The organism is Kribbella sp. CA-245084 (assembly GCF_050942355.1).
Taxonomy (GTDB): Bacteria; Actinomycetota; Actinomycetes; order Propionibacteriales; family Kribbellaceae; genus Kribbella.
Map to the genome: position 1 here is coordinate 7,516,378 of NZ_CP192053.1, position 52,007 is coordinate 7,568,384.

Here is a 52,007-nt window from a genome sequence, read left to right on the forward strand (position 1 = left end):
ACGCCGTCGGCAACCTTCCGCCGCACGACCACCTCGCCGCTGGTCGCCTGCGAGTACACCCCTGCCCATCGCTGGGTAATCGCCGGCAGCTCGCGCCCGAGAATGCTTTCGACCGTCTCGCGCAGGTACTCGTACGGCTCACTGCGCACATCGAACGAGAACGGCTCGTCGTACTCATGGGTGTCACCAATGGTCAGCCCGCCATGCGCGCGCTGGACCATCAACAGCTGCATCTTCTGCTGCTCGGCAATCGGAGCCTGCGGCGGCAGATCATCGGCCTTGTACGCCGGGTAGTACCGGAAGCTGTCCCCGTCGGCGACCGCAGTGGTGAGTACGTCGTCGAGCGGCGCAGTCTGCATCATCTGCAGGCGCACCCGGCGTACCGGCAGGTCGTCGGTGAGCTCGCGGATCAACCCGCTGTGCCACGCGCCGGTGCACAGGAAGACGAGGTCACCCCCATGCGTCTCACCGTGATCGTCGACGATCCGGCCGTCCTGAACGGTGCGCACTTCCCGGCCCCCGAGGAACTGGTAGCGGTTCGACTTCGTCAGCTCGGTACGCAGCGCCGGCAACACCTCACGCGGCTCGACGATCGCATCCCGCGCGCACCACAGCGCACCTTGCAGGTCACCCTTCAACGCCGGGTTGCGGTCCCGGGTCTGCTCCGCGTCGAGCACCTGAAACCCGCGCGCCGCCGCATCCGGCCGGGCCGCCGCCTCCTTGGCAACCGCCAACTCGGCCTCGCTCCGGCAGACGGTCAGCGAGCCGGCCGTCCGTACGCCGATCCCCGGCAGGTCCGCCCACAGATCCCGCGCGCGCTGTGCCAACTCCACCTCGGCGCCGTCGGCACGCCCGCTGACCCAGACCAGCCCGAAGTTCCGCACGCTGGCGCCACGGGCCTCAAGCTCGCGCTCGACCTGGACCACCTCGTGGCCCCGCCGTACCGCTTCCCAGGCGTGGAACGTGCCCAGGACACCTCCACCGACCACAACCACCCGCACACCTGCTCCTCTCGTCGGACCACAGATTGGTCCGGACCAATGAAGAGGACGTGCGAACGGGTCGACCGCGGGGTGAACCCGCGGCGAACAGTTGTGCGGATCCCCAGGCCATCACAATCGGCCAGGCTCGCCGCCCCAACCGCGTGCCGTCGCCCGGCCGCCGCGATTGTGATGGCCTGGGGATCCGCATCGCGGCGCTAGGGGCGCAGGGTGGCCCGGAAACCGACTCGGTCGCCCCGGTAGAGGGAGCGGACAGCCTCGATGGGGCGGCCGGTGGTGTCCCGGCTGGTGCGGTGGAGCAGGAGCATGGGGAGGGACTGGGTGGCCTTCAGGAGCTCGGCCTCGCGAGGGGTGGCGATGACGGTCTCGACCAGTTCCTCTCCTTCGCCGAAGCGAACCCCGAGCTGATCGGTCAGGCACCGGTACAGCGAGCCGGTCGGGTCCAGCACCTCTTTCAAGGTCGGGAAGCGCTCGACAGCGAGGTACGTCGTCTCGAGCCCGATCGGCTGCCCGTCCGCGAACAGCACCCGCTCCAGGCGGTGCACCGGCTCGCCCTCGGCGATGTCGAGCTTCTCCGCGAGTACGGCGTCGGCGGCGAGCTCATCGAAGTCCACGACCTCACGCGCCGGCGTGTGACCCTGTGCCCGGAGCGCCTCCGTGTAGCTCACCAGCGCGAGCGGCTGCACGAGCTTCGGCGTCGCGACGAACGTGCCCTGCCCCTGCCGAGCCCGCAGCCGCCCGTCCGCGATCAGCTCCCGGATCGCCTGCCGCATCGTCCACCGGGAGACCCCGAACTCCTTCGCAAGCACCCGCTCCGGCGGCAACGCCGCACCCTCGCCCAGGCCCTCGACCACTTCAACCAGCCGGGTCTTCACCACGAAATGCAGCGGAACGCTCACCCAACCGACTCTAGTCGAGCCCAGGCTCCACTTTCGGCCGCAACAAAAGTCGAGCCCCGGGCGGTAACCCGGGGCTCATGCGGATGGATGGACAGTTGGCGGAACTCAGCTGCCGGACTTGCGCCTGAACTGGCGCTTCTGCTTGTCGTTGTGCGCGTCGCCGACGCCCTGCCCACGCACTCCGGATCCCGGATGCGTGTGCTTCCCGGCGTTCTTCTTCTCGAGCGCGTCCCGGAACTTCTTCTGCAGATCGTCCGCCGGCTCGCTGGACTTGTCGCTCATACCGTCTCCTTCACAAACCGTCAGGCGTACGCACCCACGCTAACCGAGGGTGAAGACGAATCGCGAGTGGAATACCGGTGATCTCACCTGTGGAAAACCCCGGCTGCGGTCAGAGCGGCGCTGTTAAGTTCTCGGTACGCCGACGGAGGGACACGGAATGCTGGTGAGCAACGAGGCACTGCTGGGGATCGCGCTGGTCGAGCTCGGCCTGGTGATCGTGCCCGGGCCGAACATGATCTACCTCGTGTCCCGCTCGATCGCCCAGGGCCGTCGCGCCGGCCTGATCTCGCTCGCCGGGGTCGGCATCGGCTTCCTCGTGTACCTGCTCGCCGCGAGCGCCGGTCTCGCCACGCTGTTCGCTCTCGTCCCCGAGATCTACCTGACGCTGAAGCTCGCCGGCGCGGCCTACCTGCTGTGGCTCGCCTGGAACGCGCTCCGCCCCGGCGGTGCGTCGGTCTTCGCCACGCAGGAGCTGGAGCCCGACCGCCCTCGCAAGCTGTTCGGTATGGGCCTGCTGACCTGCCTGCTCAACCCGAAGATCGCGATTCTCTACATCTCGCTGCTCCCGCAGTTCCTCGACCCGTCCCGCGGTCATCTCGGTCTGCAGAGCCTGGTCCTCGGCCTCACGCAGCTCACGGTCGGTGTCGTCATGAACGCCGTCTTCGTCATCACCGCCGGTTCCGTCGCCGTGTTCCTCTCCAGCCGCCCGACCTGGATGCGCATCCACCGGTATGTCACGGGCACCGCCCTCGCCGTCTTCGCCGTCCGCCTGGCCACCGATCGCGCCCGCCCCCTCGCCTCGCACTGAGAACGGTCCGCGATCGCGCGAGTGGAGGGCCTTGCTAATTGATGTGCAGTAGCAGGATGCGTCCCGGATACTGCTGCGCGTGGTGATGCACGCGGGTCAACTGAGCGTGACGGTCGAGCTGGTCGAGGGACTGGTGCGCGAACAGTTTCCGGAGTGGAGCGGGCTCGCGGTCCGCTCGGTGTCGTCCCACGGGACGGTCAACGCGCTCTTCCGGATCGGCGACGACCTCGTGGCGCGGTTCCCGATCCTGCCCGGTGACGTCGCGGCGGTGCGAGCTGAGCTCGAGGACGAGGCCGATGCAGCGCGGCGGTTGCGGCGCATCTCGCCGTACCCGACTCCTGAGCCCGTTGCGATCGGGGCGCCGGGCCTCGACTATCCGCAGCCCTGGAGCGTTTACAGCTGGATCGACGGGACGATCGCGTACGACGCCGACGTAGCCGGATCGACCGCGTTCGCCGAGGACCTGGCGCGATTCGTGCTGGCGTTGCGCGCGGAGCCGACCGAGGGGCGCGTGTTCACCGGCTCGTGGCGAGGCGGCGTACTGACCTCACAGGACGAGTACGTCGCGGACGGGCTGGAGCGCAGCCGCGGCATGATCGACGTCGACGGACTCGCCCGGTTGTGGGCCGACCTCCGTACGACGCCGCGCACCGAGCCGGACACCTGGACCCATCGCGATCTCATGCCGGGCAACCTGCTCGTTCGCGACGGCCGACTCGCGGGCGTGATCGATGTCGGCACGTTCACCGTCTCCGACCCCGCGATGGATCTCCAGCCCGCGTGGAACCTGCTCGACCCGCCCGCACGCGCAGCCTTCCGTAGCGCGCTCGGCAGTGACGACGACGAATGGCGTCGCGGGATGGGCTGGTCGTTCGCGCAGGCCATCGGCTGCCTCTGGTACTACGTCGAAACCAACCCGGTCATGTCCCGTACCGCCCACCGCACCCTGACCGCGCTTCTCACTGCCGCCTAGCCACGAAGACCCACTCCTTGCCCGGCCGGTCCGGGGCCTCGCGTACGTCGTCCACCGCGAACCCGGCCGCAGCCAGCGAATCCTCGACCTCGCCCCGCTCCCGGAACCGCAACGTCGACTCCGACGTGAGTACGGCGCCATCCGCCGAGAACGCGTACGTACCCCGGAACGTCACGAACGGCAGGTCGACGCTGACCAGCTCGCTCCAGAACTCCACCGTCCCACCGCCCGGGACCGGCTGCACCTGATGCGTGGGCTCCGGCGTCCACTCCTCCCACTGCCGCCGCGCCGGATCCCGCGTCTCGAACACGAACCGCCCGTCCGGCTTCAACGCCGCATGTACGCCGTCCAGCGTCGCCGACCACTCCTCATCCGTCAGGAACACCTGCGCCACATTCCCCGTCATCACCGCAAGATCCACCTGCAGCGGCGGCAACGTCGTCGCATCCCCATGGATCCACCGCACCCGGTCCGCAAACTCCTTGCCCCGAGCAACCTCCAACGAGGCCTCCGCCGGATCTACTCCGACAACATCCACGCCAATCCGAGCCAGCCAGCAGGACAACTCCCCTGTCCCACACCCCACATCCAGCACTTGCCGCGCCCCGAACTCCTCCACCATCGCGACGTAATGCTCCAGATCCCCCCGCCCCGCATCCAGCGAGTCATAAATCTCCACCAACCGAGGCACCCCGAACAAAGCATCAACCATGCCCGCGACGCTAACCCGACCAACCGCAGCCCGGCGAGCGCATTTCGCGTACCTAGCGACAGGACGTAGATATGTACGTATAGGCCAGCCCACGCCTGAGCGCCGGCAGAATCACGGCCGGCGAGGGACTACTACCTGTCGTTACGCACGCTCACGACGTCGCACCGGTATATCGCCGCAACCCACGTCGCCATGCCAGCGCCGCCAACGCAGCCGCGCCGCCGGCCGCCAGCACCCCACCCACCAGCACTCCCATCCGCGGCCCGCGCAGCAGCGCGGCTGACGGGACCGAGGCGATCAGCGCCATCGGGAACACGTACGTGAGGATGACGCGGATCGGGCGCGCGAAGACGTCGGTCGGGTAGCGGCCCAGCTGCCACGCGGAGTGGAAGAACACGTCCAGCTGGAGCTTCGGCGCCCAGAACGCGAGGCATGCGAGCAGCACGCTCAACGCCCACGTGACGACCAGCCCTGCCACGACGAGCACCAGCCAACTGAGCACCCCGGCGACGCTCGGCGACTGACCAGCGATCCCCCACCCGAGCACCCCGAGGCCCAGCACGAACTGGATCAGTGCGAGCGGCGAGGACAACGACAGGCTGGCCAGGAACAGACTCGATGCCGGCTGCAACAAATACCCGTCGAGCTTTCCGTTCCGGATGCCGGTCTCCGGGAACCACGACAGGTTCGGATCGATGAACGTCCCCCGCAGTCCGGTGATCAGCTGGTACGTCCCGATCAGCACCAGGAACTCGGCCTTCGACCACCCCGCCAGGCTGTCCGCCCGCGTGAAAACGATCAGCACAGCCGCCACCGCCGTACCAAGGCCGGTAAAGGCCAGCAGCACGTCGAACACCAGGTTGACCCGGAACGCCACGCTCCGCCGCAGCGCCATAGAAAAACCCACACCCACGAGCCGGAGCAGCTTCACGATCCCACCGCCGTGTACCGCCGTACGCCGATCCGCCAAACGACCGTGACCACGACCACCAGCACCACCACCCAGATCAGTTGATAACCCAGCGAGCCGTTCCCGCTGCCGGCCGCGATCTCCGCCGGCAGACCGTTCATGCCGTAGAACGGCAGCACCTCGGCGACCCGGCGCCACGTATCCGGCAGCAGTGCGATCGGCGCCGCCGTACCGCCGAGCAGGAACGTCAACTGACTGCCGAAGCCCACGACCGCATGCACGCGATCGGTCCAGAACGCGGTCAGCGCAAGCAAGAACGTCCACAGGAACACGAGGACCGCGGCGAGCACGACGTACGGCGTACTGCGTAAGACCGCCGACCAGTCGAAGCCGACCTGCAACGCGATCCCGGTCAGCAGCACGATCGGTGCCCCGAGCAACGTCAGCCAGGCGCGGATCGCGAGGTTCATCCCGATGACGCCGATCACGACCGGCTGCGGACGGAGCAGTTCGTGGCTCAGGGTCCCGTCGTAGATGCGTTCGGAGAACGTGTGCTGCTCGAACGATTCCGTCATCAATGTCACGAGGATGACCGCGACGTAGTACCGCGCGATGGTCGGATCGTCCGGGTAGACGGCCGACCACACGAACAACCCGATCAGCGGCGCGACGACTGCCTGGACCACGAGCGTCAGCAGGAACCACCACGCGCCCGACCATTCCAGCACCTCCTGTCGGAGCCGGAATCCCAGCAGGACTGCGGTTCTCATCGCAGCCCCTCGCGGTAGGCCTGGTCGATGACCTTCTCCAACGGCGGTTCCTCCACGGCGAGATCCACGATTTCCATTGCCTGCAGCAACCGTCCCGTCGTCGCCGCCACCTCGTCGCGGGGCACCCGCAGTACCCACTGCCCGTCCGCCTTCTCGACCACCTCACCGAACGCGGTCGGATCCCCTTGGGTCGAGATCCGGATCAGCTTGTACGGCGACAACCGGGCGGACAGTTCCGCGAGCGGGCCGTCGTACTGGACCTTGCCGTGGTCGATGAGGATCAGGCGCGGGCAGAGGGATGCGACGTCGGCCATGTAGTGGCTGGTCAGGAGGACGGTCGCGCCGGTGTGCTCGACGTACTCCGAGACGAACTCGCGGATCTGGCTCGCGGCGCTGACGTCGAGGCCGATCGTCGGCTCGTCGAGGAACAGGACCTCGGGGCGGTAGATGAGCGCCATCGCGAGGCCGACGCGCATGCGTTCGCCGAGGCTGAGCGCGCGGAGTTGTCGTTCCAGCAGGGGTTCGAGGTCGAGGAGGGCTTCGAGATCGGCGAGGGTACGGCGGAATGTGGGGCGCGGGACGTCGTACAGCAGGCGCTGGTACTCGAGGGAGTCCATCACGGTCAGCTCCTGCGATCCGCCGACCGGCTGGCTGCCGCGGACGAACGCGATCCGCTTGAGGAACGACGAGCGACGCTGCCACGGGATCGTGTCGAGGACGCGGACGTCGCCGCCGGTCGGGTGCAGGATCCCGGAGAGGATCTTCATCGTCGTGGTCTTGCCGGCGCCGTTCGGACCGATGAAGCCGGACACCTGGCCCGGCGCGATCGTGAACGAGACCTGATCCAGGGCCTGGACGGTCTTGTACTCGCGTTTGACCAGCGAGCCGAGCGCGGCGCGGAGACCACCTTTGCGCACCGGAGCCTTGTAGGACATGGAGAGGTTTTCGACTTCGACGGCAGTCATGAGCCCGACGGTAGGAAGAAAAGACGCCCATTGATGGCTTATTTTCCTGAGATGATCGGTGCATGCGTGCCGAACGGCTCCTCCGCCTGCTGCTGCACCTGCAGACCCGCGGGCAGTCGACGGTCGCGCAGCTCTCCGCCGCGTTGGGGGTTTCGCCGCGCACGATCCAGCGCGATCTCGAGGTCCTGAGCCTCGCCGGCGTTCCCGTGTACTCGATCCGCGGGCGTGGTGGTGGGTGGACGATCCTGCCCGACTACCGCACGCGGATGACCGGCCTCACCCCGTCGGAAGTCATGTCCGTCTTCGTCGGCGCGACCGCGCACGTACTGGCCGATCTGGGCCTCGACGCTTCGAGCGATCAGGCCGTCACCAAGCTGATCGCGTCTCTGCCCGAAGGCACCCGCCGCGAAGCCGAGTACGCCCGCCAACGCCTCCTCATCGACCACGCCGGCTGGGACGACCGCCGCGAAACCCCACGCTGGCTGGACCTGTGCCGCGAGGCGCTGTGGGAAGAACTGCGCCTGGCGATCATCTATGCAGACGGCGTGGAACCGTTTGAAGTCTCGCCCTTAGGCCTGGTAGCCAAGGCCCGCACCTGGTACCTGGTAGCAGCCCGCACCGACGGCCGCCTCCGCACCTACCGCCTGTCCCGCCTCACCTCAGCCACGCTCACCCGCACCCCCTTCACCAGACCCCCCGACTTCGACCTGGCCACCTACTGGACCCAATCCCAACGAGAGTTCCAGGCCTCCCGCCCCTCCTACCCCATCACCCTAAAAGTCCGAGACCACGCCGTACGCCGCTTCCGCCCCACCCACCCCATGCTCCCCGCCCCCAACGGCTGGTGGATCCTCCACACCGACCTAGAAAACCCCCACGAAGCCTGCGCCGCAGTCCTATCCCAAGCCGGCGCCGCCATCGTCCTCGAACCCCCAGAACTAATAACCCTGGTCCGCGAGGCATCCCACCAGATCACAGAATCCCACTGACCTCAGCCCTGCTCGGTAGCGATCATGAAGTTGTAGCCGGCGAGCTCCACGACGAAGGACCGGACGCCCCATGGGCGTTGCTCGATCGGGCCTGGGTGTTGGTGGGCAGCGTGTACGTCGTCGATCGCGCCGGCCGGCACCTCGACGTACAACTGCACGCCCGCGCCGCGATGGTCGCGCGCCTCTGCCCGCAGGAACTGCTCCGAGTCCACCCCGAGCATCACCTGCCCACCGTGCAACTCCACAACAGCCATCGGATCACCCGAGTCCTTGGGAGTCGAGTACGCCAGCGTCCATCCGCTCGCCAGAAACTCATCAGCAGCCACATACGGATCCGACGTCGCCAAGATAGGAGTAAGCACGCACGACATCCTGCCGGAGATCGTCCCCGACGACATCGACATCGCCCGCACCCCGCTCGACCTGCAGCTCCTGCGGCGCGCGATCGCCGACAAACAGTCCGAGATCCCCGACGTGCCAGTCCCCGACCAACTACGACGGCTGCTGACCTAGGTAGGCACTGTGCACGTCGGACCAGAGTTCGCTGAGGGTTTCGGTGAGGTCGGTCAGGCGGTCCAGCTCTTCGCGGTCGTCGCCGGCTGCGGTCCGGAGGTTGCTGTACGCCTCGGCGTTGAACTCGGCAGCAGCGGCCGCGACCGCGCCGGCCAGGCGGGCCAGGTCCACCCTGGGAAGATCCGCACGCAAAGCACTGACGTAAGCGGCTTCGGCGCGGTCGTATGCGTCTTCGAGCTGTTGCAGGTCTGCCATGGCAGTAAGTCCTACACGTTGAAGCGGAACTCCACGACGTCGCCGTCTTGCATGATGTAGTCCTTGCCTTCTATGCGGACCTTGCCGGCGGAGCGGGCGGCGGTCATGGTGCCGGCGGACATGAGGTCGTCGTACGAGACGATTTCGGCCTTGATGAAGCCGCGCTGGAAGTCGGTGTGGATCACGCCGGCGGCCTCGGGGGCGGTGGCGCCGCGCTTGATCGTCCAGGCGCGGGATTCCTTGGGGCCGGCCGTCAGGTACGTCTGCAGGCCCAGCGTGTCGAAGCCGACTCGGGCCAGTACGTCGAGACCCGGCTCCTCGATGCCCATCTCGGAGAGCATCTCGCGGGCCTCGTCCTCGTCGCCGAGCTCGACCAGCTCGGCCTCGAACTTCGCGTCGAGGAAGATCGCCTCGGCCGGCGCGACCAGGTCCCGCATCTGCTGCTTCAACGGTTCGTCGGCGAGTTCGTCGGCGTCGCAGTTGAAGACGTACAGGTACGGCTTGGCGGTCATCAGCATCAGCTCGCGGATCGCGTCGCGGTCCACGTCGGTCGCGATGACCGGCGTACCGGCCTCGAGGTGCTTCTGCGCCTCGCGGACCGCGTCGAGTACGGCGACCGACTCCTTCTTCAGCCGGGCTTCCTTCTCCAGCCGCGGGATCGCCTTCTCGACGGTCTGCAGGTCGGCGAGGATCAGCTCGGTCTGGATCGTGGAGATGTCGTCGGACGGCGAGACCTTGCCGTCGACGTGGGTGACGTCGTCGTCGCGGAACACCCGGGTCACCTGGCAGATCGCGTCCGACTCGCGGATGTGGCTGAGGAACTTGTTGCCCAGCCCCTCACCCTCCGACGCGCCGCGGACGATACCGGCGATGTCGACGAACTGGACGGTGGCGGGGATCACCTTCGCGGAGTCGTACAGCTCGGCCAGCTTGCCCAGCCGTGCATCCGGTACGCCGACCACCCCGACGTTCGGCTCGATGGTCGCGAACGGGTAGTTCGCGGCGAGCACGTCGTTCTTGGTCAGCGCATTGAACAGGGTGGACTTGCCCGCATTGGGGAGCCCGACGATTCCGATGGTGAGTGCCACGGGCGTCAAGGTTACGCGGCGAACACCGAAGTACCCCAATCGTCAGAGTACGAAGGCCTCCAGCGAGGCGCCGTACCAGCGCTCCACCCGGCCCAGCGATCGCATCCCCAACCGCCCGCACACCGCCAGCGAGGCGACGTTGTCCGGCCGGACGACCGCGTAGATCTCGCCCACGCCCGCCTTGAAACCGTGCGAGATCGCGCCCCGCGCCGATTCGGTCGCCAGCCCGCGGCCCCACGCGTCGGGATGGAAATGCCACCCGACCTCGACCTCCCCGCGGCTCGCGCTCCCGTCCGACGGCTCGGGCAGCGGCACCAGCAGTACGGTCCCTGCAACCGTTCCGGTGAGCCGCTCCTCGACCGCCCAGACGCCGTACGTCGCGTCGCGGTTGCGCTCGTTCCAGCGCGCGATCGTGCGCCCAGCTGCGTCACGATCCGCCATCACCCGCGGCGAGGCGCCCAGCCAGCGCGACACCTCCCACCGCCGATAGATGTCGAACACCCGGTCCCCGTCCGTGTCCACCCAATCGCGCACCACCAGCCGGTCGGTCTCGTACACAATCTTCGGATCCATCGCGACACCTCCCCAACCGTTCATTTATCGGTCCCAACCAGCAGCGGGCAAGCGACGTCTCCACTCTGTGACCACTTGGACGGATCGCATCGGGATTCCCTCACGCTTCGTGTTCGCCTGGCTGCAATTCCTGCGGTTCGGCTGCCTGGAACTGGTGTCCTGCCTGTTCCCGGCGTTCCTGTTCGCGGGCCTGGCCATCTCGAAGTACGTCGACCTGCCGATCGCCCGGTACGACGCTTTGCTGATCTATTGCATCGGCCTGACCCTGCTGTTCTGGGTGGTTCGCCTGGAGACCTGGCGTGAGGTCGCGGTGATCTTCGGGTTCCACCTGGTCGGCCTCGGGCTGGAGCTTTTCAAGGTCCGCGTCGGCTCGTGGCAGTACCCGGGCGACGCCGTGACGAAGATCGCCGGCGTACCCCTGTTCGCCGGATTCATGTACGCCGCGGTCGGCAGCTACCTGTGCCAGGCGTGGCGACGGTTCGACCTCCGGGTCAGCAATTATCGCCCGTTCCTGACCACGATCTTCGCGGTGCTGATCTACGCGAACTTCTTCACCCACCAGTGGCTCCCCGACCTGCGCATCCCGATCGCGCTCGGTCTGCTGATCGTCCTCAGAAAGACCTGGGTCTTCTTCACCGTCGGCGTACGCCGGTACCGCATGCCGCTCGCGGTCTCGTTCGCGCTGATCGGATTCTTCTTGTGGATCGCCGAGAACGCCGGCACGTTCCTCGACGCGTGGAACTACCCGGACCAGGTCAACGTGTGGCATCTCGTGCACCCCGCGAAGTTCGGCGCGTGGTCGTTGCTGGTCAGCATGAGCTTCGTGCTGGTCGCCAGTGTGAAGTCGCTCGAGGGCCGCCTCTACCACCGTGGCACGACCGCAACAGTCGAGATAGCACCGCAACATCACAACGCCAACCCTGCTGACGGGTAAGGCGTCTTCAAGGGTGTGAGGCTCCTGAGGGGGAGCTGTTGCTGGGGAACAACCGCCCGATTTGCAAGGGGAGCATGATGTCGCGAAAGCTTGCCGCCTTCGTCGCGACCGGTGTGGCGCTGGCCGTCGTCGTCGGGTCGCTACTGGTTCTGGCGCTCGGCCATCAACGCCAGCCGGAACCGACCGCGGCAACCACGCAGACCTCGACGTCGACCACGCCGTCGCCGACACCGACCGACACACCGACGCTGAACGCACCGCCGTCGACACCGCGCAAGCCGGCGCCGAACCCGACAGCAGCCCTTGCTACAGGCAACAAAAAGGTGCTGTTCTTCAGCTTCGACGACGGTCCGGACCCGCTCTGGACGCCGAAGGTGCTGCAGGTGCTCGCGAAGTACGGCGCCCACGCGACATTCTTCGAGCTCGGCGCGATGCAGACCGCGCACCCGGGTCTACGCGAGCAGGTGCTTGCCGCCGGCAACACGATCGGCAGCCACTCGATCACGCATCCGCAGCTGACCGCGATCACGCCGGCCCGGCGGCATCACGAGATCTTCGACGGCCCGCAGTCGACCTGCTTCCGCCCGCCGTACGGCGCGTCGAACCCGAAGGTCCGCGCCGACATCAAAGCGGCCGGGATGGTCCAGGTGCTCTGGGACGTCGACCCGCGCGACTGGGCCCGCCCGGGGACGAACGCGATCGTGCACAACATCATGACCCACGCGCACAACCACAACATCATCCTGATGCACGACGGCGGCGGCAACCGTGCGCAGACCGTCGCGGCCCTCGACAAGGTCCTTTCGTTGCTGAAGGCCCAGGGCTACAGCTTCCCAGCCATGGACTGCTGACCGCCGGCGGCGCAGAATGCGCCATGGATGCTTCCCGGGAGCTACAACGTCTGGCCAGCGGGTACCAGGTGACTCAGGCGATCCACGTCGCCGCCCGGCTGGGAATCAGCGACCTGCTCGCGACCAGCCCGAAGAGCCTGTCCGAGCTCGCCACGGCGACCAACGCCGACGAAGAGGCGCTGGCCCGGCTCATGCACGCGCTCACCGCACTCGGCCTCTACAGGGTCGACGGCGACGCCTTTACCAACACCGAGCTCGGCGAGGGCCTGCGGGTCGACGCGCCGCGCTCGGTCGCCGGCTGGGCCCGGTTCATCGGCACCGGGTCGCACTGGGAGGCGTACACCGGGCTCGAAGAGAGCATCCGCACCGGCGAGACGGCCTTCCCCGCCGTGCACGGGGAGCCTGTGTGGGAGTACCGCGCCAAGCATCCGGACGAGCAGGCGGCATTCGACGCGGCCATGACGTCCAGGTCGGATGCGGTGGCCGATGCGGTCCCCGCGGCGTACGACTTCAGCCGCTACGGCACCGTCGTCGACATCGGCGGAGGCCGCGGGCGGTTGCTGACCAGGATCCTCGAGCGCAATCCGTCGGTCAGTGGGGTGTTGTTCGACCAGCCTGACGTGGTGGCGGGTGCGGACGACCTGCTCGCGGCATCCGGTGTCGCGGCGCGCTGCAAAGTCGTCGGTGGCAACTTCTTTGAGAGCGTCCCGGCAGGTGACGCGATGGTCCTGAAGTCGGTGATCCACGACTGGGCGGATGCCGAGTCGATCGAGATCCTCCGCACCTGCCGCCGCGCGCTGCCCGCGGACGGCCGCGTACTCCTCGTGGAGCAACTCCTGGACCGGTCCCCCGACCCCCTCAGTACGGCGTTCTCCGACCTCAACATGCTGATCATGACCGGCGGGCGGGAGCGCACCACCGATCAGTACGAGGCGTTGTTCGCCGCGGCCGATCTCCGTCTCAGCGACGTCGTACCCACGGCCGGACAGTCGTTCATCATCGAGGCGACACTCCGACACCAGGCGTAGTTTTCAGAAACTGTCGGTGGGCTTCGGCACTATCAGTGACATGTCCGGTACGACGGTGTTGTTGGTGCTGCTCTTCCTCGCGGTGGGGCTGCTGCTGGGTGCTGCGTTCGGCGTGTTGTGGGTGCGCGGGCGCGACGGCGCCAAGCTCGCCCGGATCACGGCCGAGCGGGACGCGGCCGAGGATCGTGTGGTCGAGCTGACGCAGGAGCGGACGTCTGTCGGCCAGCAGATGGGCGGGCAGGCCGTCGTCAAGGATGCGCTCGATCGCCTGCACGCACAGCTGAATCAGCTCGAGAAGGGCCGGGCCGCCTGGCAGAGCCAGCTGCATCAACAGGTCAACGAGGTGCGCATGAGCGGCGAGGCCCTCAGGCGCGAGACGGCATCGTTGTCGACCGCGCTGCGAAAACCCCAGGTCCGTGGACGATGGGGCGAGCTGCACCTGCGGCGGACGGTCGAGCTGGCCGGCATGGTCGCGCACTGCGACTTCACCGAGCAGACGACGACGTTCGGCGAGGACGGCGTCCTGCGGCCTGACCTGGTCGTGAGGCTTGCCGAGGGCAAGAACATTGTCGTCGACTCGAAGGTGCCGCTGGCCGCGTTCCTCGATGCGAGCGAGTCCGATGAAGCGGAGTTCCGTGAGGATCGATTGCGTGCGCATGCTCGCCATCTGCGGACGCATGTCGACCAGCTGGCGTCGAAGGCGTACTGGACGCGGCTGTCGCCGTCGCCCGAGTTCGTCATCCTGTTCATGCCCGGTGAGTCGTTCCTATCCGCAGCGCTCGACACGGAGCCTTCCCTGCTCGAGTACGCCGCTGAGCGCCGCGTGATCCTGGCGACGCCGACGACGCTGATCGCGACGCTGCGGGCGGCGGCGTACGCGTGGAACCAGTCGGCGTTGACCGAGTCTGCGCAGCAGGTGTTCGAGCTCGGCCGCGAGCTGTACGAGCGGCTCAGCACGATGGGCGAACACCTCGGCCGGGTCGGTCGATCGCTCACGTCCGCGGTCGAGGCCTACAACGGGACGGTTGGTTCGTTCGAGCGCCGCGTCTTCATCACCGCGCGCAAGCTCCGCGATCTGCACGTCACCGAGTCCGAGCTCACCGCGATGGAGTCGATCGAGGCCTCCGTCCGCCCGCTCACCGCGCTCGAGTTCCTCGCCATCGAGGACCCGCAGCCCACCAGACACTGGCCACCCACGCAGGCCGGGTAGATGTTCCGGACGGTGATCGTCCGGAACCCCGGATAGCCTCCACGCCATGGACATCCTCACCGGACCACCGGTCGCCGGCTCGGAAGCCGACACGCTGCTGGGTGCGCTCGAACGCAATCGCCGTACCTTCGCGTGGAAATGCGGTGGATTGGACGCGGCCGGGCTGACCAAGCAGCACCCGCCGTCGACGGTGACGTTGGGCGGACTGCTCAAACACCTCGCGCTGGTCGAGGACGAGTACTTCACCGGCCGGCTGCTTGGCCGGGAGCTTGGCGCCCCGTGGGACGCGGTCGACTGGGATGCCGACCCGGATTGGGAATGGCACAGTGCAGCGGAGGACTCGCCCGAGGAGCTCATGGCGTTGTGGGAGGCGTCCGTCGAGCGCTCCCGCTTGGCAGTCGCCGAGGCGCTTGCCGCTGGCGGCGCCGACCAGCTGGCCCGATGGGCCGGGCGCGACGGGAGCTCGCCGAGCCTGCGCTACATCCTCGTCGACCTGATCGAGGAGTACGCCCGCCATACCGGCCACGCCGACCTGATCCGGGAATCCATCGACGGCCTCACCGGAGAAGGTGTTCCCCAGTCCTAATTGTCGGAAAGCCGACAGTGGTGGGCCGTTGACAGTCGGTGGTCACCTCACGACACGATGAGAGCGCTCTCTCGGGGGGCCGACGTGAGGAGGAACCATGCGGTTCAGAACGCGAATGCTGGCTGTCGTCGCGGCCGCCGCGACCGTGGCCGGCGTCTTGTCGGCGCACGCGGACCGGCCGGCGGATGCTGCCGTGCCGGCGACGATCCCGTTGACGATCACGAACAACTCGGGCCGCGGCGACGCCGTGTACATCTACAACCTGGGCACGAACCTGGCGACCGGTCAGCAGGGCTGGGCCGATGCGAGCGGCACATTCCACGCCTGGCCGGCCGGCGGCAATCCGCCGACGCCGGCTCCGGACGCGTCGATCGCCGGACCGGGCAACGGCCAGTCCGTCACGATCCAGATGCCGAAGTTCTCCGGCCGGGTGTACTTCTCGTACGGCCAGAAGCTCGTGTTCAAGCTGACCACGGGCGGCCTGGTGCAGCCCGCCGTACAGAATCCGAGCGACCCCAACCGGAACATCCTGTTCAGCTGGTCGGAGTACACGCTCAACGACGGCGGCCTGTGGATCAACAGCACCCAGGTCGACATGTTCTCCGCGCCGTACGCCGTGAGCGTCAACGGGAACACGACCGGCCACCTCAAGGCGGGCGGCTACAACGCGGTCTACAACGCACTCAACGCCAGCGGTTGGGGCGGCTTGATCCAGAAAGCACCCGACGGTTCGGTACTGCGAGCACTCTCCCCGCTGTACGGCGTCGAGACCGGCGCGCTGCCGGCGAGCGCGATGGACGACTACATCAACCGCGTCTGGTCGAAGTACAGCTCGGAGACGCTGACGGTCACGCCGTTCGGCGACCAGCCCAACACGAAGTACTTCGGCCGCGTGTCCGGCAACGTCATGAACTTCACCAACACGTCCGGCTCGGTCGTTACGTCGTTCCAGAAACCGGACTCGGCCAGCGTGTTCGGCTGCTTCAACCTGCTCGACGCACCGAACGACCAGGTCCGCGGTCCGATCTCCCGCACGCTCTGCGCGGGTTACAACCGCTCCACGCTGCTCAGCAACCCCAATCAACCCGACGCCAGCGACGCGAACTTCTACCAGGACGCGGTCACCAACCAATACTCCAAGAACATCCACGCCCAGATGGCCGACGGCCGCGCCTACGGATTCGCCTTCGACGACGTCGGCAACCACGAGGCTCTCGTCCACGACGGCAACCCGCAGCAGGCCGGCCTGATCCTCGATCCGTTCAACTGAGGCTTGACTCCTTGCTTCGTTAGTGGCAACTTACCGTTCGTGGGAACTTACGGATCACTCGAAGCGGCGGGACCGGTGCTGGATGCGCTCGGGGACCCGACGCGCCGGGTGATCCTCGAGACGCTGCGGACGGGCGGGCCGTGCTCGGTCGGTGTTCTGGCCGAGCGCGTGCCCGTCAGCCGTCCCGCGATCTCGCAGCACCTGAAGGTGCTCGGGGCGGTCGGTCTGGTGCGGCACGAGTCGCGCGGCACCAGGAACATCTACCGCGTCCACCAGTCCGGTCTCGACGAGCTGCGTAGCTGGCTCGACCGGTTCTGGGGCCACGCGCTCGATGCGTACGCCGACCACGTCAGGCGGACCGAGGAGGAACGGAAATGAGAGTGGAGCAAGACATCTCACCGTTGGTGAAGACCATTGTGGTGCCGGTCGGCGTCGAGCGGGCGTTCGAGGCATTCACCGCGGAGACGTCGGCGTGGTGGCCGCTGTTCAGCCACTCGGTCGGCGAGGCCGCGGCGAACGAGGTCCGTCTCGAAGGCGCTGTCGGCGGCCGCATCGTCGAGTACGGCGCCGAGGGCGAGCTTGCGACCTGGGGCACTGTGTCGGACTGGGATCCGCCGACAACGGTCGGCTTCAGCTGGCACCCGGGCGGCGATCCGACCGAGGCCGGTCAGGTGACCGTCACGTTCACGCCGACTTCCGACGGCACAGAAGTACAGCTGGTCCATTCGGGCTGGGAACGTCGCGGCGACGGGGCCCGCGCCCGCCTCGGCTACGACACGGGATGGGATTACGTGCTGGGCAAATACGTGGAGTTCGTCTGATAGTTGGCAGATGACAGCTCCCGTTGACGCTCGCGCTCTGGAAGCCTCGCTGCGGCCGCATGGTGAATCGGTCATGTTGCCGCGCGAGGCGTACACCGATCCCGCCGTGCTCGCTTGGGAACGCCGGCATTTCTTCGCCGGTACGTGGACCTGCCTCGGCCGCGTCGACGAGCTGTCCGACGGTACGACGCAACGCGAGGTGACCGTCGGCGATATCGCGACGATCGTGACGTTCGGCGAGCGACCGCGGGCGTTCGCGAACACGTGCCGGCATCGCGGTCACGAGCTGCTGCAGCGCGACGAGACGAGCGAGCGGCGTGCAGTCGTGTGCCCGTATCACGGGTGGTCGTACGAGCTCGACGGCTCGGTGAAGGCGGCACCGCGGATGGGCGACGCCTTCCATACCAAACCGTATGGTCTGGTCGAATTGCCGGCCGAGGTCTGGCAGGGCTGGCTGTTCGTGAACGCGACCGGTACGGCGACCTCGTTCGCGGATCACGTCGGCGGCCTGACCGAACTGGTCGCGCCGTACGCGCCGGAATCCCTTGTCCTAAAGGCGCGCCACGCGTACGACGTCGCGTCGAACTGGAAGACGATCGTGGAGAACTACCACGAGTGCTACCACTGTCCGCTGATCCACCCCGAGCTGTGCAAGGTGTCGCCGCCGACGTCGGGCGACAACTGGAACCTTCCCGGCGCGTGGGTCGGCGGGCTGATGGATCTGCGACCGGACGCCGAGACAATGTCGCTCGACGGCCGGTCCCACGGGGTGCAGCTCGAAGGCATCGATCCGCGACGGGTGAACTACCTCGGCCTGTTCCCCAACCTGCTGATCTCGCTACACCCCGACTACGTGATGACGCATCGCATGGAGCCACGTACGCCGAGCCTGACCGCGATCGAGTGCTCCTGGTACTTCCGGCCCGAGGTCAAGGACCCGTCGTACGCCGTGGAGTTCTGGGACATCACGAACCGCGAGGACTGGGCCGCGTGCGAATCTGTCCAGCGCGGTGCCGAGTCCCCGCACTTCCGACCGGGTCCACTGGCACCCGCGGAGGACGCTGTCTACCAGTGGGTGACGATGCTTGCCCACGGCTACCTCGGCAAACCCCTCAGTACCCCAGCGTGAAGCGCTGCTTGTTGTGCGTCGGCTGCTCGAGTTCGTTGATCAGGGCAACCGCGTAGTCCTCGGCGGAGATGTGCTCGCCGATCGGCTCGTCCTGGCCGAGGCGGAACACGCCGGTGCGCTCACCCGGAGCGATCACGAGGGCCGGGGACAGCATGGTCCAGTTCACGTCGCTCGCCCGTAGGGTCTCAAGTGCCTGCGATACGGTCAGCGACTCGTTCTTGTACTCCGCAGGGAAGTCCGGGCTGTCCACCACACGGTTGCCGTCGACAACCAAGCTGCCGGCGCCGCCGACCACGATCAACCGGGTCGCCGTCCCCTGTACCGCGGCGATCAGGTTGCGGACCGCGTCCAGGTAGTCCTGGTGGTCGCCGCCGGTCCGGCTCGGCCCGATCGCCGCGACCAGCGCGTCCGAGCCGGCCGCAAGCTCCTTGGCCGAAGCGATGTCGTCAGCGTTCGCCTGCACCGCGCGGACGTCGGCCGGCAGTTCGCCGCCCGACCGGGTGACGCCGGTCACCTCGTGGCCGCGGCTCGCCGCCTCAGCCGCGACGCGGCTCCCGACCATGCCACTTGCTCCGTACACCGCGATCTTCATCTTTGCTCCAGTCTGTTGATCTGAGGTCGACGGTATCTATTGGTAACTGGCAACTTCAACGTGCTATAAGTACCTTGTGGTAACCAAAGGGAACGTGTTCGACCCGAACTGCCCGACCCGGGTGATCCTGGACCGGATCGGCGACAAGTGGACGGTGCTCGTCGTCCTGCTGCTGCGCGACGGCCCGCTCCGCTTCACCGAGCTCCGCGACGGCATCGGCCGGGTCGCGCCGAAGGTCCTGACCCAGACCCTGCGCCGGATGGAGCGCGACGGCCTCGTCAGCCGCGAGGTCTTCGCCGAGATCCCGCCCCGCGTCGTCTACACGCTCACCCCGATGGGCGCGTCCCTGATCGAGCCGATCAGCGTCCTGACCGACTGGGCCGAGACGCACATGCCGGCGATCAGCAAGGCGCAAACGCAGTACGACGCGGTCTGAACATCACAAGCTCCGCACTGTCGGATTACAGCTCAACCTTTCGGAACCCTTGTCTCATCACACTCCTGACCGGGATGAGACAAGGGGTGTGGGATGGATCCAGGACGGGATCGGGAGTTCGCGGACTTCGTGGACGGACGGTTCACAGCGCTGCAACGGTTCGGGTACTTGCTGACCGGGGAGTGGCATCTGGCCGAGGACCTGGTGCAAACCTCACTCACCAAGGTGTGGTTCCACCGGAACTCGTTGCGCAGCGGCAATGCGCTGGAGAGCTACACCCGCACGGTCATGGTGAACACCAGCACCCAATGGTGGCGCCGCAAGTGGAAGGGTGAGACTCCGACCGAGCATCTCCCCGAGCCCGCAACGCAGTCCTCGGGGCAGTCGGAGTACGGCGTCGTGGACGACCGCGATCTGTTGCTCAGGGCACTCGCCACGCTCCCTCGCCGTACTCGCGCAACGCTGGTCCTGCGGTACTTCGAGGACCTGCCCGAGGCCGAGATCGCCCAGATCATGGGCTGTTCGCTCGGCACCGTGAAGAGCAACGTCTCCCGCGGGCTGGCCAAGCTCCGCGAGCATCACCTGGTCGCCGCCGTCTCCGCCCCTGCCCAGAAGGAGGGCTGAGTCATGACCGAAGACCTGAAGACCCAGTTCGACCAGCTCGTTGCGGACCCCCCGCCCCCGAGCGCCGTACCGAGCGAGGCCGTGTTCGCCCGAGTCCGCACGGTACGCCGCCGCCGCACCGCCGGCGTGATCACCGTCGCCGCCGCCGGCGTACTCGCAATAGCCCTTGCCCTGGGCAACGTCACCAACATCGGCGGCGCCCCACCAGTCACCAACACCCCAGGCGCCCCCAAGTCGGTCATCACCGGCCCGCCAACCGTCGCCCCCAAACCGCCACCACCCATCAAGGTCCTACTGAAGCCCTCGATCAAGGGACGGACGGTAGAGATGACCGTCACGGTGTCCGGGAAGGCATTCGTGCCGACGGCAATCCCCGAAGGCACGCTGCTGACGGAGGACTCGTTCATGAACCTGTCCAGCGGCACAACCTTTGCCTACGGCGACGGCGACCAGAGCGGCTCCGACGGCGGTTCGATCGACTGCACCCGAAAGAGGCTGAAGGTGGGTTCGGAGACGTACGTCATCCCGGAGACGCACGTCTACAAGAAACCGGGAACGTACAAGTTCACGTACACGATCAGCTACTGCGGCACGAAGGGCTGGTTCCCCACCACCGCGACCACGCAGTTGGTGGTCAGATAGTCCAGGCGTGGTCGGAGGTGCCGGTGGTGGGGAGGCCGGCTGCTTTCAGGTCGGTGCGGAGGTCGCGGGGGAGGGCGAAGGTGAGGCTCTCCTCCGCGGTGGTGACTTCGCGTACGTCGCCGTAGCCGCGCTCGGCGAGCCAGCGCAGTACGTCGCGGACCAGCACCTCCGGGACGCTGGCGCCGCTGCTGACGCCGACCGAGTCGACGCCCTCGAGCCAGGCTTCGTCGATCTCGTCGGCGTAGTCGACCAGGTAGCCGGCCTTCGCGCCGTACTCGAGCGCGACCTCGACCAGGCGTACCGAGTTCGACGAGTTGCGGGAGCCGACCACGATCATCAGGTCGGCTTCCGGGGCCAGCTTCTTGACCGCGACCTGACGGTTCTGCGTGGCGTAGCAGATGTCGTCGCTCGGCGGGTCCTGCAGGCTCGGGAACCGCTCGCGCAGGCGGCGTACCGTCTCCATCGTCTCGTCGACGGAGAGCGTGGTCTGGGACAGCCAGACGACCTTCTCGGGGTCGCGGACGGTGACATTCGGTACGTCGTCAGGCCCGTCGACGAGGTGGACGTGCTCCGGGGCCTCGCCGGACGTGCCGATGACCTCTTCGTGACCCTCGTGGCCGATCAGCAGGATGTCGTAATCGGTCGCGGCGAACCGCTTCGCCTCATGGTGGACCTTCGTCACCAGCGGGCAGGTCGCGTCGATCGTCTTCAACTGCCGCGCGGCCGCCTCCTCGTGCACCACCGGGGCGACGCCGTGCGCGGAGAAGATCACCGTCTCCCCCTCCGGCACCTCGGAGGTCTCGTCGACGAAGATCGCGCCGCGCTTCTGCAGCGTCTGTACGACGTACTTGTTGTGCACGATCTCCTTGCGCACATACACCGGCGGCCCGTACAGATCGAGCGCCTTCTCCACCGCCACGACGGCCCGGTCCACGCCCGCGCAGTACCCCCGCGGCGCCGCAAGCAGCACCCGCTTGGTCTCTACGGCGGTCGTCGTACCGAGGTCCTCAGGCTGGCCAGTCACGGTCCCCATCGTACGGGCCGGGGCTAACGCCGCAGGCGGGCGCCGGACGTCCGCGCTCTGACCTTGTGAGCAGCATCACGACAAGAAACGCAAGGAGCCGTCCGCCCTGTCCGGACGGCTCCCCCGTGGGAGGTGTTACCAGCACGTCAAGTATCTGTCCTGGAGCCCTTACCCACAAAGGATTTTCCATCTGCCCAGGACTGGATCGCGGCGAAGTCCGTTGAGGTCAACCCAATGCGAGCATCCACTGGATAGATCAGCTGATGGTCGGCTGTGAACTCCGTTTCATCCGCCTCGTCGTCCACCCAGACGAACGGACGATCGCCTACCCATTCGGCGATGTACAGCGTCTTCCAGGAACCCTGGCGTACCGGTCGGCGATCGGGCCAGGTGATTGTCGGCAGCTCGGGCAGGCCGAGGCGAGGTCCGAGGAGGCGGTTGGCGCCGTGTTCCCAGCTGCTGGCCCAGACCAGGTCGAAGGTGTTCGCGAGTGCGTTGAGTTCCACGCCGTGCTGCTGGTTGAGGAGCACCCGCCACGTCTTCGAGCCTTCCGTGATCTCGTGCCGCTCGTAGCCCGGTGGGATTCCGTCGGCGTGGTGCGGGTTGAGCGGGCCGTCGAAATCCAACAGCAAGAGTGGGCGCATTACTCAACGTTAGGGTTTGTCGGTGGTGGGCCGTAGGGTCTGGGGCGTGGCTTTGGAGACGTCGCCGGAAGCACCCGCGGCCGTTCGCACGATCGCGAACGGTATTGCCGGCTGGATCAACCAGCTCGGCGCCGTGTGGGTCGAGGGGCAGCTGACGGACGTCTCGATCGGGCGCGGGACGACGACGGTTTTCGGCACGCTGCGGGACACGGACGCGGACATCTCGCTCCGGTTCACCTGCAATCGGCGGGTGTTCGAGACGGTCGAAGTACATGACGGCTCGCGGGTTCTCGTGCACGCCAAGCCGAACTTCTTCGCCCGCCGCGGCACGCTCGCGCTCGCCGTCAGCGAGATCCGCCACGTCGGCATCGGTGAGTTGCTCGCGCGGATCGAGCGGTTGAAGCAGTTGCTCGCGGCCGAGGGCCTGTTCGAGCCGTACTGGAAGAAGAAGCTGCCGTTCCTCCCCGACACGATCGGCCTGATCTGCGGGCGCGACTCGGCGGCGGAGCGCGACGTGCTCGAGAACGCTAAGCGGCGTTGGCCTGCGGTCGCGTTCCGGATCGAGTATGCGTCGGTGCAGGGTCCGTCGGCGGCCGGCGAGGTGATGACGGCGCTGCGGAAGCTCGACGCGGATGACTCGGTCGAGGTGATCGTGATCGCGCGTGGCGGCGGTTCTTTGGAGGACCTGCTGCCGTTCTCGGACGAGGGGCTGATCCGGGCTGTTTCGAAGACCAGTACGCCGGTGGTGAGCGCGATCGGGCACGAGCCGGATTCGCCGCTGCTCGACCTGGTCGCGGACCTGCGCGCGTCGACGCCGACCGACGCGGCGAAGCGGATCGTGCCCGACGTACGCGAGGAGCTGGACGGCGTGCGGCTGCTGCGCGAGCGCGGCCTGCGCGCGATCAGGTCCTGGCTGGATCGGGAGACGCATGCGCTGGCGGCGATCCGTTCGCGTCCGGCGCTGGCGGCGCCCGTCACGGATCTGCAGCGACGCTCCGACGAGGTCGCCGCGCTGATCGAGCGCAGTCGCCGTACGCTGACGCATCGGCTGGATCGTGCGAGCGACGACATCACGCACCGGCTGGCCAGCGTGCGGGCGTTGTCCCCGAAGGCGACGCTGGAGCGCGGGTACTCCGTGCTGCAACTGGCGGATGGCACCGCCGTACGGGAAGTGGCGCAGGTGGCGCCCGGTGACGTGCTGCAGGCACGCGTCACCGACGGCCGCTTCGCGGTCGAAGTCAAGTCCGAGGAGAACAAGTGAGCGCCGACCGACCCGAGATGACGTATGAGCAGGCCCGCGAGGAACTCGTCGAGGTAGTCCGCAAACTGGAAGCCGGCGGCACCAGCCTGGAAGAATCCCTGGCCCTGTGGGAACGCGGCGAAGAACTAGCCACCACCTGCCAACGCTGGCTGGACGGCGCCCGCGAACGCCTGGCCAAAGCCCAAGCCACCCACGAAGAAAAGCCCAACTGACCACGCTTATATGTTGCCGTCGCCAACGATCGGGTCGTCGGGTACGCCGGGGTCGGGCCCGAGCGTGATCCGTCGGCACCACCGAACACCGGGGAGCTGTACGCCCTGTTCGTCCACCCCTCACACTGGGGCACCGGCGCGGGGCGAGCACTCGCCGACGCCGCTTGCGCGGACCTCCGTGATGCCGGCTGCGTGAACGTGTGGTTGTGGGTGCTGGAGGCAAACACCCGAGCGCGCCGGTTCTACACGACGTACGGCTTCGTCGAGACCGGCGATCGGACCCACTCCTCGCTGAACGACCTGCCGGAACTCAGGCTGGCAGCAAGGCTTTAGCTACCGCGCGGAGACCGGACTTCATCCGCTCCAGGTCGAAGCCTTGGGTGCGGAGGGCGTGGTGGAGGTCGGCTGCCAGGGGGGCTAGAAGGGCGTGGGCGGTGTAGTCGGCGTCGAGGGTGGGGTGGGCTGCTTCGATGAGGTGGGACAAGTGGCGGTGCCAGAGGTGGTACGAGCCGATTCGGTAGCGGGCGCCGTCTGAGGCGTTCTCGCTGTCCATGAAGAGTTCTACGTGGCGGTCCAGGAGATCCAGGTAGGCGTCGAGGAACGCCGTCACGCGGAGGAGTGGCGGCGCGCCGGGGCCGAGCGGGGGCGGGCCGCTGAGGATCTTCGCCTGGAGTTCCTGTTCGCGTTCGTCCAGTAGCGCGACCGACAGTCCTGCACGGTCGCCGAACCGGCGGAAGACCGTGCCCTTCCCCACGCCTGCCTCCGCGGCGATCGCGTCGAGGGAGACGTTCTTCACCCCGTGCTCGGTGAACAGCCGGTCGGCCGCCTCCAGCACGCGCAGCCGGTTGCGCCGGGCGTCCGCACGCTCCGGGCGCGGTTCACCGACCACCGGCAGACCCCGTTGTGAAGCGGACTGCGGTCCGGTACTGTCGTTCATAAGACGGACTGTAGTCCGCTAAGCCTTCAGGAGGAAGCACATGAGCACGACACCTGGCACCGCGACCGTCGCGGTTGCGTATCACTCGGGTTATGGGCACACCGCGAAGCAGGCGGAGGCGGTCGCGGCGGGAGCCGCGGCGGTGCCGGGGACCGTGACGGAGCTCGTTCCGCTCGATGAGCTGACCGAGGACGTGTGGGAGCGGCTGACCGCGGCGGACGCGATCATCTTCGGCGCGCCGACGTACATGGGGAGTCCGAGTTGGGTGTTCAAGAAGTTCGCCGAGGAGAGCGTGCGGATCTGGGCGGCCGACCTCGGCTGGCGGGACAAGATCGCAGCGGGGTTCACCAACTCCAAGGCGATGTCCGGCGACAAGCTGAACAGCCTGGTCGACCTGGCCGTGTTCGCCGCGCAGCACGGGATGATCTGGGTCGGCCTGGACATCTACCCGGGCTGGGCCGAGAGCACCGCGAGCATCGAGGACCTCAACCGCCTCGGCAGCTGGATGGGCGCAATGGCCCAGTCCGACGCAGACCTCTCAGCCGAGAAGGCTCCCCCAGCCACCGACCTCCGTACGGCGGCCGCACTCGGCGCTCGCGTCGCAACGGTGACGCACCGACACCTACGAGGAGCGCAGGCCGCATGAGCGGGGCCGTCTGATGGCGTGGCTCGTGCTGCTCGCCGCGGCGGCGTTCGAGATCGCGTTTGCGCTCAGCCTCAAGCCGAGCGAGGGTTTCAGCCGGTTGTGGCCGACGGCCGGCGTCCTGGTGTTCGGCGTGATCTCGGTTGTGCTGCTCGCGAAGACCCTCGATCGGCTGCCGGTCGGTACGGCGTACGCGATCTGGACCGGGCTCGGATCGGTCGGCGTGGTGACGCTCGGCATCATCCTGTTCAACGAGCCTGCCACTCCCGCGCGGCTCGGGTGTATCGCGCTGATCGTCGCCGGCATCGTCGGCCTCCGCCTGGCCGGCGCCGAGTAGGCGTGGACCTGCACCACTGATCAACCCGCCGTCACGGCCGGTCAGCGCCGTCTGCTGAGCGTGCGGGCGAGCGCAGCCAGGCACTTGATCAGTGCCGGAGATCCGCGCGATCAGCTGGTGGCGTGGCGTCGGCGGCGCGGATGAGTAGCGAGCGGGATCGGGTGCGTATCGAGCGGCAGTTCCTCGGCGGCGACGGCCCCGCCCGAGATCATCTCGTGGTACGACGCCCACGTCGTCGCCCGCGGCGGAATGTTGCCGATGGCATCGACCTTGGTGACGGGGTGGGCGCCGTTGTGGATCGGGTTCCACAGGTCGGAGTCGCTGCGCAGCCCGCGGAGCTCGCCGAACAGCTCCCGGCCGAACCAGCACGGGTAGCTCTCGCCGTCGTCGTACCGCGTGACACCGATCGGTGTCGCCGCCTCGGCGACCAGTGACCACACGGCCGCCGAGGTGATCCCCGGCTGATCACCGAGCAGTACGACGATGCCGTCCGCGCGCCGGTCGACCGCGTCGAGAGCCGGCACGATCGACGAGCTGTCGGTGTCGGAGTGCGGCGACTCGACCACGCGGACCCCGTCCAGGTCGATCCGGTCGTGAATCTGCTCGGACGCGCTGCCGAGCGTCACGACCAACTGGTCGAATCCGCAGTCCCGCGCCGATTCCAACGACGAGCTGAACAGAGTGCCGCCCTGATACGCCAACAATTGCCAGGGAGCGCCGAGATGCGGTGAGCCATTTGCGCCCAGCAGGAGGCCCGTCACGAACATCGCCGGATCAACTCCCCACCTGGGACGGCGTGAGCATGGTGGGCATGACTGCCGGGGCCCTCTCGCTAGTCCCCGAGCGTCAGAAGCCGAGCTTCGATGGAACCCTCTGCCGTGGGCGCGTGTCAACGACCGTCCGGAAAGTGGTCGGGAATGCCCGGAAATTGGTCAGCGTAAGGCGGAAGCAAACGCTTCGAGTGCGGGATAACCCGCATTTCCGGTAACGATCGTGGTGACTCCGGAACCGACCAGCACCAACGCGTTCTCGCCCTTGCGGTCCAGCAGAACCTTGCGCTGCCAGGTGACGCCGGCCACGGTCGACGTACCGTCGTCGGAGGTCCGGTCGAGTTTCTCGGCCAGGAATTTGCCACCGGTGACATTGGACTGCTCGAGCCCGACGTATTTCTTCTCGGTGGTGACGACGCCCAGGTGCCAGGTCATCGGCTCCTGCTGGGGCTTGCGGAATTCGACGCTGGTCGCGACCCAGCCGGTCGGCATCGGCTCGGGCCCGCGCACCCAGGCGGCGACCGCCTTCGCGTCCTGCAGCTGTGCCGTGTACTCGATCGCCTTGGGCGTCTCGGCCGGCTTCGACCGCCAGGTGACCAGGATCAGGAACGCGACCACCACCAGGCAGATGACCATCGCGAACACCATGTTCCCGACGGTCTGCGACTTCCTTTTGTCCCGTCGGTACGCCTGGCGGTACTCGTTCGCCTCCGCCTGGATCTGGGCGTGTTCCCGCGCCGCAGCCTCGTTGGAAGCACCCTGACCTGTCGAACTCATACGCACAGTGTCTCGCGACGTGCAATCCGCCCGAACAGCGCCCAGGCTCGTTGGCTACGATCCGTTGGCATGAGCGACCCGACCACGCCACCGGCCCACCTGGAGGTCGAGGCGCATGCGCCCGACCGGAACCTCGCCCTCGAACTGGTCCGGGTCACCGAGGCCGCGGCGATGGCGGCGGGGCGCTGGGTCGGCCGCGGCGACAAGAACGGCGCCGACGGCGCGGCGGTGAACGCGATGCGGACGCTGATCGGCACGGTCGGGATGAACGGCGTGGTGGTGATCGGCGAGGGCGAGAAGGACAACGCCCCGATGCTCTTCAACGGCGAGCAGGTCGGCGCCGGCGAGGGCCCGGAGTGCGATGTCGCGGTCGATCCGGTCGACGGTACGACGTTGGTCGCGAAGGGCATGAACAACGGAATCGCGGTGATGGCGGTCTCCGCGCGGAACTCGATGTACGACCCGTCCGCGGTCTTCTACATGGAGAAGCTCGTCGTCGGACCGGAGGCGGCCGAGGTCGTCGACATCCGGCTCCCGGTCGCGGAGAACATCCGCCGGGTCGCAAAGGCCAAGGGTTCCTCGGTCGACGACGTCACCGTCGTACTGCTCGACCGGCCGCGGCACGACGAGCTGGCGACGCAGATCCGGGCGACCGGCGCGCGGATCAAGTTCATCTCCGATGGTGATGTGGCCGGCGCGGTCGAGGCGGCGCGGCCGGACACCGGTCTGGACATGCTGCTCGGCATCGGCGGTACGCCGGAGGGCATCATCGCCGCCTGCGCGATGAAATGCCTCGGCGGGAAGATCCAGGGCAAGCTCTGGCCGCGCGACGACGCGGAGCGGCAGAAGGCGCTCGACGCGGGCCACGACCTGGACCAGGTGCTCGACACCGACGATCTGGTCAGCGGTGACGACTGCTTCTTCGTCGCGACCGGGATCACCGACGGCGAGCTCCTCCGCGGCGTCCGGTACGGGCGGTCCACCGCACGCACCCACTCGCTGGTGATGCGATCGCGCAGCGGCACGATCCGCAGTATCGAGAGCGAGCACCAGTTGTCCAAGCTGCGCGCGTACTCCTCCATCGACTTCGAGCACGCCCGATGAGCGCACCCGTCCTCGTCATCGGCGAGGCTCTTGTCGACATCGTCGGTACCGCTGCCAAAGCCACCACCCGCAACGGGAACGGGAAGGCCAAGGCGATCCCGGGCGGGTTCGCGGCGAACGTTGCCGTCGGACTGGCCAGGATGGGTGTGCCGACCGAGTTGGTGGCACGCTTCGGCACCGACCAGTACGGCGACCTGCTCGGCGCGCACCTTTTCGGCAACGGGGTTCAGCTCGCTCCTGGGACGGTCGATCCCGGGTTCCGGACCAGCACCGCGACGGCGACGCTGGACGCCGAGGGCGTGGCGTCGTACCAGTTCGACATGACGTGGGATCCGCCGGCGTTGTCGCTGCGGCGCGGTTGCCCGGCGATCCACACCGGCTCGATCGCGACCATGCTCGAGCCCGGTGCGGCGGCGATCCACTGGTTCCTGGAGTCGGTCGTCGACCAGCCCGTCACGGTTACGTTCGACCCGAACGCGCGGCCGGCGATCACCCCGGACCCGGTGGCCGCGTGGGCCGCGGTGCGGAAGTTTGCGGCGCTGTCCGACCTGGTCAAGCTGAGCGATGAGGACTGCGCGTTCTTCCGGCCTGGGGTGTCGCTGGACGACATTGCCACGGAGCTGCTGACCGAGAAGCGGACGCAGTGTGTGGTCATCACGCGCGGCGGCGAGGGCGCGATCGGCGTCGGCCGCGACGTACGGGTCGAGGTGAAGGCGCCGACGATCGAGGTGGTCGACACCGTGGGAGCCGGCGACTCGCTGATGGCGGCGCTCATCACCGGTCTGCTCGAGCGTGACTTGCTCGGTGAGCGGCGGCTGGCCGGGCTGACCTCCGAGGACCTGCACGACGTCGTGGACTACGCGGTGAAGGCGGCCGCGATCACCTGCACGCGGCACGGCGCCGACCCGCCGACCGCGGCCGAGCACACTGCGCGGTGGAGCGCCTGACATGTCGGCGGAGACGTGGGCGTCCGAGCTGGAGTCCAAGGGCAGCGTGGTGTTCTTGCCACGCCGCGGCCGGCTGGCGATCCGGCTGGCCGGCTTCGCGCTGCTGATGGTGTTGTCCGCTTGGACGAACGTCGACCATCTTCGCGCTGACGGCGTCTCTGGTGCGCTCGGCGTACTGCGGCTGACGGCGCTCGCCGCCTTCGTTTACGGTACGGCGCTCACCGCGTGGCAGCTGATCACGAACCGCCCGGTCATCACGGTCGACGCCGAGGGCATCACCCGCGGGCGCAACCTGCCGTGGTCCGGGATCACCAGCATCGACGGGCCGACCGGTCTGCCGCTCGCCCGTACGGTGCAGGTCAACCCGGCGGACCGGCGTACCCGCCCGATCTCGATCCCGCAGGACAACGTCGAGGACCTCGAAGCGCTGACGCCTTGGCTGCGATCACTCCTGGATCAGCACCGCGACTAGGCCAGGGTGCTGCTTAGGTCAGGGTGCTGCTTAGGTCAGGGTGCTGCTTAGGTCAGGGTGCTGCGGACTGCGCTGAGGTGGGCGCGGGAGCGGGCTGCGGCGAGGTCGGGGTCCTGGAGGCGGATGGCTTCGGCGATCGCCGCGTGGGCAGCCTGGTCGTGCCGGTGGCGGTGCTGGTCGTCGAGCTTCAGCATGTCGATCATCGCGGCCCGGATCCGCGGTGCGAACGAGTCGAACAGCTCCGTGAGTACGGCGTTGTGCGCGGCGACCACGACCGCGCGATGGAACGCCATATCGGCCTCGATGTACCAGTCGTCCGGAGCGCTCAGCGCTGCGCGCTTGCGGTCCGTCAGCGTGTAGCGGAAGTTCTTCAGGTCGGCCGGGGTACGACGGGACGCCGCGAGCCGGGCGCCTTCGGTCTCGATCGCGAGCCGGCCCTCGAGTACGTCGGTGATGTCGGCCTTCCGCAGCACCTTGTCCCAGTCCTCGGCAGCCTGTAGCGCGATGACGAACACACCCGCGCCCTGACGGCTCTCGAGCACGCGGCGGCCGGCGAGCTCGCGCACAGCCTCGCGGATCGTCGACCTGCCGACGCCTAGCTCGGCGGCCAGCGTGGTCTCGCCGGGGAGCTTGGCGCCGATCGTCCACTCACCGCTCCCGATGCGGCGCAGCAGCTCCTCGGCGGCTTGCTCGGCCAGCGGGTGACGGCGAATCATCTCGGCATTCTATGACACCTCAGGTTGTCAGCTTGTCTGAGGAGTTGATACCGTGCTCGGCATGCGCAAGCTTCCGGGTCTCCTCCTTCTTGGCCGCCACGGCGGGAGCTGATTCGACCGGCGCTCCCTCCGTGGAGTGCACTCGTCTGCCGGTCCTCCCACTGCGCCGGAAGGACCACCCCCATGAACCGCCAACAGCCCTCCCCCATGCCGAGCCACCGCTACCGCGACATTTTCGCCAAGGTCCCGGTCGCGCCGGTCGACCGCACCTGGCCGGAGCGCCGGATCACCACCGCACCCCTGTGGGTGCCGGTCGATCTCCGCGACGGCAACCAGGCGCTGGCCGAGCCGATGGATCCGTCGCGCAAGCGGAAGTTCTTCGAGCTGATGGTTGCCATCGGCTACAAAGAGATCGAGGTCGGATACCCGTCCGCATCGCAGACCGACTTCGATTTCGTGCGACTGCTCGCCGAGTCGGATCTGGTGCCTTCCGACGTCACCATCGTCGTGTTCACCCCGGCCCGCGCGGATCTGATCGCTCGGACGGTCGAGTCCGTCGCCGGGATGCGTGGCGACGTGGTGATCCACATGTACGCCGCGACCGCGCCGACCTGGCGGGACGTCGTACTGCGTCGTACGCGGGACGAGCTGGCGTCGATGATCTACACGGGGTCCGAGGAGATCCTGCGGCTGGCGGGCGATTCCGTGCGGTTCCAGTTCTCGCCTGAGGTGTACAACCTGACCGAGCCGGATTACGTGCTGGAGCTGGCGGATCACCTCACCAAGCAGTGGGACGCGACGCCGGAGCGGCCGGTGATCATGAACCTGCCGGCGACGGTCGAGGTCGCGACGCCGAACGTGTACGCCGACCAGATCGAGTACATGCACCAGAACCTGCCTCGGCGCGACGGGGTGATCCTGTCGGTGCATCCGCACAACGACCGCGGTACCGGGATCGCCTGCGCCGAGCTCGCCGTACTCGCGGGTGCGCAGCGGGTCGAGGGCTGCATCTTCGGCAATGGCGAACGCACCGGGAACGTGGACATCGCGACGCTCGCGCTCAACCTGCACGCGCAGGGCGTCGATCCGATGGTCGACTTCTCCGACATCGACCGGATCCGGGACGTGGTCGAGTACTGCACGCGGATGCCGATCCACCCGCGGCACCCATACGTCGGGGAGCTCGTCTACACGGCCTTCTCCGGGACGCATCAGGACGCGATCCGCAAGGGGTTCGCCGTACAGGGTGACGGCTTCTGGGATGTGCCTTATCTGCCGATCGATCCGGCTGATGTCGGGCGCGGGTACGAGGCCGTCGTCCGGGTCAACAGCCAGTCGGGTAAAGGTGGGATCGCGCACGTGCTGGAGTCTGTGTACGGCGTACGGCTGTCCGCTGCACAGGAGCGGGAGTTCGCGCAGCATGTGCAGCGGCGTACGGACGAGACCGGGCGGGAAGCAAGTGCGGAAGAGCTGAAGGCGTTGTACGAGGAGGTTTACGGGTGCTCGAACTGAAAGATGTCGACTTCGTCCGGGACGGCAAACTGCTGCTGTCCGGGGTGTCGCTGACGGTCGGCGAAGGTGAGCGATGGGCTCTGCTCGGGCCGAACGGCGCGGGCAAGAGCACGATGCTCGGCCTCTGCGGCGCGGTCACGCACCCCACCCGCGGCACAGTCGAGATCCTCGGTAAGCGCCTCGGCACTGTCGACATCCGCACCCTCCGCGAGTCCATCGGCCACGTCAATCCACGACACCCGCTGCGCTCACCGTTGTCCATCGTCGACGTAGTCCTCACCGGCCTGACCGGCACCATCGAACGCATGCCCCGCTGGGATCCAACGCCCGCTCAAACAGCCCGCGCCCTAGAGCTGATCGACCTCCTGGGCGTCACACCACAGGCCCACTCCCCCTGGCCCACCCTCTCCCAAGGCGAACGCGGCCGAGCGTTAATCGCCCGGTCCCTAATCTCCGACCCCAAGCTCCTCCTCCTGGACGAGCCTTCCACCGGCCTGGACGTAGCCGCCCGCGAACAACTCCTCGAAACCCTCGACCACATCCACACCACCCACCCCCATCTCGCCTGGCTCCTCGTCACCCACCACCTGGAGGAGCTCCCCACCTGCACCACCCACGCCACCCTCATCCGCGAAGGCCGCATCCTCGCCGCCGGCCCAGTAGACGACGTGATCACCACCCCACTCATCTCCCAAACCTTCAACCACCCCATCAAAATCACCCACCAAGCAGGCCGCTGGACCGCAACCGCCGGAGCACGCCGTGCCTTAGAGTGATCTCGCTTCGGGGTGGGGCGAGGGCTGGGGGACGACGTGGCGGTGATGGGTGAGCGCCTGCCTGAGGCGTGGATGGTGGAATGGCACCGGAACAGGCGGGTCGAGTTCCCGCTCCGTCGGTGGTCGTTCCTGCAGTTCCCGGTTCTTCTGGGGCTGGGGCCGTCCTTGCTGTTGATGGGCCGGTTGCCGGACATGCTCGACGAAGGCGCCTGGCGGTACTTCGGCTACCTGATCATCGTCGGGTACGCAGGCATCGCGATCGCCGTCGCCTGGCAGCTCATCACCCAACGCCCGTACGTCGTCGTGGACCGAACCGGTGTCCGCGCCGGCCGTCGCTTCATGCCGTGGACCGACGTCGGCTCCATCGGACTGATCCGCGGCCAGAACCCGTTCCGCGAACTACCGATCCACCCGAAGAACGTCTGGGCCAAGGACCTCGTCCTCAGCCGGCAGCACGTGAACGACCTTGCGGCGTTCCGGAGTTGGCTCGATGAGTTGCTGGCCGAGCATCGCCAGGTGGCGCAGGAAGGTGGGGTGGAGTGATGCGGGACATGGGGGACGCTTCGGCGGAGGTTTGGGACGAGGAGTTGCGTCGTACCGGACGAGTGGTGTTTCCGTTGCGGCGACGGGCCACGCTTGTCGCGTACCCGGTCGTTGTGCTGGGCCTGGTGCTGTCCGCGCTGAACCTGTTGCTCCACGGCGTGCAGCGAGACGCCGTCGGGGATCTCCTGTGGGCGGCGTTGTTCGCCGGCTTCATCGGCAGCGGGGCATACCGCTTCGTCGCGCAGCGGCCGAGTGTGGTGGTGGATCGGGAAGGCATTCGGTACGGGCGGCGGAAATACCTGCCCTGGAGCGCGGTACGAGGGATCGGGATCGTGGCCGGGATACCTGGGAGCCGGTCGTTACTGGTCCATCCGTGGGACACGTCCGCCAAGAGCGTCCGGCTGAACCAGCAGAATGTTCGCGATATGCCGGCCTTCCAGCAGTGGTTGGCGACGGTGCTCGCCGATCACTGGGCTGGGTCCTAGGTGAGGCCGAGGCGTTTGCTGAGGCGGGGGCCTCGTTTGATTTTGATCTCGCCGAGGATGGCGGTGCCGCGGATGTGGAAGCGTTTGGGGGCCGTCGGCTGGGCGTTCGGGTCGGGGACGGCTTTGAGGCCGGCTTCCTGTTCGGAGACGGAGCCGAGGATCGGGTTGCTGTCGAGCAGGACGATCGCGTTCGCGGGGACGCGGATCTTCACGTCGGCGAGGATCGACTTCACGTCGACCTGGATGTCGTCGTACGGGATGTTCGCCTCGGTGTAGTCGAGCGTGACGTCGCCGAGGACCGCGTTCACTTCCTGCCGCTGCGGGACGAGCCAGTTGCCCATCCGCTTGGTCTCGGACATGAACACATTGATCACCGGGCCGGTCTCGACCATCGCGCCGCTGTACTGCGGGCTGACCGACGGGACTCCCGGAGCGCGCGGACCGTTCGGCAGGTCGGCCGTCAGCTCGACGAGGTCGCCGTACGTCTTGGAGCCGTACAGCGTCTCGAGCCGCTCCTCCAGCTCGCCGTACGACAACCGGCCTTCGCCCGCGGCCTCGCGCAGTACGTCGGCGACCTCCTCCCGCTCGAGGTCGGACACCCGCCGCCGCAACGCCAGTTCATCACCGGTCGCCGCCTGCGAGGGCACGGCATCCTGCGGTCGGTTCTCCTGGGGAACGTCATCCTGAGCCACGGCAAAACCATACGCGCGGCAGGAGTCCGCTGCCGCCAGGTTTCTCCCCCGATTCACCCCTGACCACAACCCTGGTTCCGGGCTCATACTGTCCGACATGACATGGCCTGAAGGTGTCCTGGGGCGGAGGCTGGCAGGAACGTACCTCGCCGGCTGGCTGAGCTGGTTGATCGGTGTCGTCTGCGTCCTGAGCGTCCAGCTGGCCGGAGTGGCCGAGCCGTTGGTGATGGTGATCGGAACGGTCCTGTTCTTCGCCGGCGCAATCGGAGTCCTGGCTGTGGCGGTCCAGATGCGCAACCGCGTGTCGGCGCCGGCGGGCAAGTTCTCGGCAGGCGCCACCGGCTACCAGCGGGCGTGGCATCGGATGATGCTCGGGCTGGAGCTGCGCGCGGCGGTGCGGGTGGTGAAGGGCTGACGAGTGAGGGTTGCCTCACCTGGGGGTGAGACGGAGGTCGCGTCGGGCCGGGCGGCGGGGAGAACTAGGCTTTGAGGGGTTCAGTCCGGTCCTTGTGGAGGTATGCCCTGTGTCTGCCGACTTCAACTACTCCGATTTGTTGCCGTTGGGTGTTGACGAGACGGAGTACCGGCTGCTGACGACCGAAGGTGTCAGCACTTTCACGGCGGGCGATCGGACGTTCCTGCAGGTGGAGCCCGAGGTGCTGCAGGCGTTGACCGCGGAGGCGATGCACGACATCTCGCACTACCTGCGGACCGCCCACCTCGCGCAGCTTCGCCGGATCATCGACGACCCGGAGGCGTCCGGGAACGACCGGTTCGTCGCGCTGGACCTGTTGAAGAACGCGAACATCTCGGCCGGCGGCGTACTCCCGATGTGCCAGGACACCGGCACGGCGATCGTGATGGGCAAGAAGTCCGAGGGCGTGCTGACCGGCGCGGTCGACGAGGAGTGGATCAGCCGCGGCGTGTACGACGCGTACACCAAGCTGAACCTGCGCTACTCCCAGATGGCCCCGCTGAACATGTGGGACGAGAAGAACACCGGCTCCAACCTGCCCGCCCAGATCGAGCTGTACTCCACGCCGGGCACCACCGACCCGGCGTACAAGTTCCTGTTCATGGCCAAGGGCGGCGGCTCCGCGAACAAGTCGTTCCTGTACCAGGAGACGAAGGCCGTCCTGAACCCGGCGCGGATGATGGAGTTCCTGGACGAGAAGATCCGCTCTCTCGGTACGGCGGCCTGCCCGCCGTACCACCTCGCGGTCGTGGTCGGCGGTACGTCGGCGGAGTACGCGCTGAAGACCGCGAAGTACGCCTCCGCGCACTACCTCGACACGCTGCCGGCCACGGGATCGCCGGTGGGACACGGATTCCGGGACGTGGAGCTCGAGGAGGAGGTCTTCAAGCTGACGCAGGAGTTCGGGATCGGCGCGCAGTTCGGCGGGAAGTACTTCTGCCACGACGTCCGCGTGATCCGCCTCCCGCGGCACGGCGCGTCCTGCCCGGTCGCGATCGCGGTGTCGTGCTCGGCGGACCGGCAGGCGCTGGCGAAGATCACGCCGGAGGGTGTGTTCCTGGAGCAGCTCGAGCGCGACCCGGCGCGGTTCCTGCCGGACACCACCGACGAGCACCTCGACGACGCGGCCGACGTCGTACGGATCGATCTGAACCGGCCGATGAGCGAGATCCGCGCGGAGCTGTCCAAGCTGCCGGTGAAGACGCGGCTGTCGCTGAGCGGGCCGCTCGTGGTGGCGCGCGACATCGCGCACGCGAAGATCAAGGAGCGGCTGGACGCGGGCGAGGAGATGCCGCAGTACCTGCGCGACCACGCGGTGTACTACGCGGGGCCGGCGAAGACGCCCGAAGGCTATGCGTCGGGGTCGTTCGGGCCGACGACGGCGGGGCGGATGGATGCGTACGTCGACCAGTTCCAGGCGGCCGGCGGTTCGTTCGTGATGCTTGCCAAGGGCAACCGGTCGGCGAAGGTGACGGCGGCGTGCAAGGAGCACGGCGGGTTCTACCTCGGCTCGATCGGCGGCCCGGCGGCGCGGTTGGCGCAGGACTGCATCAAGTCCGTGGATGTCGTGGAGTACGCCGAGCTCGGCATGGAAGCGGTGTGGAAGATCCAGGTGGAGGACTTCCCCGCGTTCATCGTGGTGGACGACAAGGGCAACGACTTCTTCACGGATACCCGCAAGCCCGTCCCGCTGACTGTGCGGCCGCGTAGTTGACCTGACGACCCGATCGTCGCACCCTCAGAAACGGGGGTGGTGGCGATGGGCAAGCGGATGTTGCGGGTCGGGAATCGGATCGGCGTGTGGCTCTACAAGACGTCGGACGGCCGCCTCGGGAGTGGCAGCAAGGACGTCCATGTCCTGATGCTCACCACGCCCGGCCGGCACACCGGCGTACCGCGGTCGACGTGTGTGCGGTACCTCGAGACCGCGGACGGGCTGCTGGTGTGGGGAACCGGGTCGGGTTCGCGTCAGGACCCGGACTGGTTCTGCAATCTTCGCGCGGCGGAATCGACCGACGTGCAGATCGGCGCCGAACACTCGCAGATGCGCGCGCGTGAACTGACCGGTGCCGAGCGGGGCACCGTCTGGACGGACGTCATCCTCCGCGAGGATCCGGGCATCGGCCGGTTCGCGACGAAGGCACGGCGGACGATCCCCGTCGCCGTCCTGGAACCGCTGGAGGAGTGACCTCAGCCGGCCTTGGTTTCCATCTGCTCGGGGAGCTTTGCAAGCAGGGCGCGGGTGGCTTTGACGAGATCTGCTTCGTTGTGGCCGAAGGCCTGCAGGTAACACCCAAGCGCCGAGCGGACCAGCTGCAGCTCCTCGGCCTCCAACTCAATGGTGTACATACTTCCAAGCTAAGCCCATCCGCCCCAGTTGCAACCGCTCGTGACCCACCTGTGTTGTCAGCCCCCTGGCCAGCCCACCAGCGTGAGGATCTCCGCCGCCGTGTCCGCCACGGCACCGTCGTTGTGGACGGTGAAGTCCTCGATCGGCTGATGGGTCTCGGCAAAGGCGAGGGCCGTCGCCAGATCCCACTGCGGGCCGCGGGTGGTGCGGGTGCGAGCCTCGATCAGCTCGGGTGCCGTGACGATACGCACGACCTGCACCGCGCAGTCGGGCAGCGCAGCGGTGTAGGCGGCGCGGAGCTGGGCCGAGAAGACTGGGCCGCTGGCGATCAGGAAGTCGGCGCCTGCCGCTCGGTAGGTCCGCCAGACGGCGGCGAGGTTGTCGATGCGTAGGTGGTCGCTGAAGCGCAGGCCGGAAGCCGGCGCGGGTCGCCTGGGACCGCCGAACTGGGCGACGGCGTCCAGGTCCAGTACGCCGGTGGTGTGGCCGGCGCTAGTCAGCACACCGCCGATCGCCTGGGCCGTGGTGGTCTTGCCGACACCACCGCCTCCGGTGAGAAGCAAGGCGCTGGGCATCAGCTGTGCAGTTCCTCGGCGATCAGGGTGGGCTGGTGGGTCGTCGGTGCGGCGGGGACGCGCCAGGTGGGCGGCGGGGTCCAGAACTGCCAGTCGTCGGAGAACGGGGACGACCACGCCTCGATATCTCGGATGGCGGCGTGGGCGTCACCAACGATCCGCTCCGCATCGGCGGCAGTGAAGCGTCCGGCGGTGACCGCTCCTTCGAGCTCGTCCTCGTCCTTCCACTCGATGGTGCGGTCGGGCTTCATCCACAGGTCGAGCACGTGATCGACCGTGCTGGTACGGCGGGATGCCCAGTCGCGGACGTGCTCCTGCTCGAGATTCACGTACCACCCGAGGAACGTCCCGTCCTCGCCCCAGAAGTACCAGACCGACCACGGCTTCCCGGGCGGCGATACCTTGAGGATGCCGGTGCCGTGCCAGATGTCGAGCTTCAGCGCCCGCTCCTCGGTGAACATCCCGACCGGACCGGCGTGCCGCATCTCCCGCCCATCGGCGAGGACCGGTTTGAGCAACGGCGTACCTGGGGCGAGCCAGGCGACGAGCCCGTCCGCGTCGTCACGCACGACCGTCATCGGTCGCACGTTCGGCTTGTCCGCGTGCCTCCCGGTCCCCTTCGTACACCCACTCGATCGTTGTCCCCGGCTCCCAGAATTGGCTCACGAGTCCGCCGGCCGGGTCATGGAGAGTACGTCGAGGGCCGCGTCCAGCTGCTCCTCGGTCAGGTCTCCCTTCTCGACGTGACCGTTCTCGATCACGACCTCGCGGATGGTTTTCCCTTGTTTCAAAGCGCTCTTGGCCACCGCGGCGGCGTTCTCGTACCCGATGTAGCGGTTGAGCGGCGTCACGATCGACGGCGACGACTCGGCCAGCGCGCGGGCGTGATCGACGTTCGCGGTGATGCCGTCGACGCAACGGTCCGCCAGCAGGCGCGAGCTGTTGGCCAGCAGCGTGATGGACTCGAGCAGGTTGCGGGCGATCACCGGGAGCATCACGTTGAGCTCGAAGTTGCCTCCGGCACCGGCCACGGTGATCGCGGTGTCGTTGCCGATCACCTGCGCGGCAACCATCAGCGTCGCCTCGCAGATCACCGGATTCACCTTGCCCGGCATGATGCTCGAGCCCGGCTGCAGGTCCGGCAGCGAGATCTCGCCGAGCCCGGCGCGCGGCCCGGATCCCATCCAGCGCAGGTCGTTGCAGATCTTCGTCAGGCTCACGGCGACAGTCTTCAGTTGCCCTGACAGCTCAACGAGCCCGTCGCGGGCGCCCTGCGCCTCGAAGTGGTCCTCGGCCTCGGTCAGCTCCAGCCCGGTCCGCCTGTTCAGCTCGGTGATCACCGCGGCCGCGAACCCGGGCGGCGTGTTGATCCCGGTGCCGACCGCCGTCCCGCCCAGCGGCAGCTCGGCGACCCTGGGCAGAGTCGCCCGCACCCGCGCGGCACCCCGGCGGATCTGCTGCGCATACCCGTTGAACTCCTGGCCGAGGGTCACCGGCGTCGCGTCCATCAGGTGCGTCCGCCCGGACTTCACCACGTCGGCGAACTCAGATCCCTTACGAGACAGGGAATCCGCGAGGTGCTCGAGCGCCGGCAGCAGCTCCTGCACGACACCGGCGGTCGCGGCGACGTGGATCGCCGACGGGAACGTGTCGTTGCTCGACTGGGATGCGTTGACGTCATCGTTCGGGTGTACGTCGTCGCCGAGCGAGCGGGTGGCGAGGGTCGCGAGGACCTCGTTGGCGTTCATGTTCGTCGACGTACCCGAGCCGGTCTGGAAGACGTCGATCGGGAACTCGCTGTCGAACTCCCCCGCAGCAATCTTGTCCGCCGCGGCAACGATCGCGTCCGCCCGGCCCGCGTCGATCACGCCGAGCGAGGCGTTCACCACCGCGGCCGAAGCCTTGATCTGTGCCAGCGCGTGCACGAGCGCCGGCGCGAGCGGCCGCCCGGAGATCGGAAAGTTCTCCACCGCACGCTGCGTCTGCGCCCGCCACAACGCGTCCCGAGGCACCTTGACCTCGCCCATCGTGTCGTGCTCGATCCTGAATTCCACGTCATCACCCATACCTGCAGAGTACGTCGCTGAGCGTTGTCGGAACGCCCTGATAGACAAGCTGTGGACAACTACACAGGAGGGGACTGGATGAAGTTCACCCAGGCATTCGAGATCACCCAGTGGGACCAGGCGGCGTACGACGAGGCAGGTTCGATCCAGCTCGGGCGGGCAACGGTCGGGAAGACGTTCACCGGCGGCGACCTCGAGGGCACCAGTTCGGCCGAGCTGTTGATGGCGGGGACGGCGGACGGCCCGGCGGCGTACACCGCGATGGAGCGCTTCAGCGGGACGCTCGGCGGACGGAAAGGGTCGTTCGTCATGCTGCACGGGGCAACGACCGATCAGAGTTCGTCTCCTGGGCGGATCGTTGCGGCCGAAGGAGATCTGGCCGGGCTGACCGGCACGGTCGAGTATGTGCACGACGAGCAGGGCGCTCGGGTCACAGTGGACTACGAGCTGCCCTGATAGACGTAGTAGGTCTCGTCCCGGTCCTGCAGACGGACCGGGACGGGGGTGACCTGGCACTTGCCGAAGACCGTCGTGACGGCTGACTCCAGAGCCGCAGATGAAGACGACGACCAGACGGTGAGGACGCCGCCGGCGCGCAACTTCACCTGACATGTGGCAAGGAAGTCAGAGGTATAGATGGCTGAATTCTCGTTGTAAACAAGGAAATCCGGGCCGTTGTCGACGTCCAGCAGGATGGCGTCGACGGAGGCGTCGGGCAGATCCGTGACGACAGCGCGCACATCGCCGACCACCACGCCGACTCGCGGGTCGTCGAGGATCGACGGGACCAGGCCTGCGCGCATCCACGCGACCAGATCCGGCTCGATCTCCGCGACGATCACCTGACCGAGGCGCGCGTCGGCCAGGAGCGTGCGGACCGTGTAGCCGAGACCCAGTCCACCAACGATCACACGCTCAGGCCGCCGTACCGCCTCCAGCGCAGCCGAAGCCAACAGCTCCTCGCTGGACGTCTCCTGGTCGTCCATCACGAAGACGCCATTCACCCGCAGCTCCAGCGCCCCATCCTCCCGACGCCGCAGTACAAGCTCACCCCGCTCGCTGCAGGCCCGCGCAATCTCCGCCACTCCCGATCGCCTGGTAGCTCAGTACCAGCCCTTGGCCTGGGAGTGGCCCCAGGCGGAGCACGGGGAGCCGTAGGTGGCCTCGATGTAGTCCAGGCCCCACTTGATCTGGGTGACCGGGTTGGTGCGCCAGTCCTTGCCGTACGCCGCCATCCGGCTGCCGGGCAGCGCCTGCGGGATGCCGTACGCGGTCGACGTCGGGTTGTCGGCGCTGACCTTCCAGCGGGACTCCTTGTTCCAGAGCTTCTCCAGGCAGCTGAACTGGCTCTCGCTCCAGCCGTGGTCGGGGAGGAGGTTCATCGCGACCTCCTTCGGCGTGCCCTCGTACTTCTTCCGCTCCGCGTCGCGGCTGGCCCGCTCTTCCTGGACCGAGCGGTCGGCCTGCTGCAGCGCCTCGTACCGGCGCAGGGCGGCGTTCTTGGCGGCGTTCTTCTGATCGGCCGCGTCCTGCAGCACGATCTGCTGCTGCGCGACGGCCTCGACCTGGTTCCGCATCCGGACCGCGTCGGCGGCCGCGTCGGCGGCGTCGGTCGGCTTCGCGGCCGACGGCGTGGCCGCGCCGGGGAGCACCTTCCCGCTGTTGATGACGGCCATCTCCGCGCGCCCTGAGACCTTCTCCGAGGCACTGCTGCTCCCGGGGGAGCTGAAGAGGTCGATACCCGCGACGACGGAGACTACGGCGATCCCTGTAACTGCGAGAGCCGTGACGGAGCGCTTCGCTTTCATCTGTCCTTCCGAGAAAACCCGACCCCCGTCGGCTGCAACGAGAACATACTCTGGCGTAAACCGTGCGTGATCACAAGCAGGTCACGAACGAACGGTGCGGCCGCCAGCGTGGCGACCGCACCGAACGCGGAATCCTTACCCGTGCTTTACAGAAAGTTATGACCCAATAACGCCGACACTCCTTACAAATACCTTCCCCGCCCCACCGCCCCGGTCACAGCTGCAGGTCGTCGAGCATCTCGGTTACGAGAGCCGCGATCGGCGACCGCTCCGACCGCGTCAGGGTCACGTGCGCGAACAGCGGATGACCCTTCAACTGCTCGACCACCGCGACCACGCCGTCGTGACGGCCGACCCGCAGGTTGTCCCGCTGGGCGACGTCGTGGGTCAGCACGACCCGCGAGTTCGCCCCGACACGCGACAGGACCGTCAGCAGCACGTTCCGCTCCAGTGACTGGGCCTCGTCCACGATCACGAAGGCGTCGTGCAGCGACCGGCCACGGATGTGGGTCAGCGGCAGCACCTCGAGCATGCCGCGGTCCATCACCTCGTCGATCACGTCACCGCTGGTCAGCGCGCCGAGCGTGTCGTGGACGGCCTGCGCCCACGGCCCCATCTTCTCGGACTCGGTGCCGGGCAGGTACCCGAGCTCCTGCCCGCCGACCGCGAACAGCGGCCGGAACACGATGACCTTCTTGTGCTGCCGCCGCTCCATCACCGACTCCAGGCCGGCGCACAGGGCCAGCGCGGACTTACCGGTACCGGCGCGGCCGCCGAGCGAGATGATCCCGACATCGGGGTCCAGCAGCAGGTCGAGCGCGACCCGCTGCTCGGCGGACCGGCCGCGGATCCCGAAGGCTTCGCGATCACCGCGGACCAGCCGGATCCGCTTGTCCGGCATCACCCGGCCGAGCGCGCTGCCACGGTCTGACAGCATCACCAGACCGGTGTGCGTCGGGAACTCGCCCGCCTGCGGCAGCTCCACGGAGCCGTTCTCGTACAGGTCGTCCACGACGTGCGTCTCGACCTCGAGCTCGGCCATCCCGGTCCAGCCGGACTCCAGGGTGAGCTCAGCGCGGTACTCCTCCGCCTGCAGGCCGCACGCCGATGCCTTGACCCGCATCGGCAGATCCTTCGAGACCAGCGTGACATCCTTGCCCTCGGCCATGAAGTTGCAGGCCACGGCCAGGATCCGGCTGTCGTTGTCGCCGAGCCGGAAACCGGCCGGTAGCGTCTCCGGGTCGGTGTGGTTCAGCTCGACCCGAAGAGTTCCACCCTTCTCCCCCACTGGCAGGGGCGCGTCCAGACGTCCGTGCAGGATCCGGAGCTCGTCGAGCAGTCGCAGCGCGGTGCGGGCGAAGTAGCCGAGTTCCGGGTGATGCCGTTTTGCCTCCAATTCGGTGACAACGACCACCGGGACGACCACCTCGTGCTCGTCGAACCGCAGCATCGCGTGCGGGTCCGAGAGGAGCACCGAGGTGTCCAGCACGAAGGTGCGCTGGTCCGGTGTTGATGAGGTACTTGACGCCTTGGCGTGGATGGCCATGTCGCACGTCCTCTTCTAGGCCGTGACGTACACCCTCGCCCCGGCCCGCCAGTGGTTAGGTGATGGGTCGGGTGCCGCCCTCGGGGTCCGGTGTTGACCCCGTCCGCGCCGCCGCACGAGCGGCAACGGCGATCAGTGAGTCCGGGACCTGAGGTCTCGGGGACTCCGTTCGGCCCCTCATGGGGCAACCGGCTGGAACGAGATTCTCAAACTGATCGGGCCTCCCGTGACAGCCGGCTTCCCCTCCGACCGTCTCTGCCAGAGTAGGAGCCCCCCGCAAACGGCGCAGCCCGACACGCCAGGCCACGGGGTTAACAGGGCGTTACACGTTCAACCAGCCGAGGGAGCAGGTTCACTCCGGCGGGTGATCCGGTACGCCGGTCCGCCCGGCGACGCTCGGTACATGAGGAAGAACTGGCCGTCGTGGACCGGGTACGCCACCGCTGCATGGTCCCTGCTGTACGGCGTACTCGGCGCGTACTGGAGCTTCGGCGGCGCGGGCTACCCGTTCGCGCACGTACCCGACGATCGCGCCACCGCGTCGATCCTGGAAGGTACGCCGGTGCACGTGCTCGCGCCGGTGATGGCAACGATCGGGCTCGCCGGCGCCGTACTTGCGGTCGTGATGACCCGGATGCGCCCGCGCGGATCGGTCCTGCAGACGATTGCCGCCGTACTCGCGGTCGGCCTCGCGCTCGCGATCCCTGACTACACACTGATCGCGGTCGTTGCCCTCTCGCCCGCGATCGTGGTCTTCGCGTTCACCGGCGTACCGGGCGCGCAGGGTGGCGTCGGCGACATCCTGTACTGGCATCGCGTGAACCTGATCATCCTGTTCGTCGGCGGCGTCCTGTGGGCCGCGACCGCCATCGCGTACCACCGGCGCAGCCGGGACGTCTGCGTGTCGTGCGGTCGAGGAGCTTCAGAACCAGCATGGAAGTCGCCGTCTGCCGCGCTGCGTTGGGGTAGATGGGCGGTGGGCATCGCGGTCGTGGCGAACCTTCCGTACGAGTTCACCCGCGTCGCCTGGTACTTCGGCTGGCCGGTCGGTATCAGCGGTGATTTCCACCAGATGATGGCCGACACGCCGGGCATGCTCGAGATGGGCCTTGGCCTAGCCGTGATGGGGCTGGCCGGCGGCGTCCTCACCCACGGCCTCGTGCACCGCTGGGGCGAGATCTACCCGCGCTGGATCTGGTTCAAGGCAGGCAAGCGGGTCCCGCCGCTGCTCGCGATCCTCCCGGCCTCGATCGTTGCCGTCGTACTCATTCCTGCGGGACTGATGAACACCCAGCTCCCCCTCGACGGCGACAACTGGGCGATCAATGCCCCAGGCATCCTCTGGGTCGTGTGGGGAGCGGCCCTCGGTACGGCGACGTACGCCTACTACCTGCGCCGCCGTACGACGTGTGCGCGCTGCGGACGCGGCGTCACGTACCGAAGCGACGCTCTCGCTGGGCGTAGCTCCGGATCGCGCGAAGGAAGTCGACGTGCCGGAAATCCGGCCAGAGCGCTTCGCAGAAGTAGAACTCGCTCAGTGCGCTCTGCCAGAGCAGGAAGCCGCCGAGGCGCTGCTCACCCGACGTACGAATGACGAGATCCGGGTCCGGCTGGCCCTTCGTGTACAGGTGCCGGGCGATGTGCTCGACGTCGACGCGGTCGGCCAGCTCCTCGATCGATATGCCCTTCGCGGCTTCCTCGAGGAGCAGCGAGCGGACCGCGTCGGCGAGCTCGCGACGTCCGCCGTACCCGACGGCGACATTGACGAACAGGCCCTCGTTGTCGTGGGTCGCGGTCTCGGCTGCCTTCAGGGCCTCCGCAGTACTGCCGGGCAGGAGGTCGAGCGCGCCGACCGGGTGGATCCGCCAGCGGCCGATCGCGGTCAGCTCCTGGACGGTCTGCTCGATGATCCGCAGCAGCGGCTCCAGCTCGTCGGCCGGGCGGGTCAGGTTGTCGGTCGACAGCATCCACACCGTGACCATCTTGACGCCGACGTCGTCGCACCATTCGAGGAACTCGGAGATCTTGTTCGCCCCGGCCTCGTGGCCGCGCGATACCGGGTCGCCGACCTGCCGGGCCCAGCGCCGGTTGCCGTCGATGATGACGCCGATATGCCGCGGGATCCGGTCCGGCGACAGCGATCGCATCAGCCGGCGCTCGTACAGGCCGTAGACCGCGTCGCGCAGCTTCTGCTTGCCAGGTGTCCGCATGGGCAGGTTGCTCTCCTCAAAGACTCTCGGTCACGAGGCTAGCCCACATCTCGGTGTGGGTGAGAGCCCTCGGAGTGCCACACAGAAAGCTGCCAGTGAGGCCGAACTTTCCTCGCAGTTCGTGCGTCGTAAACACGGGTGGTGGTGCGCCGATCGGGTGACGTCGCCTACATTTCATCCTTCTGACCCATGCAACCTACGGTTCCGTAGGTTACGGTTGCGTAGGTATAAACCGCCCGGCACCCCTCGAAAGGACGGCGATGACCGCTACCAGCGCCCAGCCCGAGGAACTCGGTCACCGGCTCTCCGGCCGGCTCGGCCCGCTCAAACCGAAGCTCCGCGGATGGCTGCACGCCGGCACGTTTCCCTTCGCCACTGCCGCCGGCATCGTCCTGATCTGCCTGGCTCCGCATGCCAACGCGCGCTTGGCCGCTGCGGTCTATACCGCAGGCGCGATGCTGTTGTTCGGCATCTCCGCCCTGTACCACCGCTTCTACTGGGGCCCGACCGGCGAGGCGATCCTGCGCCGCCTGGACCACAGCAACATCTTCCTGCTGATCGCCGGCACCTACACCCCGCTCGGCATGGTCCTCCTGCACGGCCAGGACCGGCTGCTGATGCTCGGCCTGGTCTGGGGCGGCGCGACCGCCGGCATCCTGTTCCGCATCTTCTGGCTGAGCGCACCGCGCTGGATCTACACGCCGATCTACCTCGCACTCGGCTGGGTCGCCATCTTCTGGATGGGCGACATCTACCACGCCGGCGGCGCCGCGGTCGTCACCCTGATCGCGGTCGGCGGCGGGCTGTACTCGATCGGCGCGGTCGTCTACGGCACCAAGCGCCCGAACCCGTCCCCGCGCTGGTTCGGCTTCCACGAAATCTTCCACGCCTTCACCGTGGCCGCCTTCATCTGCCACTACATCGCCGTCAGCATCGCCACCTACCACGCCGGCTAAACCGGACACGCCTCCGGCGCGGCTGACTTGTTGCCGGCTCCGCCGGGGCTCGGGATCGTCGCCTCAGGCTGGTGGCCCGGCGAGCTAGCCGACGACAGGCCAGCACACACCGGACACGCCTCCGGCGCGGCTGACTTGTCGGCCGGGTTCGCCGGCGGCCGGTCCGCCGAGTCGTGGCGTACGGCGGCGGCCCGGATCTCGAGTCGTGGATAGGGGTCGCTCCGACGAGCCAACTCTCACGACTCGGCGATGATGGTGCCCGCCTTTTGCCACGACTCGGGTGTTTCGGGAGCTCTAACGCTTGTGGCTCAAGGCGGCTAGGAGTACGACGAGCGCGACGCCGCCGGCTGCCCGAAATCCGCGGCGCGGAGGTGCTTTCAGTACGTCGTGGTCGCCGTCGCTGCTCAGCAACGACCAGCGGGACCGGGCCGAGAGTGCCGAACCGACGGAGAGCACCGAGCCGGCCGAGAAGGCGGAGAGGGTCGATCCGACCGACGCGACCGACAGTGCGGAGCCGACCGATCCGATGCTCAGCACCGAGCCGACCGATCCGATCGACAGGATCGATCCGCGGCTTGCGATCGACAGAAACGAGTCTTCTGACCGCAACGACAATCCGCCCATGCTCGGCATTCTGACACGCGCAGACGTACTTTGGCGGACGGTCAGACGAGCAGCGTCTCAAGCTCTGGTAGGCGGCTGAACACGTCGGGTAGACCGTGCAGGCCATTGCGTACGGACTCGTGTGACAGCGCGAGGTCAGGGCCCGCACCCACCTCGACACCGGCCAGGCAGCGGATGACGTTCCACCTTGTGTGCCCCAGCCAGCCGCCGATCATGAACACGAACCAGCTCGGTCCCGAGGGCGGCAGCACTCCACCCCCTGCGACATAGCCGTCGAGGACCGAACGGAAGATGGTGGGCTGGATGTCGTCGAAGCCCGGTCCCTTCGACAGGCTCAGCGCGGTTGAGCCGAGCTCACCGGCCAGATCGAGCCTCCCCGAGAGCTCCCAGTCGAGCAGTACCGGCCGACCTTCTCGAGCGAGCAGGTTCCACGGCTGGATGTCCTTGTGGGTCAGTACGACGGAGCCCGGCCGTTCGCAGGTGTCGACGAAGTACGCCATGGCGAGAAACGTCTCGACCTGGCAGGCGAGTTCCTCGGCCCACGGCTGCCCGGTCGCCGCCGCCCGCTCTGCGAGCTCGGGCCAGTCCCGTGGCATCGGATCCTCGGTCGACGTGTCAGTCCACTCGACGTCGAGCCCGTGGAGGCGAGCGAGGATCTCACCGATCTCGAACGCGTACGCCGCCGACACCGGCGCTTCGGGAACAGTCTCCCCGTCGACCCACCGGTGCACGAGCACATTGTGGCCGGCCAAGATCGGCTCTGGCATCGGAACGCCGGCGGCGAAAGCTGCCCGCTCGAACCTGAACACATCCTCGATCCGATACACCCAGCGGCGGTCGACGAGATTCAGCTCCTTCACCGCGAACGACCCCTGGTCGGTGTCGAGCCGGTACATCCGGTTGGCGAACCCACCGTGGACACGGACCATCGGCCCGGCCGGCGTACCGAACTGCGAAAGATCCACCCGCCGCACTCTAGGCCGCGGAGCCCATCGACGCACCGGGATTGTCCGGCGCTGCAGGCGTGTAGGCAAGGTGCGCGTCCCCTCCCCCGGATGTGCGCCATCTCGCCGGGAGTGCGTGAGCACCCCACCAGACTCTGCGCGCCGGCGAAGCCGACCAACAAGGCAGTCGCGCCGAAGGCGTGACCTCTACCCCATCACCAGCTCGCCACCACACTCACCCCACCGGCGAAGCCGGCCAACAGGACAGCCGCGCCGAAGGCGTGTCCTTTCTCGGAGTACCCCTAGCTGCCTAGTTCTCGGAGGGTTTCTCGGAGGGCTTCGTAGCGGGCGGGGCCTAGGCGGGCCGACCAGATTTCTTCGACGCGTTCGATGGCGGCTTGGCTGTAGGCGGCTGCCTCGTCGCCCTTGGGGGTGCGGCGGACCAGGCGGACGCGGCGGTCGGCGCGGAGGCGGTCGGATTCTACGTAGCCGAGGCGTTGGAGGTAGTCGACGTGTTGGCCGAGGCCCTGTTTGGTCATCACCGCGACCTCGGCCAGGTCGGTGATGCGGGCGCCGTCGGGCGGGATCATCTCGAGGAGGCGGTAGTGCGAGACGCGTAGTCCGGGGTAGAGGTCCTCGGAGGCGGCCAGGATCTCCTCGCGGATGCGCTTCAGGGCGGCTCCGAGCAGGCCTGCGATGTGTCCGGACCACGGGCCCTGCACCCGGCCCGAAACGTCGTTGACGGAAGTCATAAAGCCACTTTACTATGCAGTTAGTAAGGTGGCTTTACTTCCTTGGGGGGAATCATGATCACCGCACTCGAACCGCTGGGGCGAGATGCCTTGCCGGACGACGAATTCACTGCCCTGGTCCGGACGATCACCGGCGATCCGCACGCCGTGCCCGCCGACGTACGGGTCGAGCCTGTCGACTACCCGATCGGTACGCCGAGCACCGAGTCGCTCAACCGGGTCTTCGGGACCGCGGACGGCGTCAAGTGGTCGTGCTTCGTGAAGAAGTTCCAGTCGGTCCGGCACTGGCCGATGATCGACTCGCTGCCCGAGGAGTTCCGCGCGCTGTTCATCCACAACGTGCCCTGGCAACTGGAGATCGCCGTCCACCGCAGCGACATCGCCGCCCTCCTCCCCGACGGCCTTCGCCTCCCAACAGCGTTCCGGATCGACGTGTACGACGACGACCGCGCGACGCTGTGGATGGAGAACATCACCCAGGAACCCGGTCCGTGGCCGATCGACCGGTTCGAGCGCGCGGCGTACCTGCTGGGACGCCTGTCCGCGCGCCGCCAGCCGCACATGGTCGAGCCGTTCCTCCCCCGCGAGCACGTCACGACCCCAGGCATCGGACTGCGCTTCTACTCGGAGGGCCGGGTCAGCCATGCCGCACTGCCCGCGCTGGCGGACCCCCAGACCTGGAAGCACCCACTGCTGAGCGGAGCGGTCTGCAACCTCGGCGAGCACGGCCTACGTGACGATCTGCTCGAGCTGGGCGAGCGCATCCCCGCAGTACTCGATGCGCTCGAGGCGTTGCCGCAGTGCTACCAGCACGGGGACGCGAGCCCGCAGAACCTCCTGGTACCGCAGGACAAGCCGGACGAGTTCGTGGTGATCGACTGGGGCTTCGACTGCCCGCAGGCCGTCGGGTTCGACCTGGGGCAGCTGCTGATCGGACTGGCCCATGCCGGCGAGCTGGCACCTGAGGCGTTGCCCATGGTGCACAAGGTCATCCTCAAGTCGTTCCAGGACGGGCTGAAGGCCGAGGGGATGCAGGTGACCGAGGACGAGGTGCTGTACGGGTACCTGGGCTCGCTACTGGTCCGCGCAGCGTTCACTGCACTGCCACTGGAGCTACTCGGCCAAGCCGACGCGTCGAAGGAGCTGTTCGAGCAGCGTGTCCAACTGACCCGCGCAATGGTCGACCTGGTCTCACCGGTGATCTGAGAACATTTCAGTCCTGTCACAGCTGCAACGAACGCCCCGCCTCCGTGTATCCATAGTGCGTGACGAACCTGAGCAGATACACAGCATTGGCCGCCCTGGCAGGACTCGTGCTGAGCGGATGCGGCAGCGAGTCCGGCGCGGGCAGCACGCCCACGACCAACAACACGCCGACAGCACCGACGTTGCCGACCGCGAGTGTCACGCAGTCGACGCCGGTCGGCGCCGGTCTGCCGTTGACCGTCAGCCGCAAGGGAGGGTTCGCCGGTTTCGACGACCAGGTGCTGATCAGCCCTGACGGCGTCGCGACGGTGAGCGCGCGCGGCAAGGAAACGATCCGGTGCAAGCTGGATCCGACCTTGCTGGCGACCATCACCGCGGCCGCTCAGCAGGTCGACTGGGCCAGTCTGGTCGCGACCAAACCGACCACCAAGCACCCGGACGACATGATCCTTGCGGTCACGGCGAACGGGAAGACTGCCCGGATCGAGGACCCGAAGGTCAAGCCGCTGGCGGCCCCGGTGAACGAACTGCTCACCGAAGCCGCCATCCCACCAGGCAAGCTCTGTACCAAGATCTAGCTCGCGGTCACCGCGACATCGTCGATCACGAAGCTCGTCTGCAAGGACGAATCCTCCTGGCCGACCAACTTCACCGTGACCGTCTTTCCCTTGTACGGCGAGAGATCGAGCGTCTTCTGCACGTACGACGTACTCTTGTTCAGGTTCGAGTACGTCGCGAGCGTGGTCGTCGTGGAGCCGTTGACGACCTGCACCTTGACCGTGTCGTACACCGTCGACGAGGTGGTCTCGGCGGAGTCGATCCGGATCCACAACGACAACGCGGACGCTGTCGCCGAGGCCGGGATCGCGACCGCTTGACCGATGTTCTCGGTGCTGCTGCGGCCGTTCCCCTGCAGCCATGCCTTCCAGGTCCCGGTGCGGGCCGGTCGACCGGTGTTGCTGGTGATCACGCCGGTCGTCCCCGTCCAGTTCGCCGTACCGGACTCGAAGCCTGGGTTCTGCAAGAGGTTGTCACCGGTCGGCGGCGGGCCGCCGGTGTAGTCCTTCTGCGCGTACGTCCAGATCATGTAGCCGATGGCATCGATCTGGCGGTCCAGCGAGGTCAGGTCCAGGTTGCTGATCGTGTCGCAGGACCGGTGGTAGCACGGGTCGAACGCCTGCCCCGCAGTACCTCCCCACTTCGTCGCCTGGGCGGACGTCTTCGTCTCCTCGGCGCCGGAGAACGTCCCGGCCGTTGGGATGCCCAACGAACGGAACGCCGCATGATCGGAGCGGCCCTGTACGTCGATGAACTCGGTCTGCACGCTCTTACTCGTGAAGTACGAGACCAGGTCGTCACGAGCGCCGTTGCCGGCCGGGTTGTCGTCGTAGACGAAGTACCCCGGGTTCGGCGAGGCGATCATGTCGAAGTTCAGGTACAGCTCGATCTTGTCCCGCTCGGCCGCGGGCAGGTTGTTCACGTAGTACTTCGATCCGAGCAGGCCGAGCTCCTCGGATCCCCAGAACCCGAACCTCAAACGGTTCGTGGGCGTCTGGCCGCTGGCAGCGTAAGCGAGGGCGGTTTCTAGTACGCCGGCGCTGCCTGAGCCGTTGTCATTGATCCCCGGACCAGCACTCACGCTGTCCAGGTGCGAACCCGTCATCACCACGTGGTTCGCGTCGCCGTGCGGCCACTCCGCGATCACGTTGTACGACGTACCCGCCGAGGTGCTGAACGACTGCAATGTGGTGGTGTAGCCGGCCGCGTCGAGCTTGGCCTTCA

General features: G+C 67.6%; 65 protein-coding genes and 1 pseudogene (2 of these 66 only partly in view). 35 read left to right on the plus strand and 31 right to left on the minus strand.

Annotated elements, in window-relative coordinates; translation table 11 throughout:
* The 3 genes from ACQPYH_RS35695 to ACQPYH_RS35705 all read right to left on the minus strand — a co-directional run.
* A protein-coding gene (locus ACQPYH_RS35695; protein ID WP_432880656.1) for a TIGR03364 family FAD-dependent oxidoreductase crosses the window boundary here: on the minus strand, positions 1-1,001 show its 5' portion. It extends 85 nt beyond the left edge of the window; the window shows 1,001 of its 1,086 coding nt (coding positions 1-1,001); it begins with the start codon at positions 999-1,001; its stop codon lies beyond the left edge, outside the window.
* Between the two features lie 197 nt (positions 1,002-1,198).
* The gene (locus tag ACQPYH_RS35700; protein WP_432880659.1) at positions 1,199-1,900 is read right to left on the minus strand and encodes a GntR family transcriptional regulator; all 702 of its coding nucleotides are present in this window, start codon (positions 1,898-1,900) and stop codon (positions 1,199-1,201) included.
* A 105-nt stretch (positions 1,901-2,005) separates the two neighbouring features.
* A complete protein-coding gene (locus ACQPYH_RS35705) occupies positions 2,006-2,182 on the minus strand; it encodes a DUF5302 domain-containing protein (protein ID WP_157997005.1) in 177 nt (58 codons plus the stop codon).
* Positions 2,183-2,339: 157 nt separating this feature from the next.
* On the opposite strand from ACQPYH_RS35705, the gene ACQPYH_RS35710 reads away from it, so the two are divergent.
* Together ACQPYH_RS35710 and ACQPYH_RS35715 are read left to right on the plus strand one after the other, a co-directional pair.
* Positions 2,340-2,990, plus strand: coding sequence for a LysE family translocator (locus ACQPYH_RS35710; RefSeq protein WP_432880662.1), 651 nt, complete (start codon positions 2,340-2,342; stop codon positions 2,988-2,990).
* A gap of 85 nt (positions 2,991-3,075) precedes the next feature.
* Positions 3,076-3,963 carry an aminoglycoside phosphotransferase family protein gene (locus tag ACQPYH_RS35715; protein WP_432894564.1) on the plus strand — a complete coding sequence of 296 codons (888 nt, stop codon included), beginning with the start codon at positions 3,076-3,078 and terminating at the stop codon, positions 3,961-3,963.
* On the opposite strand, the gene ACQPYH_RS35720 is transcribed toward ACQPYH_RS35715, so the two are convergent.
* The 4 genes from ACQPYH_RS35720 to ACQPYH_RS35735 all read right to left on the minus strand — a co-directional run bounded on the left by ACQPYH_RS35720 (position 3,950) and on the right by ACQPYH_RS35735 (position 7,320).
* Entirely contained in the window at positions 3,950-4,675 is a 726-nt protein-coding gene (locus tag ACQPYH_RS35720; protein ID WP_432880665.1) for a class I SAM-dependent methyltransferase, read from the minus strand. The two genes, ACQPYH_RS35715 and ACQPYH_RS35720, sit on opposite strands and share 14 nt — an antisense overlap.
* A 151-nt stretch (positions 4,676-4,826) precedes the next feature.
* The gene (locus ACQPYH_RS35725; RefSeq protein WP_432880667.1) at positions 4,827-5,570 is read right to left on the minus strand and encodes an ABC-2 family transporter protein; all 744 of its coding nucleotides are present in this window, start codon (positions 5,568-5,570) and stop codon (positions 4,827-4,829) included.
* A gap of 32 nt (positions 5,571-5,602) precedes the next feature.
* On the minus strand, positions 5,603-6,355 hold the full coding sequence (locus ACQPYH_RS35730; RefSeq protein ID WP_432880669.1) for an ABC-2 family transporter protein: 753 nt from the start codon (positions 6,353-6,355) through the stop codon (positions 5,603-5,605).
* Entirely contained in the window at positions 6,352-7,320 is a 969-nt protein-coding gene (locus tag ACQPYH_RS35735; protein WP_432880672.1) for an ABC transporter ATP-binding protein, read from the minus strand. Before ACQPYH_RS35735 ends, ACQPYH_RS35730 begins: the two co-directional genes overlap by 4 nt.
* Positions 7,321-7,382: 62 nt before the next feature.
* On the opposite strand from ACQPYH_RS35735, the gene ACQPYH_RS35740 reads away from it, so the two are divergent.
* Positions 7,383-8,309, plus strand: a complete 927-nt coding sequence (locus ACQPYH_RS35740; protein WP_432880674.1) for a helix-turn-helix transcriptional regulator — start codon at positions 7,383-7,385, stop codon at positions 8,307-8,309.
* A 2-nt stretch (positions 8,310-8,311) separates the two neighbouring features.
* Here the strand turns inward: ACQPYH_RS35740 and ACQPYH_RS35745 are convergent, their stop codons facing one another.
* Positions 8,312-8,563, minus strand: coding sequence for a hypothetical protein (locus tag ACQPYH_RS35745; protein ID WP_432880677.1), 252 nt, complete (start codon positions 8,561-8,563; stop codon positions 8,312-8,314).
* Between the two features lie 16 nt (positions 8,564-8,579).
* Here ACQPYH_RS35745 and ACQPYH_RS35750 point away from each other — a divergent pair, with 16 nt between their 5' ends.
* A complete protein-coding gene (locus ACQPYH_RS35750; protein ID WP_432880679.1) occupies positions 8,580-8,822 on the plus strand; it encodes a hypothetical protein in 243 nt (80 codons plus the stop codon).
* Here ACQPYH_RS35750 and ACQPYH_RS35755 read toward each other — a convergent pair.
* Genes ACQPYH_RS35755 through ACQPYH_RS35765 form a run of 3 tightly spaced genes read right to left on the minus strand, consistent with a single transcriptional unit; the run spans position 8,802 to position 10,738 of the window.
* On the minus strand, positions 8,802-9,077 hold the full coding sequence (locus ACQPYH_RS35755) for a hypothetical protein (protein WP_432880681.1): 276 nt from the start codon (positions 9,075-9,077) through the stop codon (positions 8,802-8,804). The two genes, ACQPYH_RS35750 and ACQPYH_RS35755, sit on opposite strands and share 21 nt — an antisense overlap.
* Before the next feature lie 11 nt (positions 9,078-9,088).
* Positions 9,089-10,165 carry a redox-regulated ATPase YchF gene (gene ychF, locus ACQPYH_RS35760; RefSeq protein WP_432880683.1) on the minus strand — a complete coding sequence of 359 codons (1,077 nt, stop codon included), beginning with the start codon at positions 10,163-10,165 and terminating at the stop codon, positions 9,089-9,091.
* Between the two features lie 42 nt (positions 10,166-10,207).
* The gene (locus ACQPYH_RS35765) at positions 10,208-10,738 is read right to left on the minus strand and encodes a GNAT family N-acetyltransferase (RefSeq protein WP_432880686.1); all 531 of its coding nucleotides are present in this window, start codon (positions 10,736-10,738) and stop codon (positions 10,208-10,210) included.
* A 67-nt stretch (positions 10,739-10,805) separates the two neighbouring features.
* Here ACQPYH_RS35765 and ACQPYH_RS35770 point away from each other — a divergent pair, with 67 nt between their 5' ends.
* The 9 genes from ACQPYH_RS35770 to ACQPYH_RS35810 all read left to right on the plus strand — a co-directional run bounded on the left by ACQPYH_RS35770 (position 10,806) and on the right by ACQPYH_RS35810 (position 18,567).
* Positions 10,806-11,672, plus strand: coding sequence for a DUF817 domain-containing protein (locus ACQPYH_RS35770; RefSeq protein WP_432880689.1), 867 nt, complete (start codon positions 10,806-10,808; stop codon positions 11,670-11,672).
* Between the two features lie 77 nt (positions 11,673-11,749).
* Positions 11,750-12,523 (plus strand): polysaccharide deacetylase family protein, encoded by a 774-nt coding sequence (locus tag ACQPYH_RS35775; RefSeq protein WP_432880692.1) that lies wholly within the window; start codon positions 11,750-11,752, stop codon positions 12,521-12,523.
* Positions 12,524-12,546: 23 nt separating this feature from the next.
* Positions 12,547-13,551, plus strand: a complete 1,005-nt coding sequence (locus tag ACQPYH_RS35780; protein ID WP_432880695.1) for a methyltransferase — start codon at positions 12,547-12,549, stop codon at positions 13,549-13,551.
* A gap of 40 nt (positions 13,552-13,591) precedes the next feature.
* Positions 13,592-14,761: a DNA recombination protein RmuC gene (locus ACQPYH_RS35785; protein ID WP_432880697.1), complete on the plus strand. Its 1,170-nt coding sequence runs from the start codon at positions 13,592-13,594 to the stop codon at positions 14,759-14,761.
* A 46-nt stretch (positions 14,762-14,807) separates the two neighbouring features.
* A complete protein-coding gene (locus tag ACQPYH_RS35790; protein ID WP_432880700.1) occupies positions 14,808-15,347 on the plus strand; it encodes a DinB family protein in 540 nt (179 codons plus the stop codon).
* A gap of 97 nt (positions 15,348-15,444) precedes the next feature.
* Positions 15,445-16,617, plus strand: coding sequence for a glycoside hydrolase family 64 protein (locus tag ACQPYH_RS35795; protein ID WP_432880702.1), 1,173 nt, complete (start codon positions 15,445-15,447; stop codon positions 16,615-16,617).
* 39 nt (positions 16,618-16,656) lie between these two features.
* The gene (locus ACQPYH_RS35800) at positions 16,657-16,995 is read left to right on the plus strand and encodes an ArsR/SmtB family transcription factor (protein WP_432880705.1); all 339 of its coding nucleotides are present in this window, start codon (positions 16,657-16,659) and stop codon (positions 16,993-16,995) included.
* The gene (locus ACQPYH_RS35805; RefSeq protein ID WP_432880707.1) at positions 16,992-17,438 is read left to right on the plus strand and encodes an SRPBCC domain-containing protein; all 447 of its coding nucleotides are present in this window, start codon (positions 16,992-16,994) and stop codon (positions 17,436-17,438) included. Before ACQPYH_RS35800 ends, ACQPYH_RS35805 begins: the two co-directional genes overlap by 4 nt.
* A gap of 10 nt (positions 17,439-17,448) precedes the next feature.
* Entirely contained in the window at positions 17,449-18,567 is a 1,119-nt protein-coding gene (locus tag ACQPYH_RS35810; protein ID WP_432880710.1) for an aromatic ring-hydroxylating oxygenase subunit alpha, read from the plus strand.
* Here ACQPYH_RS35810 and ACQPYH_RS35815 read toward each other — a convergent pair.
* A complete protein-coding gene (locus tag ACQPYH_RS35815) occupies positions 18,551-19,159 on the minus strand; it encodes an NAD(P)-dependent oxidoreductase (RefSeq protein WP_432880712.1) in 609 nt (202 codons plus the stop codon). The genes ACQPYH_RS35810 and ACQPYH_RS35815 overlap by 17 nt on opposite strands.
* 76 nt (positions 19,160-19,235) lie before the next feature.
* Between ACQPYH_RS35815 and ACQPYH_RS35820 the strand changes: the two genes are divergently transcribed.
* From ACQPYH_RS35820 to ACQPYH_RS35830, 3 genes are all read left to right on the plus strand, one after another.
* A complete protein-coding gene (locus tag ACQPYH_RS35820) occupies positions 19,236-19,595 on the plus strand; it encodes a winged helix-turn-helix transcriptional regulator (RefSeq protein ID WP_130440258.1) in 360 nt (119 codons plus the stop codon).
* Between the two features lie 93 nt (positions 19,596-19,688).
* Positions 19,689-20,219 carry a SigE family RNA polymerase sigma factor gene (locus ACQPYH_RS35825; RefSeq protein WP_432880716.1) on the plus strand — a complete coding sequence of 177 codons (531 nt, stop codon included), beginning with the start codon at positions 19,689-19,691 and terminating at the stop codon, positions 20,217-20,219.
* Positions 20,220-20,222: 3 nt separating this feature from the next.
* Positions 20,223-20,861: a hypothetical protein gene (locus tag ACQPYH_RS35830; protein WP_432880719.1), complete on the plus strand. Its 639-nt coding sequence runs from the start codon at positions 20,223-20,225 to the stop codon at positions 20,859-20,861.
* Here the strand turns inward: ACQPYH_RS35830 and ACQPYH_RS35835 are convergent.
* A complete protein-coding gene (locus tag ACQPYH_RS35835; protein ID WP_432880721.1) occupies positions 20,854-21,894 on the minus strand; it encodes a 4-hydroxy-3-methylbut-2-enyl diphosphate reductase in 1,041 nt (346 codons plus the stop codon). The genes ACQPYH_RS35830 and ACQPYH_RS35835 overlap by 8 nt on opposite strands.
* Before the next feature lie 137 nt (positions 21,895-22,031).
* Entirely contained in the window at positions 22,032-22,529 is a 498-nt protein-coding gene (locus ACQPYH_RS35840; RefSeq protein WP_432880724.1) for an HAD domain-containing protein, read from the minus strand.
* A 46-nt stretch (positions 22,530-22,575) separates the two neighbouring features.
* Between ACQPYH_RS35840 and xseA the strand changes: the two genes are divergently transcribed.
* The 3 genes and pseudogenes from xseA to ACQPYH_RS35855 all read left to right on the plus strand — a co-directional run.
* Positions 22,576-23,790 carry an exodeoxyribonuclease VII large subunit gene (gene xseA, locus ACQPYH_RS35845; protein ID WP_432880727.1) on the plus strand — a complete coding sequence of 405 codons (1,215 nt, stop codon included), beginning with the start codon at positions 22,576-22,578 and terminating at the stop codon, positions 23,788-23,790.
* Positions 23,791-23,807: 17 nt separating this feature from the next.
* On the plus strand, positions 23,808-24,002 hold the full coding sequence (locus ACQPYH_RS35850; RefSeq protein ID WP_329006069.1) for an exodeoxyribonuclease VII small subunit: 195 nt from the start codon (positions 23,808-23,810) through the stop codon (positions 24,000-24,002).
* 63 nt (positions 24,003-24,065) lie between these two features.
* Positions 24,066-24,335, plus strand: a pseudogene (locus ACQPYH_RS35855) (GNAT family N-acetyltransferase); the annotation flags it as partial.
* Here the strand turns inward: ACQPYH_RS35855 and ACQPYH_RS35860 are convergent.
* Positions 24,313-24,939, minus strand: a complete 627-nt coding sequence (locus ACQPYH_RS35860) for a TetR/AcrR family transcriptional regulator (protein ID WP_432880730.1) — start codon at positions 24,937-24,939, stop codon at positions 24,313-24,315. The pseudogene ACQPYH_RS35855 and the gene ACQPYH_RS35860 overlap by 23 nt on opposite strands.
* A gap of 40 nt (positions 24,940-24,979) precedes the next feature.
* Between ACQPYH_RS35860 and ACQPYH_RS35865 the strand changes: the two genes are divergently transcribed.
* Complete coding sequence (locus ACQPYH_RS35865; protein WP_432880732.1) at positions 24,980-25,585, plus strand: flavodoxin family protein; 606 nt, start codon at positions 24,980-24,982, stop codon at positions 25,583-25,585.
* A gap of 13 nt (positions 25,586-25,598) precedes the next feature.
* On the plus strand, positions 25,599-25,919 hold the full coding sequence (locus tag ACQPYH_RS35870; protein WP_432880735.1) for a DMT family transporter: 321 nt from the start codon (positions 25,599-25,601) through the stop codon (positions 25,917-25,919).
* Positions 25,920-26,029: 110 nt separating this feature from the next.
* Here the strand turns inward: ACQPYH_RS35870 and ACQPYH_RS35875 are convergent, their stop codons facing one another.
* Positions 26,030-26,686 (minus strand): nucleotidyltransferase family protein, encoded by a 657-nt coding sequence (locus ACQPYH_RS35875; RefSeq protein ID WP_432880738.1) that lies wholly within the window; start codon positions 26,684-26,686, stop codon positions 26,030-26,032.
* 165 nt (positions 26,687-26,851) lie between these two features.
* Entirely contained in the window at positions 26,852-27,466 is a 615-nt protein-coding gene (locus ACQPYH_RS35880; protein WP_432880740.1) for a DUF4245 domain-containing protein, read from the minus strand.
* Positions 27,467-27,535: 69 nt separating this feature from the next.
* Here ACQPYH_RS35880 and glpX point away from each other — a divergent pair, with 69 nt between their 5' ends.
* The 3 genes from glpX to ACQPYH_RS35895 are packed head-to-tail and all read left to right on the plus strand — an operon-like array spanning position 27,536 to position 29,989.
* On the plus strand, positions 27,536-28,570 hold the full coding sequence (gene glpX / locus ACQPYH_RS35885) for a class II fructose-bisphosphatase (RefSeq protein WP_432880743.1): 1,035 nt from the start codon (positions 27,536-27,538) through the stop codon (positions 28,568-28,570).
* Entirely contained in the window at positions 28,567-29,517 is a 951-nt protein-coding gene (locus ACQPYH_RS35890) for a carbohydrate kinase family protein (protein WP_432880746.1), read from the plus strand. The genes glpX and ACQPYH_RS35890 overlap by 4 nt, the downstream gene beginning before the upstream one ends.
* Position 29,518: 1 nt before the next feature.
* A complete protein-coding gene (locus tag ACQPYH_RS35895) occupies positions 29,519-29,989 on the plus strand; it encodes a hypothetical protein (protein WP_432880748.1) in 471 nt (156 codons plus the stop codon).
* Positions 29,990-30,036: 47 nt separating this feature from the next.
* On the opposite strand, the gene ACQPYH_RS35900 is transcribed toward ACQPYH_RS35895, so the two are convergent.
* A complete protein-coding gene (locus tag ACQPYH_RS35900) occupies positions 30,037-30,705 on the minus strand; it encodes a FadR/GntR family transcriptional regulator (RefSeq protein WP_432880751.1) in 669 nt (222 codons plus the stop codon).
* A gap of 183 nt (positions 30,706-30,888) precedes the next feature.
* On the opposite strand from ACQPYH_RS35900, the gene ACQPYH_RS35905 reads away from it, so the two are divergent.
* Genes ACQPYH_RS35905 through ACQPYH_RS35920 form a run of 4 tightly spaced genes read left to right on the plus strand, consistent with a single transcriptional unit; the run spans position 30,889 to position 34,021 of the window.
* A complete protein-coding gene (locus ACQPYH_RS35905) occupies positions 30,889-32,217 on the plus strand; it encodes a 2-isopropylmalate synthase (RefSeq protein ID WP_432880754.1) in 1,329 nt (442 codons plus the stop codon).
* Complete coding sequence (locus ACQPYH_RS35910; RefSeq protein ID WP_432880757.1) at positions 32,205-32,993, plus strand: ABC transporter ATP-binding protein; 789 nt, start codon at positions 32,205-32,207, stop codon at positions 32,991-32,993. The genes ACQPYH_RS35905 and ACQPYH_RS35910 overlap by 13 nt, the downstream gene beginning before the upstream one ends.
* A 45-nt stretch (positions 32,994-33,038) precedes the next feature.
* Positions 33,039-33,536, plus strand: coding sequence for a hypothetical protein (locus tag ACQPYH_RS35915; protein WP_432880760.1), 498 nt, complete (start codon positions 33,039-33,041; stop codon positions 33,534-33,536).
* On the plus strand, positions 33,536-34,021 hold the full coding sequence (locus ACQPYH_RS35920; protein ID WP_432880762.1) for a hypothetical protein: 486 nt from the start codon (positions 33,536-33,538) through the stop codon (positions 34,019-34,021). Before ACQPYH_RS35915 ends, ACQPYH_RS35920 begins: the two co-directional genes overlap by 1 nt.
* On the opposite strand, the gene ACQPYH_RS35925 is transcribed toward ACQPYH_RS35920, so the two are convergent.
* On the minus strand, positions 34,018-34,713 hold the full coding sequence (locus ACQPYH_RS35925; protein WP_432880764.1) for a DUF1707 SHOCT-like domain-containing protein: 696 nt from the start codon (positions 34,711-34,713) through the stop codon (positions 34,018-34,020). The two genes, ACQPYH_RS35920 and ACQPYH_RS35925, sit on opposite strands and share 4 nt — an antisense overlap.
* Before the next feature lie 97 nt (positions 34,714-34,810).
* Here ACQPYH_RS35925 and ACQPYH_RS35930 point away from each other — a divergent pair, with 97 nt between their 5' ends.
* The 3 genes from ACQPYH_RS35930 to ACQPYH_RS35940 all read left to right on the plus strand — a co-directional run bounded on the left by ACQPYH_RS35930 (position 34,811) and on the right by ACQPYH_RS35940 (position 37,376).
* Complete coding sequence (locus ACQPYH_RS35930) at positions 34,811-35,128, plus strand: hypothetical protein (RefSeq protein WP_432880767.1); 318 nt, start codon at positions 34,811-34,813, stop codon at positions 35,126-35,128.
* Between the two features lie 109 nt (positions 35,129-35,237).
* Positions 35,238-36,902 (plus strand): fumarate hydratase, encoded by a 1,665-nt coding sequence (locus ACQPYH_RS35935; protein WP_432880769.1) that lies wholly within the window; start codon positions 35,238-35,240, stop codon positions 36,900-36,902.
* A gap of 45 nt (positions 36,903-36,947) precedes the next feature.
* A complete protein-coding gene (locus tag ACQPYH_RS35940; RefSeq protein WP_432880771.1) occupies positions 36,948-37,376 on the plus strand; it encodes a nitroreductase/quinone reductase family protein in 429 nt (142 codons plus the stop codon).
* A 2-nt stretch (positions 37,377-37,378) separates the two neighbouring features.
* On the opposite strand, the gene ACQPYH_RS35945 is transcribed toward ACQPYH_RS35940, so the two are convergent.
* The 4 genes from ACQPYH_RS35945 to ACQPYH_RS35960 all read right to left on the minus strand — a co-directional run bounded on the left by ACQPYH_RS35945 (position 37,379) and on the right by ACQPYH_RS35960 (position 40,179).
* Complete coding sequence (locus tag ACQPYH_RS35945; protein WP_432880773.1) at positions 37,379-37,537, minus strand: hypothetical protein; 159 nt, start codon at positions 37,535-37,537, stop codon at positions 37,379-37,381.
* A gap of 57 nt (positions 37,538-37,594) precedes the next feature.
* On the minus strand, positions 37,595-38,113 hold the full coding sequence (locus ACQPYH_RS35950; RefSeq protein WP_432880775.1) for a hypothetical protein: 519 nt from the start codon (positions 38,111-38,113) through the stop codon (positions 37,595-37,597).
* Positions 38,113-38,691: a DUF402 domain-containing protein gene (locus tag ACQPYH_RS35955; protein WP_432880777.1), complete on the minus strand. Its 579-nt coding sequence runs from the start codon at positions 38,689-38,691 to the stop codon at positions 38,113-38,115. The genes ACQPYH_RS35950 and ACQPYH_RS35955 overlap by 1 nt, the downstream gene beginning before the upstream one ends.
* Positions 38,692-38,775: 84 nt before the next feature.
* Positions 38,776-40,179, minus strand: coding sequence for a class II fumarate hydratase (locus ACQPYH_RS35960; protein WP_432880780.1), 1,404 nt, complete (start codon positions 40,177-40,179; stop codon positions 38,776-38,778).
* 78 nt (positions 40,180-40,257) lie between these two features.
* On the opposite strand from ACQPYH_RS35960, the gene ACQPYH_RS35965 reads away from it, so the two are divergent.
* Entirely contained in the window at positions 40,258-40,635 is a 378-nt protein-coding gene (locus tag ACQPYH_RS35965) for a DUF3224 domain-containing protein (RefSeq protein ID WP_432880782.1), read from the plus strand.
* Here ACQPYH_RS35965 and ACQPYH_RS35970 read toward each other — a convergent pair.
* From ACQPYH_RS35970 to ACQPYH_RS35985, 4 genes are all read right to left on the minus strand, one after another.
* On the minus strand, positions 40,620-41,264 hold the full coding sequence (locus tag ACQPYH_RS35970; protein WP_432880784.1) for a hypothetical protein: 645 nt from the start codon (positions 41,262-41,264) through the stop codon (positions 40,620-40,622). The two genes, ACQPYH_RS35965 and ACQPYH_RS35970, sit on opposite strands and share 16 nt — an antisense overlap.
* Before the next feature lie 18 nt (positions 41,265-41,282).
* On the minus strand, positions 41,283-41,987 hold the full coding sequence (locus ACQPYH_RS35975) for a hypothetical protein (protein WP_432880786.1): 705 nt from the start codon (positions 41,985-41,987) through the stop codon (positions 41,283-41,285).
* Positions 41,988-42,201: 214 nt separating this feature from the next.
* On the minus strand, positions 42,202-43,533 hold the full coding sequence (locus ACQPYH_RS35980) for a PhoH family protein (RefSeq protein WP_432880789.1): 1,332 nt from the start codon (positions 43,531-43,533) through the stop codon (positions 42,202-42,204).
* A 1,430-nt stretch (positions 43,534-44,963) separates the two neighbouring features.
* Complete coding sequence (locus ACQPYH_RS35985) at positions 44,964-45,743, minus strand: isoprenyl transferase (RefSeq protein ID WP_432880792.1); 780 nt, start codon at positions 45,741-45,743, stop codon at positions 44,964-44,966.
* Positions 45,744-46,003: 260 nt separating this feature from the next.
* Here ACQPYH_RS35985 and trhA point away from each other — a divergent pair, with 260 nt between their 5' ends.
* On the plus strand, positions 46,004-46,699 hold the full coding sequence (trhA, locus tag ACQPYH_RS35990; RefSeq protein WP_432880794.1) for a PAQR family membrane homeostasis protein TrhA: 696 nt from the start codon (positions 46,004-46,006) through the stop codon (positions 46,697-46,699).
* A gap of 294 nt (positions 46,700-46,993) precedes the next feature.
* On the opposite strand, the gene ACQPYH_RS35995 is transcribed toward trhA, so the two are convergent.
* From ACQPYH_RS35995 to ACQPYH_RS36005, 3 genes are all read right to left on the minus strand, one after another.
* A complete protein-coding gene (locus tag ACQPYH_RS35995; RefSeq protein ID WP_432880796.1) occupies positions 46,994-47,323 on the minus strand; it encodes a hypothetical protein in 330 nt (109 codons plus the stop codon).
* A gap of 41 nt (positions 47,324-47,364) precedes the next feature.
* Positions 47,365-48,288, minus strand: coding sequence for a phosphotransferase family protein (locus tag ACQPYH_RS36000; protein WP_432880798.1), 924 nt, complete (start codon positions 48,286-48,288; stop codon positions 47,365-47,367).
* 281 nt (positions 48,289-48,569) lie between these two features.
* Positions 48,570-49,019, minus strand: coding sequence for a MarR family winged helix-turn-helix transcriptional regulator (locus ACQPYH_RS36005; protein ID WP_432880800.1), 450 nt, complete (start codon positions 49,017-49,019; stop codon positions 48,570-48,572).
* A 54-nt stretch (positions 49,020-49,073) separates the two neighbouring features.
* Here ACQPYH_RS36005 and ACQPYH_RS36010 point away from each other — a divergent pair, with 54 nt between their 5' ends.
* Positions 49,074-50,225 carry a phosphotransferase gene (locus tag ACQPYH_RS36010; protein ID WP_432880803.1) on the plus strand — a complete coding sequence of 384 codons (1,152 nt, stop codon included), beginning with the start codon at positions 49,074-49,076 and terminating at the stop codon, positions 50,223-50,225.
* A 59-nt stretch (positions 50,226-50,284) separates the two neighbouring features.
* Complete coding sequence (locus ACQPYH_RS36015) at positions 50,285-50,803, plus strand: hypothetical protein (protein ID WP_432880806.1); 519 nt, start codon at positions 50,285-50,287, stop codon at positions 50,801-50,803.
* On the opposite strand, the gene ACQPYH_RS36020 is transcribed toward ACQPYH_RS36015, so the two are convergent.
* Positions 50,800-52,007: the 3' portion of a M28 family metallopeptidase gene (locus ACQPYH_RS36020; RefSeq protein ID WP_432880809.1), read on the minus strand. Its footprint extends 208 nt past the window's final position; the window shows 1,208 of its 1,416 coding nt (coding positions 209-1,416); its start codon lies beyond the right edge, outside the window — the gene reads right to left on this strand; its stop codon occupies positions 50,800-50,802. The genes ACQPYH_RS36015 and ACQPYH_RS36020 overlap by 4 nt on opposite strands.

Excerpts from the sequence above, each read along its gene's own strand:
- ACQPYH_RS35705 (WP_157997005.1), bottom strand. The coding sequence starts at position 2,182 with ATGAGCGACAAGTCCAGCGAGCCGGCGGACGATCTGCAGAAGAAGTTC.
- ACQPYH_RS35710 (WP_432880662.1), top strand. The coding sequence starts at position 2,340 with ATGCTGGTGAGCAACGAGGCACTGCTGGGGATCGCGCTGGTCGAGCTC.
- ACQPYH_RS35715 (WP_432894564.1), top strand. The coding sequence starts at position 3,076 with ATGCACGCGGGTCAACTGAGCGTGACGGTCGAGCTGGTCGAGGGACTG.
- ACQPYH_RS35720 (WP_432880665.1), bottom strand. The coding sequence starts at position 4,675 with ATGGTTGATGCTTTGTTCGGGGTGCCTCGGTTGGTGGAGATTTATGAC.
- ACQPYH_RS35725 (WP_432880667.1), bottom strand. The coding sequence starts at position 5,570 with ATGGCGCTGCGGCGGAGCGTGGCGTTCCGGGTCAACCTGGTGTTCGAC.
- ACQPYH_RS35730 (WP_432880669.1), bottom strand. The coding sequence starts at position 6,355 with ATGAGAACCGCAGTCCTGCTGGGATTCCGGCTCCGACAGGAGGTGCTG.
- ACQPYH_RS35735 (WP_432880672.1), bottom strand. The coding sequence starts at position 7,320 with ATGACTGCCGTCGAAGTCGAAAACCTCTCCATGTCCTACAAGGCTCCG.
- ACQPYH_RS35740 (WP_432880674.1), top strand. The coding sequence starts at position 7,383 with ATGCGTGCCGAACGGCTCCTCCGCCTGCTGCTGCACCTGCAGACCCGC.
- ACQPYH_RS35745 (WP_432880677.1), bottom strand. The coding sequence starts at position 8,563 with ATGGCTGTTGTGGAGTTGCACGGTGGGCAGGTGATGCTCGGGGTGGAC.
- ACQPYH_RS35755 (WP_432880681.1), bottom strand. The coding sequence starts at position 9,077 with ATGGCAGACCTGCAACAGCTCGAAGACGCATACGACCGCGCCGAAGCC.
- ACQPYH_RS35765 (WP_432880686.1), bottom strand. The coding sequence starts at position 10,738 with ATGGATCCGAAGATTGTGTACGAGACCGACCGGCTGGTGGTGCGCGAT.
- ACQPYH_RS35775 (WP_432880692.1), top strand. The coding sequence starts at position 11,750 with ATGTCGCGAAAGCTTGCCGCCTTCGTCGCGACCGGTGTGGCGCTGGCC.
- ACQPYH_RS35780 (WP_432880695.1), top strand. The coding sequence starts at position 12,547 with ATGGATGCTTCCCGGGAGCTACAACGTCTGGCCAGCGGGTACCAGGTG.
- ACQPYH_RS35785 (WP_432880697.1), top strand. The coding sequence starts at position 13,592 with ATGTCCGGTACGACGGTGTTGTTGGTGCTGCTCTTCCTCGCGGTGGGG.
- ACQPYH_RS35790 (WP_432880700.1), top strand. The coding sequence starts at position 14,808 with ATGGACATCCTCACCGGACCACCGGTCGCCGGCTCGGAAGCCGACACG.
- ACQPYH_RS35795 (WP_432880702.1), top strand. The coding sequence starts at position 15,445 with ATGCGGTTCAGAACGCGAATGCTGGCTGTCGTCGCGGCCGCCGCGACC.
- ACQPYH_RS35805 (WP_432880707.1), top strand. The coding sequence starts at position 16,992 with ATGAGAGTGGAGCAAGACATCTCACCGTTGGTGAAGACCATTGTGGTG.
- ACQPYH_RS35810 (WP_432880710.1), top strand. The coding sequence starts at position 17,449 with ATGACAGCTCCCGTTGACGCTCGCGCTCTGGAAGCCTCGCTGCGGCCG.
- ACQPYH_RS35815 (WP_432880712.1), bottom strand. The coding sequence starts at position 19,159 with ATGAAGATCGCGGTGTACGGAGCAAGTGGCATGGTCGGGAGCCGCGTC.
- ACQPYH_RS35825 (WP_432880716.1), top strand. The coding sequence starts at position 19,689 with ATGGATCCAGGACGGGATCGGGAGTTCGCGGACTTCGTGGACGGACGG.
- ACQPYH_RS35830 (WP_432880719.1), top strand. The coding sequence starts at position 20,223 with ATGACCGAAGACCTGAAGACCCAGTTCGACCAGCTCGTTGCGGACCCC.
- ACQPYH_RS35835 (WP_432880721.1), bottom strand. The coding sequence starts at position 21,894 with ATGGGGACCGTGACTGGCCAGCCTGAGGACCTCGGTACGACGACCGCC.
- ACQPYH_RS35840 (WP_432880724.1), bottom strand. The coding sequence starts at position 22,529 with ATGCGCCCACTCTTGCTGTTGGATTTCGACGGCCCGCTCAACCCGCAC.
- ACQPYH_RS35850 (WP_329006069.1), top strand. The coding sequence starts at position 23,808 with ATGACGTATGAGCAGGCCCGCGAGGAACTCGTCGAGGTAGTCCGCAAA.
- ACQPYH_RS35860 (WP_432880730.1), bottom strand. The coding sequence starts at position 24,939 with ATGAACGACAGTACCGGACCGCAGTCCGCTTCACAACGGGGTCTGCCG.
- ACQPYH_RS35865 (WP_432880732.1), top strand. The coding sequence starts at position 24,980 with ATGAGCACGACACCTGGCACCGCGACCGTCGCGGTTGCGTATCACTCG.
- ACQPYH_RS35870 (WP_432880735.1), top strand. The coding sequence starts at position 25,599 with ATGGCGTGGCTCGTGCTGCTCGCCGCGGCGGCGTTCGAGATCGCGTTT.
- ACQPYH_RS35875 (WP_432880738.1), bottom strand. The coding sequence starts at position 26,686 with ATGTTCGTGACGGGCCTCCTGCTGGGCGCAAATGGCTCACCGCATCTC.
- ACQPYH_RS35880 (WP_432880740.1), bottom strand. The coding sequence starts at position 27,466 with ATGAGTTCGACAGGTCAGGGTGCTTCCAACGAGGCTGCGGCGCGGGAA.
- glpX (WP_432880743.1), top strand. The coding sequence starts at position 27,536 with ATGAGCGACCCGACCACGCCACCGGCCCACCTGGAGGTCGAGGCGCAT.
- ACQPYH_RS35890 (WP_432880746.1), top strand. The coding sequence starts at position 28,567 with ATGAGCGCACCCGTCCTCGTCATCGGCGAGGCTCTTGTCGACATCGTC.
- ACQPYH_RS35895 (WP_432880748.1), top strand. The coding sequence starts at position 29,519 with ATGTCGGCGGAGACGTGGGCGTCCGAGCTGGAGTCCAAGGGCAGCGTG.
- ACQPYH_RS35900 (WP_432880751.1), bottom strand. The coding sequence starts at position 30,705 with ATGATTCGCCGTCACCCGCTGGCCGAGCAAGCCGCCGAGGAGCTGCTG.
- ACQPYH_RS35905 (WP_432880754.1), top strand. The coding sequence starts at position 30,889 with ATGAACCGCCAACAGCCCTCCCCCATGCCGAGCCACCGCTACCGCGAC.
- ACQPYH_RS35915 (WP_432880760.1), top strand. The coding sequence starts at position 33,039 with ATGGGTGAGCGCCTGCCTGAGGCGTGGATGGTGGAATGGCACCGGAAC.
- ACQPYH_RS35920 (WP_432880762.1), top strand. The coding sequence starts at position 33,536 with ATGCGGGACATGGGGGACGCTTCGGCGGAGGTTTGGGACGAGGAGTTG.
- ACQPYH_RS35930 (WP_432880767.1), top strand. The coding sequence starts at position 34,811 with ATGACATGGCCTGAAGGTGTCCTGGGGCGGAGGCTGGCAGGAACGTAC.
- ACQPYH_RS35940 (WP_432880771.1), top strand. The coding sequence starts at position 36,948 with ATGGGCAAGCGGATGTTGCGGGTCGGGAATCGGATCGGCGTGTGGCTC.
- ACQPYH_RS35945 (WP_432880773.1), bottom strand. The coding sequence starts at position 37,537 with ATGTACACCATTGAGTTGGAGGCCGAGGAGCTGCAGCTGGTCCGCTCG.
- ACQPYH_RS35950 (WP_432880775.1), bottom strand. The coding sequence starts at position 38,113 with ATGCCCAGCGCCTTGCTTCTCACCGGAGGCGGTGGTGTCGGCAAGACC.
- ACQPYH_RS35955 (WP_432880777.1), bottom strand. The coding sequence starts at position 38,691 with ATGACGGTCGTGCGTGACGACGCGGACGGGCTCGTCGCCTGGCTCGCC.
- ACQPYH_RS35960 (WP_432880780.1), bottom strand. The coding sequence starts at position 40,179 with ATGGGTGATGACGTGGAATTCAGGATCGAGCACGACACGATGGGCGAG.
- ACQPYH_RS35965 (WP_432880782.1), top strand. The coding sequence starts at position 40,258 with ATGAAGTTCACCCAGGCATTCGAGATCACCCAGTGGGACCAGGCGGCG.
- ACQPYH_RS35975 (WP_432880786.1), bottom strand. The coding sequence starts at position 41,987 with ATGAAAGCGAAGCGCTCCGTCACGGCTCTCGCAGTTACAGGGATCGCC.
- ACQPYH_RS35980 (WP_432880789.1), bottom strand. The coding sequence starts at position 43,533 with ATGGCCATCCACGCCAAGGCGTCAAGTACCTCATCAACACCGGACCAG.
- ACQPYH_RS35985 (WP_432880792.1), bottom strand. The coding sequence starts at position 45,743 with ATGCGGACACCTGGCAAGCAGAAGCTGCGCGACGCGGTCTACGGCCTG.
- trhA (WP_432880794.1), top strand. The coding sequence starts at position 46,004 with ATGACCGCTACCAGCGCCCAGCCCGAGGAACTCGGTCACCGGCTCTCC.
- ACQPYH_RS35995 (WP_432880796.1), bottom strand. The coding sequence starts at position 47,323 with ATGGGCGGATTGTCGTTGCGGTCAGAAGACTCGTTTCTGTCGATCGCA.
- ACQPYH_RS36005 (WP_432880800.1), bottom strand. The coding sequence starts at position 49,019 with ATGACTTCCGTCAACGACGTTTCGGGCCGGGTGCAGGGCCCGTGGTCC.
- ACQPYH_RS36010 (WP_432880803.1), top strand. The coding sequence starts at position 49,074 with ATGATCACCGCACTCGAACCGCTGGGGCGAGATGCCTTGCCGGACGAC.